This is a genomic window from Pseudomonas sp. G(2018), assembly GCF_005502415.1.
In the GTDB taxonomy this organism is placed as follows: Bacteria; Pseudomonadota; Gammaproteobacteria; order Pseudomonadales; family Pseudomonadaceae; genus Aquipseudomonas.
This window is the reverse complement of sequence record NZ_SCOO01000046.1, coordinates 1-41,892: the sequence shown is the minus strand read 5'-3', so window position 1 is coordinate 41,892 and position 41,892 is coordinate 1. Positions and strand designations below refer to the sequence as shown.

The following is a 41,892-nucleotide window of genomic DNA, read 5'->3' as shown; positions in this document are numbered from 1 at the left end:
AGAATGTGTATAAGAGACAGCAGTAGGGATGGCCGATCGGCCATCAATGGCCGGGACCGGCTTACAGGTGAACGTCAGTTGGTGACCAGCAGTTCCGGGCCAAGGTAGTTGTTGATGTGGTCGATATCGTCGTCGCCCAGACTGCCCACCGAAGAGGCCAGGCGCAGACGCGACATCAAGTAGCGCAACTTGGCCTCGAACAGATCGTGACGCGCAACGTACAGCAGCTCTTCGGCGTTGAGGACGTCCGAGTTGGTGCTGGTGCCGCCTTCCTTGAAGCCCTTGCGTGTCGAAATCAGTGAGCGCTCGTTGGATTCCACGGCCCGCTCCAGCGCATGAATACGTTTGGCGCCGCTGTGTATGCCGGCAAATTCACGGGTGGTTCCGGAGATGACTTCCTGGCGCGTGGCGTCGAGTTCATCCAGGGCCTTGAAACTATTCGCGCTGGCCTGGCGTGTCAGCGCGGTGGTGCCGCCACCGTTGTACAGCGGGAAATTGACTTCCAGCCCGATTGAGCCGTAGCGGTTGCGTTGATTGAGTTCGGAGATTGATTGGCTATCGCCCGCGGTGTAGCCAGCCACGAAATCCAAGGTCGGCCAGTGGCCAGCCCTGGCGCGCTTCACCTCTTCTTCAGCGAGGTTACTGCTATGACGGCGCGCATGGATCAGCGGGCTATCGGTCTGGGCCTTGATCAGCCAGTCTTGCAGGTTGCTCGGTAGCAGCGGTGGTGTATCGAAGCCCGGACGCAAGGTGGTCAGCGATTCAGGGGTTTCTCCGATGTATTCCTCCAGCTTGCGGCGCGCATTGATCAGGTTGTCCTGCGCTTCGATCAGCTCGGCTTCGGCCAGGTCGCGGCGAGCGATCGACTCGTCGATGTCAGTGATGGTGCCGGCCCCCAGCTCCATACGCCGTTTCGCAGAGGCAAGTTGTTCATCGAAGGCGCTCAACTTGGACTTGGCGAGTACGATGGTTTCGCTGGCCAGGAGTACGTCGAAATAGCTTTCGGCCAGGCGCACGGCGGCGTCCTGACTCTTGGCATCGAACACCGCGACGCTGTAGTCGGCACGCTGCTGACCCTGACGGTACTCGGCCATTTTCTGTTTGTTGAACAGCGGTTGGCGCAGTCGCACGTTAGCGCCCTTGGAGTCGTAGTCCAGATCCCTTTCGATACCGCTCTGGCGCTGGGTGCCATTGACCTTGTTGTCGTAGGCCGAGGCGCTGATCTGCGGTAACAGGCCGGCTTGGCCGATGGCGCGGTTTTGCAGGCCGGCCTCTTTTTCATGCACGGCGGCCTGGTAGACAGGGCCCTGGTACTGCAGCAGATCCCAGGCTTGTTTGAGGTCCATGGCGCTGACCGGGAGGGACAGCCCCAGCAGGCAGAAAACCAGGCAATGACGGTCCATTTCATTGTTCCTTGAAGGCGCTGTCGACACGTTCGAGCATCGGTTTGAGAAGATAGCTCATCAAGTTGCGCTCGCCAGTCTTGATGGTCACGCTGGCGGGCATGCCCGGACGAATGTGGTTGCTGCCAAGCAGGCTCATGCCATCGGGCGTGACCTCTACCTGAGCCAGATAGAACGGTTGCTTGCTTTCCTCGTCGAGCAGACGGTCGGCGGAGACGGTCTTTACGCGGCCGGGAATGTTGGGCGTCTGGGCATGGTTGAAGGCCGGGAAGGCGATGTCCACGTCCAGTCCCGGGACCATCTTGTCGATGGCCTGTACGGGAATCATCGCGTCGACTTGCAGCGGTTCGTTGTCCGGAACGATTTCCATGATCTTGAAGCCCGGCTGAATGATCCCGCCGATGGTGGCGATGCTCAGGGACTGGACGATGCCATCGATGGGCGAGCGAATCACCGTGTGGGTCACTTCATAGTCCAGTGCACGCAAGCGGTCGGCCAGGGTGGTGTTTTCCTTGGCGGTGTCGGTGAGCTGCGATTCGACTTCTTTCTGGTAATCGTGTTGGCGCTGCAAGATGCGCAGCTTGATTTCAGTGGTCTGGCTACGTATGCGAGCGATGTTATTGAGGTTTTCGGCCTGGCCTGCGGAGAGGTCGGCGTTGCTGCGTTCCAGCTCAAGCAGACGGTTGCGCGGCACATAGCCTTCGGCCGCCAGTACGCGGGTGCCTTGTAGCTCCTGGTTGAGGAAGTTGATCTGCGAGGCGCGGGCGCCGTAGACCTGCTGCAAGCCCTTGAGCTGCACCGCCGAGGCCGCGAGGTTTTCCTGCAGGATGCTGATTTCGCCAGTGAGGCCAGCGCGCCGGGTATCGAGCAAGCGTTGTTGCAGATTCATCGCGGCCACCAGACGGTGGTCATTGCCGAAACGCTTGAGCAGTTCGGGGTCGTAGGTCACCACATCACGACCGTCACGTTCCGCTTCCAGGCGGTTTTCCACGGTCTTGGTGACGATGTACTGGGCGCTGACGGCACCCTGTTCGGCAATGGCACGCAACGAGTCGAGTCGGACCAGTTCCTGGCCTTTTTTTACTGCATCGCCTTCACGAACAAGAATGGCCTCCACGGTGCCGCCGCTCAGATGTTGCACGGCTTTGCGATTGCTGGTGACTTTTACCGTACCGGTCGCTACCACGCCGGCATCCAGTGGTGCCAGCCAGGACCACAGGAGGAAGCCGCCGAACCCGGCGAGTACCAGCCACATCCCTCGGCGCAGGGGTTTACCGACGTCCAGATCCACCTCGTTTCTGGGATCGGCGTGAATCATGTCCGTGTGTTGGCTCATTTGCATGATCGGGTCACTCCCGTGCTTTAACGGAGGCCAGCGGAGTCGATGCGCCTGCCGGCATCACACTGGCCTTGCGCAGCGCTGCGAATACTTCGTCCCGTGTGCCAAGCATCTGCACGCCGCCGTCGCGCAGCATCAGCACCTTATCGACGGCGCAAAGCACGTTTGGACGATGGGAAATCAGAATGACGGTGGCGCCACGGCTCTTGAGTTGGGCCAGGGCATCGACCAGAGCCTTTTCGCCGACGTCGTCGAGGTTGGCGTTCGGCTCATCCAGCACAATCAGATTGGGCTCTCCATACAGCGCGCGGGCCAGGGCGATGCGTTGCTTCTGGCCACCGGAAAGCGGGCTGCCATCGGTGCCCAGACGGGTCTCATAACCCTGGGGAAAACGCAGGATCATCTCGTGCACCCCCGTCGTTCTGGCGGCCTGGATGACCGCGTCGCTGTCCACTTCGCCAAAGCGCGCAATGTTATCGGCGATGGTGCCCTCGAACAGCTCCACGTCCTGTGGCAGGTAACCGAGCCAGGGGCCAAGTTCGCCCTTGTTCCAGGTGAATATGTCCGCGCCGTCCAGGCGTACCTTGCCGGCCTGTGCCGGCCAGACGCCGACCAGCAGGCGGGCGAGGGTGGATTTGCCCGACGCGGATGGACCGATAATGCCAAGGCTTTCGCCGGGGGAAAGGTTGAAGCTCACCCCGCGCAGAATCGTGTTGCTGGTGCCGGGTGAGCCGGCATACACATTCTCCACCGCCAGCATGCCCAGCGGACGCTGCAGCGACATGCTCGGTGGTCGGCGCGGAAAGTCTTCAAGCATCTCGTTGAGCCGGCCCCAGGCCGAGCGGCAGCCGAGCAGTTGCTTCCATGACGCGATCACCTGTTCCACCGGGGCTAGCGCGCGGCCGGTGAGGATCGAGCAGGCAATCATCATCCCGGGGGTGATCTTCCCTTCGATGGCCAACAGTGCGCCGGCGCCAAGAATCAGCGACTGCAACGTGATACGCACGAAGCGCCCGATGCTGCTGATCAGGGCGGCACGGTCGGAGGCCAGGGTCTGCATTTCCAGGATGCGCAAATGGCTTTGGTACCAGCGTTTGCCGATCGACGGCAGCATGCCCATGGCCTCGATGACCTCGGCGTTGCGCAGGTTGTTGTTGGCGTAGCAGGCGGAGGAGAGGGCGGCCTGATTGGCTTCGGCCAGCGGCTTCTGCGTCGCCTTTTCGGTGAGATAAGCCAGGCCTATCAGAATCAGCGAGCCGATCAGGGTGACCAGTCCGAGCAGCGGGTGGATCAGATAGGCGACCAGCAAGTAGATCGGCGTCCACGGTGCATCGAAGAAAGCGAACAGAGCATTGCCGGTGATGAACTGGCGAACCTGCGCGAGATCCTGCAGGGCCTGGGCCGGATTGCCACCGGCGCGGCTCAGGTTGCGCTCGAATGCTGCGGTGAAAATGCGTCGGTTGAGGTCCATGTCGAGGCAGTTGCCGACCCGGATCAGCACGCGGGTGCGGACCAATTCCAGCGTGGACATCAGCAGGAACAGGCCGATCACCAGCAACGTCAGCATCGTCAAAGTCGTGACGTTGCGGCTGACCAGCGCCCGATCATAGACCTGGAGCATGTACACCGCTGGCGTCAACATCATGACGTTTATGACGCCGCTGAAGCCAGCCAACGAGTAAAAACTACGGCGCAGGCGAAAAATCGCGGTGGCCAGTTCGGAGCGGATGTTCGACTGCTTGTGCATGTTGATAGTCCCTCTCCGAAATGCGGTTTCCCTTGCGGCACAACTGGCGAGGCAAGTGTCGTGCCGAACCCTAGATGTGGTTGCGCAGGCCGCTCGTCGACACAAGCTATAGCGCTCTGAAAAAAGTTCAAAAAAAAATGCTTTCAATGCAGCAGCGTAGGTGGCGTTTGTTTCTCTAGCGATACAGTTTGAAATAACATTTCGCTCTAGCCGTCATTTGAATTGCCTATATATCGTTAAAGAACAGATAGTTGGCAGATCAAACAATCTTCGAGTTTTTTTTGCGGCGTAATATTGACAGCCTGTTGCTATGGAACTTTAGTCATGTTTGGGGGACGCCCGCCCGAAGCCTGCTATCGCTTTGGCAGTGCAGGACACGGCCTCCCCTGAAGGAGCACAGCATGTCGAGCATTTCGTTCTTTTGCACAGTGACGGAGCTATTCCGGAAGTTCGCTTCGACTTCCAGATTCCATGACCCACCAAGGGCTTGGAATCGCTCTGCCTGATCGCTCAGCGAGCATTTCATCCAGCGAATTCCAGGCGCGCATTCACTGGCGCAAGGGACGGCTTTGCCTGCCCCACGCCTGCTCTCGCCAAACACTGAACCAACGAACTGCGCAAGCCAGCACGTGACTTGGCGCGGGAGGATTTTTTCGTCCCGAGCCTTTCCCATATAGATCGAGGGCAATCGAAATGGCCAATTTCAACAAGTCGGACCTGGAATTCATCCTCAAGCAAATCTTCATCGCAGAAGCGCATGCGGCCGGTACCAGCCTCAGTGATTTGCTACCCAACAGTCAGGTGCCATTTGGCTTGCGCACCGTCGATGGCAGTTACAACAACCTGGTCGCCGGGCAAAGCGAGTTTGGCGCCGCGGACAATTCCTTCCTGCGTCTGCTTGACCCCGCGTATCGGGCGCCCTACCAGGGGACGGGGAGTGTGGAAGACCCGCAGCCACGGATCATCAGCAACCTGATCGTCGACCAGACCGCCAGCAACCCGGCTGCGGAGGCGGCGAACGGCGGCGCCGACCCGGTGATCAGCCCCGGGCTGGACGGCGTGTTCGGCACGGAAGACGACAAGGAAGTGTTCTTCATCCCCAACCAGTCGCCGGACGTCGGCCTGACCGCCAGCTTCAACTCGTGGATGACCTTCTTCGGCCAGTTCTTCGACCACGGCCTGGACCTGGTCACCAAGAGCAGTAACGACTTTGTATTTGTGCCGCTGCAGCCGGACGATCCGTTGTACGTACCGGGCGGCCATACCAACTTCATGGTGCTGTCGCGTGCCGTGCGTACCGCCGGCGCGGATGGAGAAGTCGGCACTGCCGACGATGGCCAGACCAACACCACTTCGCCGTTCGTGGACCAGAGCCAAACCTACAGCTCGCACCCGTCGCATCAGGTGTTCCTGCGCGAGTACACCCTCAACGCGGCAGGCGACCCGATTGCAACCGGGCGCTTGATTACCAACCGTGATCTTGGCGTCGATGGCAAGTTCGGCACGTCCGATGATGGCAACGGCGAAAATGGCGGCATGGCGACCTGGGCAGTGGTGAAAGCCCAGGCCCGTGACATTCTCGGCATCAACCTCACCGACGCCGATGTGCACAACGTGCCGCTGCTGGCAACCGATGCGTATGGCAATTTCATTCGGGGGCCCAGCGGCATGCCGCAGGTGGTGATGCGCGTCAGTAACGGTGAGGACGGTATTGCCGGAACGGCTGATGACGTCACTCAGCTGGTCGAAGGCAACCGGGATGCGCCGATCAGTCTGGCCAGCGCCGTGAGCACCGGTCATGCCTTCCTCGACGATATCGCCCACAATGCTGCGCCGGTCGTCGTCGACGGGGTTCTGCAGGCCGATGGTGACACCGATGTGGGTAATGCACAGGCCGTTGGCGCGGGTGGCAGAAACCAGACCTATGACAACGAACTGCTCGATGCTCACTACATTGCCGGCGATGGTCGGGTGAACGAGAACATCGGCCTGACCACCGTGCACCATGTGTTCCACTCCGAACACAACCGCCTGGTCCAGCAATCCAAGGACACCATTCTCGCCGCCGGCGACCTGGCCTTCCTCAATGAATGGCTGGCGGACGATGTGGCCGCGATACCAACCACAACCGCCGAGATCGCGGCGTTGGTGTGGGACGGCGAACGCCTGTTCCAGGCCGCCAAGTTCGGCACCGAGATGCAGTACCAGCACCTGGTGTTCGAGGAGTTCGCGCGGACCATTCAGCCGCAGATCGACGAATTCCTTGCCCCTAACGGTTATGACACTTCGATCAACCCGGCCATCCTCGCCGAGTTTGCCCACGTGGTGTACCGCTTCGGCCACTCGATGCTGACCGAGACCGTGGATCGTTTCGATCCCGAGTTCAATCCGATGCTCACCGACCCGAACAACCCGGATTCGCAACTCGGGCTGATCGCGGCCTTCCTCAACCCGTTGGCGTTCGCCGGCAGCGGAGCGACTTCGGACGAAGCGGCGGGGGCGATCATTCGCGGTGCGACCCGTCAGGTTGGCAACGAGATCGACGAGTTCGTCACCGAGGCGTTGCGCAACAACCTGCTGGGACTGCCGCTCGATTTGCCGGCCCTGAACCTGGCGCGCGGCCGAGAAACGGGCATCCCCACATTGAATGAGGCGCGGCGTGAATTCTACGAGACGACGGGCGATAGCCAGCTCAAGCCGTACATCAGTTGGGTCGACCTGGCGAACAACCTCAAGCACCCCGAATCCCTGGTCAACTTCATCGCCGCCTTCGGCACCCACAGCGCGTTGATCGCGGCCGATGTGGATACCCTGGTTGAGATGCGTGCGGTCGCTGCGGCCCTGGTGTTTGGCGGCAGCGCGGTGATCAACGAAGGCACTGACGATGCGCGTACCTTTACCGCCGATCTGGCCGATCGCCTGGCATTCCTTAACAGTTCAGGCATCTATGCCATGGTCAACGGTGTGACCACCACCGGCGTAGACGACATCGACTTTTGGGTCGGTGGCCTGGCCGAGCAGAAAATGCCGTTTGGCGGGATGCTCGGCTCGACGTTCAACTTCGTGTTTGAAACCCAAATGGAGGCGTTGCAGAACGGCGACCGCTTCTATTACCTGTCGCGTACCGCGGGCTTGAACTTCGGCACCGAGCTGGAGAACAGCTCCTTTGCCAAGCTGATCATGCTCAACAGCGATGTCACCCACCTGTCGAACACCGTGTTCCTGACGCCGACGTTCACCCTCGAGGTGGATCAGACCAGACAGTTCACCGGCCTGGGGGCGAACGGCACTGCCGACCCGACGGGCGGGATCATGATCAACGGTGTGGAAGTCGTGAAGCTGGTGATTCGCAACAACCCCGACACCCCGGATGTAGACAGCAATTATCTGCAGTACAACGGTGAAGACCATGTGGTCCTGGGCGGCACCGCCGGCAATGACATCATCATTTCCGGTGACGGCGATGACACCCTTTACGGCGACGGCGGCAACGACCTCCTCGAAGGCGGTGCCGGCAACGATGCGGTCCTGGGCGGCGCAGGCGATGACATTATTACCGACTCGTTCGGCGACAACCGTCTGGAAGGCAACGCCGGTAACGATGTGATCATGGCCGGTAGCATGCTTGCCGGGGGCAATCTGATTCTGGGAGGCGATGGCCAGGACTTCATCGTCACCACCGAAGATATCAGCACCACCTTTGGCGGTCAGGGTGACGATTTTATCCTCGGAGCCAAGACCAACCTGCCAGCCACTGGCAACGAAGGAGATGACTGGATCGAGAAGGGCACCCAGGACGGTGCACCTGGCGATAACGCCGCGCCCTTGGCCAATGATGATGTGATCGGCAACGACATTTTTGTAGGGGGGGCTGGCTTCGACGAAATGATCGGCGAGGGCGGCGATGACGTCTTTGTCGGCAGCGATGCTCAGGACAATATGGATGGTATGTCTGGTTTTGACTGGGTGACCCATAAAAATGACAAAATCGGCGTAACTGTTGACCTGACCATGGCCGTATTGGCGCAGCCACACGGTAATACGCCAAACCAGAATGCCGGCGTATTCAATCCGGTCGGCGCGTCACCGGCCTCGATTCTCGACCGGTTTGCCGAGGTTGAAGGCTTGTCCGGTTCGAAATTCGGCGATGTGCTCAAGGGCGATAATGTTGATGCGGTCACTATCGTTGATCACGGTGGCACTACGGGCAGTGCGTTGACCAATGTGGCTTTGATCCGCGGGCTGGAGCAGTTTCTGACCGACGCCGGCTTGCCGACCACAGGCTTTGCAACGGGCAACATCATCTTGGGTGGCGATGGCAGTGATCTGATCGAGGGCCGCGGTGGTGATGACCTGATCGACGGCGACAAATGGCTCAACGTCAGGATTGCGGTTTATGCCCCCGGTGATACCAACCACACCGGTCCCGAGATCACCTCCTTCGACAGCATGGTCGATATGATTCCGTTCATGATGGACGGTACCTATAGCCCAGGGCAGCTCAAGGCCGTGCGGGAAATCCTGCCCGGTACCTCGACGGGCGGGGCCGCCTTCGACACCGCGATTTTCTCCGGGAACCAGGCCGAGTATGTGGTGACCCGTGACACCCGTGGCACGGCCAATGTGGCGGACGATGTCTGGACGGTGGCGGACACCGCAGCGGGTCGCGACGGCACCGATACCCTGCTGCATATCGAACGCCTGCAGTTCGCCGATGGACAGTTGTCGCTGGCGCCAGGGAATGCCCAACCGGTCGGCAGACCGACCATCGCCGATGGCAACGGCGGCGCGATTACGGTGGGCGACATGCTGACCGTCAGCGTGGCCGGGGTGACCGATGCCGACAATATCGGGGGTAATCTCAACAACACCTCGGTGTCCTACTACTGGCAATTCGAGGCGGATCCGGGCAGCGGTGTGTTCGAAGACATCATCGAGCTGCCTGCCGGTGACCAGGCGTTCCAGAGTGCCAACGGCACCACGTTCAAGGTCTTTCCCGACCTCGCCGGATTGTCGTTGCGGGTCAAGGCGATCTACCAGGATGGCCATGGCACGACGGAAGTGGTGTTCTCGCAGCCGACGGCCGTGGTGGCTCCCGGCGCACCGGTTGTGCCCACGACGCAGGCTCCGGTGGACGATGCCACCGAGGGTGGCGAGGGCCTTCACATGGTCCGCTCCGACCTCAATTTCATCCTTGATCAGATCAAGATTGCCGAAGCGGACGCGGCCGGTCAGGACATCCTCTCGCTGATCCCGAATATCCGCGCGCCGTTGGGCCTGCGTACGGTCGACGGATCGAACAACAACCTGTTGAACCTCAACGGCAACAATCACACCGAGTACGGTGCCGCCGACAACACCTTCCCGCGCGTTTCCGATCCGGTGTTCAATCCGGCGGAAGGTGTGGCTGCCGATTTCTTCGGCCCCGGCTCGCCGGCCATCCCGGGATCATCGTATGCACAAAACAGCGGCGCTGTGTTTGACTCGCAGCCGCGCACCATCAGTAACCTGATCGTCGACCAGACCTCGAACAACCCGGCGGCCTATGCCACGGCTTACGACCCGGGGTTGAACGGTCATCTCGACTTCGGCGTAGTGGGCAGCAATAACGACGACGTGCTCAAGGATGGCGTACGCATAGTCGCCAGCCCCGGCATGGATGGTCAGTTCGGTACGGGCGACGACCACGATGTGTACTTGTTCGAGAACACCACGGCGGATGCGGGGTTGTCCGCGCCGTTCAACGCCTGGATGACCTTCTTCGGGCAGTTCTTCGATCATGGCCTGGACCTGGTGACCAAGGGCGGTTCGGGCACCATCTATATCCCGCTGCAAACTGACGATCCGCTGTATGTGCCGGGCGGCAACACCAACTTCATGGTGGTGACCCGCGCGACCAACCAGCCAGGGGCGGATGGCAAGCTCGGTACGGCCGACGACATTCATGAACATACCAACACCACCACGCCGTTCGTGGACCAGAACCAGACCTACAGCTCGCACCCCTCGCACCAGGTGTTCCTGCGCGGATACGTGATGACGGATGACGGCCCTAAAGCGACCGGCAACCTGATCACTAATCGTGACTTGGGGCTGGACGGCAAGTACGGAACCTCGGACGACACCGAAATCGGTGGCATGGCGACCTGGAAGGTGGTCAAGGCGCAGGCACGTGACGTTCTGGGCATTGATCTCACCGACGCCGATATCGACAGCGGTCCGCTGCTGGCGACGGACGCCTATGGCAACTTCATCAAGGGGGATCACGGCTTCCCGCAGGTTATCATTCGGCTCAACAACGGGCTGGACGACCTTGCCGGCACCGCCGACGACGTCACGACCCTGATCGAAGGCGATCCAACCAACCCGGTAAGCCTCGTGAACGCGGTACGCACCGGCCATGCCTTCCTCAACGACATCGCCCACAACGCTGTGCCGGTGATCGCCGGCGGGGTCCTGCAGGCGGACGGTGGCGACGAGGTCGGCAATGCGCAGGAGGTTGGCGTACGCGGCAACAACCTGACCTACGACAACGAACTGCTTGACGCTCACTACATCGCCGGCGACGGCCGGGTCAACGAGAACATCGGCCTGACTGCTGTGCATGCGATCTTCCACGCCGAGCACAACCGATTGGTCGCGCAGACCAAGGACACCGTGCTCGATTCAGGTGACGTAGCCTTCCTCAACGAGTGGCTGCTCACCCCGGTGGCTGCCTTGCCCGCCAACCAGGCCGAGATCGACGCGCTGGTGTGGAACGGCGAGCGCTTGTTCCAGGCGGCCAAGTTCGGTACCGAGATGCAGTATCAACACCTGGTGTTCGAGGAGTTTGCGCGGACCATCCAGCCCCGTGTTGACCTGTTCTTCGCACCGACCCAGGTCTATGACGTCGACCTCGATGCCTCGATCGTCGCCGAGTTTGCCCACACCGTGTACCGGTTTGGCCACTCGATGCTGACCGAGACCGTCGATCGCTACGACGCCAATTTTGACGTGATTGGCGATCCGAACAGCGCTGATCCCGATCAGCAACTGGGCTTGATCGCGGCGTTCCTCAACCCGTTGGCCTATGCCGCCAGTGGCGTGACACCAGAGGATGCGACCAGTGCGATCGTGCGTGGGGTGACTCGGCAAGCCGGTAACGAAATCGACGAGTTCGTCACCGAGGCGCTGCGCAACAACCTGCTCGGCCTGCCACTCGACCTGCCGGCGATCAACATCGCCCGTGGCCGCGATGTGGGGATTCCCTCGCTCAACGCGATTCGCCGCGACATCTACAGCCAGACCGGTGATACCCAACTCAAGCCGTACACCAGCTGGGTCGACCTGCTGCAGCACCTCAAGCATCCGGAGTCGTTGATTAACTTTATCGCGGCCTACGGCACCCATGGCACGATCACGGGGGCGACCACGATGGAAGCCAAGCGCGCCGCGGCGATGTTGCTGGTCTTCGGCGATGGGGGTGTTAATGAGCCATCCGATCGCCTGGAGTTCCTCAATGGCACCGGTGACTGGGCCAACGAAACGCGGGCCGGCAAGGATGGGGTACTGGGGACTGCCGACGATCTGAAGGGGGTGACGATCACGGGTGTCGACGCCATCGATCTATGGATCGGCGGCCTGGCCGAAGAGAAAACACCGTTTGGTGGCATGCTCGGCTCGACCTTCAACTTCGTGTTCGAGAACCAGATGGAGAAACTGCAGGACGGCGACCGTTTCTACTACCTGGAGCGTACCTCTGGCCTGTCGATGAATGCCGAGCTGGAAAGCAACTCGTTCGCCAGGCTGATCATGGCCAACACCTCGGCCACGCACTTGCCGGGCCTGGTGTTCTCGGATCCGGCGTTCTACCTGGAGATGGAACGCAGCAAGCAGTACAACGAAGGCCTGGGCAACGCCGATCCACTCAGTGAAAACAACCAGCAGGTGGTGTTCCGTGACAACCCGCTGACCGCAGAACCGGATGCCAACTACATCAAGTACACAGGTGAAGAGCACATTGTGCTGGGCGGCACCCACAATGCCGACATCCTCATCGCCGGGGGTGGTGATGATACGGTCTGGGGCGATGGCGGCAACGATCGCATCGAAGGGGGTAACGGCAACGACCAACTGCGCGGTGGCGCCGGCGACGACATCATCAGCGACCTGGGCGGCGACGATAACATCCAGGGGGGCGACGGCAACGACGTGCTGCACGGTGGCAACGGCGTCAACCTGATCATTGGCGGGTTCGGCAACGACTTCATCGTGACCGGTGAGGACGCGTCCGAGGCCATCGGTGGTCAAGGCAACGACTTCATCCTGGGCAGCAAGGCCAACGAACAGGACATGGGTAACGAAGGCGACGACTGGATCGAGAAGGGCACGTCCGACGGCGCGCCTGGCGATAACTTCGACCCGCTCGGCAATGACCCGGTGATCGGCCACGATGTGTTCATTGGCGGCAACGAGAATGATAAGTTCAACGGTGAAGGCGGCGATGACATCATGGTCGGCAGTCTCGGCTTTGGTGATCGCTATATCGGCGGCTCCGGCTTTGACTGGGCGACCTTCAAGGGGCTTGCCCAGGGCGTGAGCATCGATATGAGTGACCGCTTTTTCGATGTACCGCCCGTACCGGGTTCGGGGGCCTCGGCGCTGGTGCGCTTCGACATCATGGAAGGTCTGTCGGGTTCCGCGCACGGTGACTTCCTGCGCGGTGACAACCAAGATGCCGCATCGCTACCCGGCGCGGGTGCAACCGGCAGTGTGTTGACCAACATCAACCTGATCGACGGCCTGGCGGATGTGCTGCCGGCCGGAGCGACGTTCTTCGATGGCGGCAACATCATCCTCGGTGGCAGCGGCAGCGACCTGATCGAAGGTCGCGGTGGCGACGACATCATCGATGGTGACAAGTGGCTGAACGTACGCATCAGCGTACGGGCGAATGCTGATGGCACTGGCCCGGAAATCGCCACGTTCGACAGCATGGAACCGCTGGTTCCGTTCATGCTGAATGGTACGTACAACCCGGGTCAGTTAATCATCAAACGGGAGATTCTGACCGGCAATGACCGCTTCGACACCGCGGTGTTCTCCGGTAATTCCACGGAATACATCGTCTCTGTCGAGGGCAATACTGTCATCGTGACCGACCTGGTGGCGGGGCGTGATGGTGTCGATCGCCTGACTGGCATCGAGCGTCTGCAGTTCTCTGACCTGGCGCAGTCGTCCGGCGTTGGCACCGCCTTGAACGAGGGCCCATCGGGTCATCTGGCGATCCTCGATGATGCTACCGGTCTGCGTGACGATACGCCTGTGGCCGGCCAGTTGCTGCGCGTCAGCGGTGGGTCGGTACACGATGCGGACAACGTAAGCGGGGTCAATCCGACCGGCGTGGTGACCGGTGCGGTGGCTTACTACTGGCAGGTGGAAAACATTCCTGGCACGGGCATCTATGAGGACATCACTGTTGTCAACGCCGGCGAAGCTTCGCGGGCGACCGGCACCACCTACCGGGTAACGGACGATGTGGCAGGTCTGAACATCCGCGTTCGGGCGGTGTATCAGGATGCCAAGGGCACGCTGGAGATCGTCGACTCGTCGACGAACAGCACACCGACCGCGGGGCCGACCGTTACCGGGCTTTTGGTGCAGAACCAACTGTTGACCGCTGACCCATCGAGCATCATCGACATAGATGGCCTCAGCAACCCGCAGTTCACTTACCAGTGGCAGGCGACCAACGGGGTCAGCTTCGTCAACATCGACGGAGCCACCGCAAGCACGTTCACACTTGGCCAGGACCAGGTCGGCGACCAGGTGCGAGTGGTGGTGAGCTACGTGGATGACTTCGGTGTGGCAGAGAGCGTTGCGTCCGATCCCTCGGACCCCGTGGCCAACGTCAACGATGCACCGACAGGTGCTTTGCTGATCAGCGATACGACACCGGCCCAAGGGCAGGTGCTGACCGCGCTGACTGCCGGGATTGCCGATGCGGACGGGCTGGGCACCTTCAGCTACCAATGGCAGCAAGGTGTCGGAGCTTCCTTCACCAACATCAACGGCGCGACCGCTGCGACCTTCACCCCTGGTGCGGCGCAGGGCAATCTGCAACTGCGGGTGATCGTGCGCTACACCGATGGCTTCGGCACGCTGGAGACGTTGACCTCGGCGGCGACGGCAGCGGTTGGCGTGCTGCTGCAGGGTAACAATTTCGCGAACATCCTCACCGGCGGCGCGGGTGACGATGTGCTGCTTGGCCTGGGCGGGAACGATACGCTCAATGGTCTGGCCGGTATTGACCAGTTGTTTGGCGGCACTGGCAACGACATTCTCAACGGCGGAAACGACAACGACGTCCTCAATGGCGAGGACGGCAACGACACCCTCAACGGTGGGCTCGGCGCGGATGCCATGAATGGCGGTGCCGGCAACGACACCTTTGTGGTCGACAACGTCGGTGACACCGTCACCGAGGCACTGGGTGGTGGTATCGATCTGGTGCAAACCAGTCTGACTAACTACCTGCTCGGTGCCAACGTCGAGAACCTGACCTATACCGGTGTTGGTAACTTCACCGGCACCGGTAATGCGCTGGCCAACACCATCACCAGCGGGGTCGGTAACGACGTCCTCAATGGCGGTGCGGGTGCTGACCAGTTGGTGGGGGGAGCCGGCAACGACACCTACATCGTCGATTCAGCCGCAGACGTAGTGGTCGAGGTGACGGGTGGCGGTACGGATACCGTGCAGACGTCGCTGGCCAGCTACACACTGGCCGCTAATGTCGAGAACCTGACCTACACCGGAGTCGGCAACCTCGTCGGCAACGGCAACGGGTTGAACAACGTCATCACCGCCGGGGCAGGTAATGACACCCTCAATGGTGGCGGCGGCAACGACATCCTTATCGGCAACGCCGGTAACGACACGCTCAATGGCGACGCCGGTAACGACCAACTGCTGGGTGGCATTGGCACGGATACCCTGAACGGCGGCACTGGCGATGACGTTCTCGATGGCGGTGATGGCGCGGATGTCTTGAATAGTGGAGCAGGCAACGACACGCTGCTCGGTGGTGACGCTGACGACATATTGTTGGGGGGTATCGGCAATGACTTTATCGATGGCGGTACTGGCAACAATACGGTCACGGGAGGTGCCGGTAACGACATGATGGTTGCCAGTAGCGGCAACGATATCTTCATGTTCGCAGCGGGCTTCGGGACTGATCAGATCATCGGTTTTGATGCCAACGCTGTGGGAGGCCAGGACCGGCTCGATATTTCCTCGTTCGGCGTCACGGCTGCGACCTTTGCCGGCATCGTCATCATCACCGATGTCGGTGCGGATACCTTGATCAGCTCCCCAGGAATAGCTGATTCCATCCGCCTGGTCGGTGTGGCCGACGCAACAACCGTCACTGCCGCAGACTTCATTCTCGCCACTTGAGGTCCTGATCAGTATTGTCGCAGGGAGCGTGGACAGAGGAGGGGAGGGCAATGGATGCCCTCCCTTTTTTTTAAAGTCGACAAAGATTTTGCACTACTTCAGCTCTGCGTACTTAGTCTGTACACCTTCAGGTACATGCTCAGGGAGGGGATCACGACCTGCCAGGGCATAAGTTTTCATTATGATTAAAATCGCTGGCTACAGCAAATCAATGAGTTGGCGGCAAAGTTTCCACCGCTCTTAAAATTAAATTTGCACTTAATGTGAGATTGGTAAGATTCGTGAGCCCTTGCAGTGAAGACGATGCACCTATATGAAGCAAGAAATTACAAGCAAGTAGCGACGTATCAGTGGTTTGAGTATGAAGTTTTTATTAAACGATACTTCGATCGTTTTTAGTGACGTCTTGCAGATCAGCAGCGGTGCTCAACGGAGCTAAGGAGCTAAGGTGCAGAGTGGAAGGAGGGGGCATTTGCAGCGGGTGTTATGGCTGTTCTAGTTATGATGTTTAATCACAACTCTCAAAGGGCGCTGGGAGTAAAAATTCGCGATCGCTTGTCTTGCTTGAGTTCGACTCACAACAATTTGTCCCTTTATATAATCAGGGTCTGACTCGGTAAGTGCATGGATTTTATCGTCGGCAATTAAACTGGATATCGCTTTAACAGTGCATCCTGTTTCAGCGCAAAGATAATTAAGCGTGGTGTATTTTTTATAGTGAGATTTTATTTTGCTTAAGGTTTCATTGGAGACAAAATGATTGCATCTAAATTCAGTAAACTTTGCGAATCCGCTTGAAATAAATCTTGTATGAATCAAGTGTTGGCTGCACTTTACTTTTAGCGCCACTTCCTTCAGTGAGTAATGACTGTTACGCCAAATGATCGCTGCTTCTAAGCTATCACCTGTGCAATACTCACGTCCGACTGATCCGCGAGAAGGTAGAGCATGAGATAATCTAAGCAGGCCACAGGCAATCATTGGTTTTATGTCTTTAACGTTTACGCGTAGTAATCTGGCTGTTTCCGCAAATTTTACCAAGTTATTTGGTCCGAGCGGCTGTTTTATAATGTTAGTTGCTACATCGTTCATCGCATTTAATAGCATCTTTGGTAGATGGTCTCGGCGGTATATCGGTATGTTCGTTACGTATGGGGGGGAACCTATCCTCATGGGGGCACAATTTGAAAGTAAATAATCAATTACTTTGGCGTGTAAGGTGGTTCTGGAACGGATTTCAGATTTGAGGATGTATTTGTCATTAAAATGCTTGACTGAAGATAATGGTGTAAAAAATCCTTCAAATTTATGAAGGACTACTGTGTTAAGTAGTCCGGACTTTAGAAGTCTTCGAACTTTAGCTGGAGTAGTGTGCAGTAATTCGGCGGTTTCGTTGGTGTTAAGTAGCTTGAATTCTGGTGATATGGTCGTAGGTTTGGTAATTTTATCCCAGGTAATAGCAACATGATTCATCATGGATTCGCACATGTTCGGGCAATTATACAATGGTGGTTGTGCGTATTCCTTAGCGTAAATGCAGCGTTGTTCAGATTTTAACTGCGTGACGTTTTGCTCGGTTGAAAATACGAATTTAAGTTCTTTTTCGTCGAAGAGTAAATCGCTGCAACAGCATCCGGCAGCGTGCCTAACGGGTCTCGCCTGCTGAGAGGAGAAAAGAAATTCCATACCATATTTGCTTAGAGTTGTATCTTGACTGAGGATAAAAGGGGCAAGCAGGGCGCGGCGATGTAAAGAAGGAAATTGCTTCTGTAGTTTAATAATTTCGTTAAAAAACTCCGCTTTTTTTCCGTTGGCAATATTAACGCAGATCTCCATAAGAAATGAACGATTATTGGTGGTGGACAAAAATCTAAGTGCATTCATACAAGACATAAGCAGGTCAAAAAAAGCTGCATTGCTCTCATGCATGGCACAATCAATAATTTTGCTGATGCGGTCGTGCGCAACAGTAGTGGGGGCCATGCGTAGATCAAAGCCACACTCGCAGTAGTAATCGGAAATTTTCAACCAGTTCAGAGGGGTGCTGCATTGGGGGCACGTATGAATATAATTTTCATTGTGCATAGGGCAAACGTCGGACCAGCGAAAAGTGTGCATTTTGTTGAGATAACCATCGCGGATACAAGATGGGCATAGTGCCAATCTAATCCGCAGCATAGACGCAGGGTATAATACACCGTCGATGCTGACAAAATACCGGGTTCCCTCCCGCCTTAATACATGAAACGCACGATTAATCAGCTCTTTATCTTCCATTGTCAACTTTTCGTGACATGTAAAAAGGTTGTGAGTTGGGGAACCTTGCCATAGACGAGAAACATCGCCATGTAGCTTCAATTTGAAGGCCCGATTAAAGACATCAAGATTGTTGAAGCCATTGCATGCTGTCGTGCGGAGTAACATGCTGACCGCGCTTTCATCTTGCTTCGGTATGGGCGTGTAACATAGACGAAACATGGAGGCACCGATTAATATAAGGCTTTCCTAAGCTGAGCGAGAGACATTTCATAAGGGTTTTTATTTGTAATTCGCGTTGTAAAGTTGATACGGTCTGCTGTGACTGAAAAGTCAGATGACAATAAATTTTGGTCATCACGTTCTAAGGCATCAGTTAATGCTTCAAACAGCAGAGTGCGTATTGAACGCATGTTGCCGCCCGTGAGAGCGTATAGTGCTAACACCATTTTTTCATCGGTTAGTGCAGGCATTTTTTTGAACTCCAATGTCCTGGCGATTTCTATAGAAAATGCTCGGATAAGCCTAACAAAATCGTTGTACTCCTCGGGAGAGCCAAGTGTGAATGGATTTAGACGTGCAATATGTGGGAAGCGACCAGATAGTGCGGAGTGGCATTTAATGACTTCCTCACATACAGGTGTGCCGACTAAAATGACTTCTCCCCTAAATAAATCAGTTAGCACTTTTATCCAATCACATACGCTTTCATGTGTCCGTATAGCACCTCGACGTAAAAGGTGTTGGAGTTCATCCAGAAATATGAGCTCCGTTTGACAATTGGTTAGTAATGCCCACAGCCGGTTTTCTAGAGCCCACATAGGTTGGTAGGTGCTATCTGTTCGGAAGCACTGAAGTAAGGCGACGACTACTCCTTTGATTGTGACGTTGTTAGGAATGATGCAATAGATTGAAGGATAGATTTCCTGAAGGCCCCCCTTAACTTTCAATGTCGAAGCTTGATCCAGATTAGCGATTACATGGTCGCAAACACGGGTTTTGCCTGTGCCTGGTTCGCCAAGTAACAATGCGCAACTTGGTTCACCCCTAAGTTCGGTAGCTTGTATTGAACGGTTAATTGTATTCAATGCCTCTCGAAATTGCGGGTGTGCAATTGTGAAAGACTTAAACCGCAATAGTTTTGCTTTCGCTTCACTGTTCATTGGAGCCACCCCTTAGAAAAAATGTGGGGTAGTCTGTAGAGTCAAATATAGCTCGTGGATGTTGTGATGGCTGCGATGGTGGAGTCCGTTTTTTTTTGTACGGTTTTTTCTTTGCGTGACTTATTTTTGTAAGATTCTATCAACTGGTTAAGTTCATACATTTTCTGGGAGGCTTTGCTGCCATCAAAATCTCGTTTTTCATCTTTGAATGCCTGCAAGACTCGTTCATGATCGGAGAGGGTTAAACAATTCTGATAGTCACTGCGAGTCGCGTATGCCGGGTGCCAATCTTTAGGAGTATCGGGATGGGCCACCCAGACAGTGCCAAGGTCGCAGGGATTAAAATAAACCAAGGCTTTTTGTTTAGCCGACAGCCGTTCGGCAACTTCGGGTAAACCAGGGCCTGTCCAAAATAAGTGTTTTGATTGCACCCTGCCTCGAGAGATTCTCAACCGCCACGTGCTTAAGCAAAGTTGTTGAAGATCCTCTGAGGAGTAGCGCTCAGCGGGTGGAGACAGCTTTTCCAATTCTTTGCGTTTTTTTGCAGGGCTGGTACCTAGACCCTCATGATAGGAGTTGTGATATACCTCCAGCCACGCATCGAAGGCGCTGCGCAGCTCGTCGAGTGTCATGCAAGCGCGATCTTCGGAGGGATAGTCTCCTAGCGTAAGGTGGTTGCTTTTAGTGGTGCCAGGCAGGTTGTTGCAAAAACTCGTATCAACTGTGCCAAAAAAGCGTTCGATGAACGCTTTGGCATCGGGATCCCCTACGGGGACATAATCGATAACAATACCTAGAGTATTGAACGTATTTTGGATCCAGTTGTTAAAAACTTCCGAGCCGTGATCGGTAGTGACACTCGCATATTTACCGACTCTAATAATTGCGCGGATCGCTGCTCGAATGGTTTTTTCTGCGCAGGGCGCACCTATGTCTATGTCATAGCCAGGGCACTCTCTACATGCGGGGTTGAATAACGCTGATAAGATAGGACGGCCGATACAGCTGCCTTGCTGATCGATTATATTAACATTCATAGTCAAAGTGTCATATTGAACGTTGGCGTTCAGATCATTATCGACATATAAATGCCCGCCAAACTTATGGACCCGCTGCGCAGCTTTCAAGCCCTGTCGTTTACGGGTCACTAAAAAGCGGTCCATCGCTAATATTCTACGTCTAAAAGTCGCATACGACGGAGTTTCTAGAGCCAGATTTCCAATATTGGATCGGCGGTTGTTTTCAACTGTTATATGTGATTTTAACAATTTATATGAGTGCGTTACGGTAGGGCATTCTCGTTGCAGGTAGGAGGTTTTGATGTAGTGGGTAATGAGTTCTTCCACAAGGTGCGAGGTTCGTTTTGCCCGTTTTAAGCCATAGCGTTTGAGTAATGAAAAGGGGTTTCGATTATTCATGCGGTATTTGTGAGTCCACCTCCACACTGTTGAGACGCTGGGAGCGTGCAGGTCGCCAATTTTATCAGCTATACGTTCTATCAATGCCTTGGTAGCATCTTTTGGTAATCGACCTTTCAGTACTTTGTTACACGCCTCAATGTATTTAAGGCGATATCTGAAATGCTCCTGTTGTTTGGCCGGTAACGAAATTAATTGTGAGGCCTTGCTCAAATCAGCGGGCGCTCGTTGGTGTAGGACTAAAACTCCTTTCTGTTCCATCAAGGCAAATGAGTCAAAGTCAAGATAGCGGTGATAGTGATAAACTAGCGAGCACAGAGAGATCGTATTATCTACAATCGAAATAATCTCATACACTTGGCTGTCCAGTGTATACTGTGCACCAACTTTCGGGATGGTTGTGTCCATCTTTTCGACCCTCAATTAGGGTGTTCAATGTTATCCGTTTGTTTAAGTCGAAAGTCAAACTTTGATCAAACATTGCTTTGTAAGTGGAACGGACGCTTGGTCTGTTACCCATTGCAAACAGATCTCCCAATCTTATCGGGTATGTAATCGCTTCCAGTTGTCTAGCGCAGTCGCCGAGTTCATCTTTGCCAACGTTAAAAGAGTGAAGATACAAGAACTTTAAGTTTTTCAATATTTCGCCTTTACGAATGGTGTTTTCGTCGGCAAATTTTAATGAGTAACCCATGCTACTGAAGTAGTGGCTGGCTGCATCCAGTTTGATCTTGACTCGGCTAGAAAGCTTTTCGAAGTTTGCTTTGACTTCGGTGTAATATAATGATTCGGAAGTTTCTGTTATAAAGTCAGGCGTGTAGTCTTGGGCTTCACCATTGACGCATATATTAAACGCACCGGGACGAGCATTGTAGCATTCCACTTTTGAGTCAAACTCAAGGAGAATGCAATAATCGGCCTCCAGAATGCTATCGCAAACGATCTGTCTCTGGTTCTTCTGAGAGGGGAAATAAACAGAATGTTTGCCAAAGTAAGACTTCTTAGGTAATTCGTTGAGGGTTTGTAAAGTATGCATCAAACACCTCCTTGCTCGTCTTGATTGTGGTGGGTCGGTGGGCCTATTCCATAGACTCTGCATAAAATTTTTAATGTTCTTCGCGGCCGTCTATTTGATAAATCGAGTAAATCCTACTTGTTGTGAACTGCTGCTCTCTGGAAAAGTACGGAAAATCAATTGAGCTTATGAGAATCTTTAATTAATAAAAATTATTATTGCTGCTCCCGACGAAGCATATGGATGCTCAGTGATTTGTATGGTGGCAAGGTGATTCTATTTTCTGGAGCCATTTATGGCGTGGGCGCTAGGGTAAAGATAAACCTCATTGTTTGATTTTTCTATAAGTAAGCGATGAAGGGAGTGAGTGGATTAAATATGTAATAAATAGAAGGCGTTACGTCAATTGATGTTTACCTTAGTTGGTAAAAATTTACCTTATTTGGTATATTAGTTCTGATATCCCGAGACCACACGTACATCGATCCGAGCTCCGATCTCGACCGGTTACCAGATTGTTGACACTCCTCCAAGGGAGTAGTGGCACATGTTTGGCAACGTTCCTGGGCCTACTTATGAGCCGATTTTTAAGGGTGAATTTTTAAGGGCGACCTGGTCGTCTTCTGCTGGGGCAGGCAGCTCTTGGCAATCGTTGACGTGTTTTGCTCGGATCAATCAATGGGCCGGAAGCAACCCATGCTCCCCCGGTACCCCTGTGGTGATAGATTTTTCCAGGAGTTGGTTTTTGCAGATATTTTCTTTGCCGGCTCCTATGTTTTAAATGTCGGAGCTTAGTGAGTTAAGCGCTTATCGAAATTTGCGCACTGTCTGGCCGTATTTTGTGGCTGACAAAACTCCCCACTCGGTGGATATATTTGTTTTTGGTTGTTGTTTGTGTTTTTTCAATTCCACGGGTTTTTATCGTCGTGCATGCCAGTGGATCACTTTCTCTAAATTTGTTAGGGGTGCATGAAGCCTCTAGCTAGAGGGGGTGATAGCTACTATCTGTTATGGCCATGCGCATTGGAAACTACTTTTAAGTGGTCGTGCGCTGAGCTGTATCGCCCATTGGCTAATGGGGAGGGGGCTTTAGCACTTCTTTCTCTTCGAGGCTTGATAAGACCGCTGCAAAGTTTCTTTGTATTTCTAACGCCTATATATATTCCGTTGTGGCTTTATCGATTGAGGGCAATTCCTAAGCATTAATATTAATGCGCTTTGATCAGCCGTGCCCAGAAGTTGTCTGTGCTGTGCTGTGCTGTGCTGTTTGAGAGAAATTATAAGCTTGAGGTCGGGATCTAGTTAGCAGTTGCGCGCGTCACTTTTTTTCAATTAGTCGAGAGTAGCAATGGGTTAGCAACGTGCGAAGCACCATGTATTTATCTGTCGTCATTGTGGCAAAAATTTAATGTAATTATAAAATTTGGATCCAATTTGATATGTTCGACGTGCATATCTTCATCTCTTGGGATTGCGGTAGATCTGCAACATGCTCGATTTTCGCATTAGGGCTTAGTGATGCCATTGTGCCAGGCGGCGCATTGTTTTGCAGTGTATTACGTAGCATGTAATTATGCTGTACAAAAGCGGCTACCAAACAACTGTTTTGCAAAGTTACTGACGTGGGGTAATTGAATGTTACCCCAGGTGATGACCGTTTATCGGGAAAATAGTCGGAAATTCGGTATCAGTTGACGGCTAGCCAGCGATTATTCAGGGCATAAACCCTCGCGCTCATTCGCCTCCATGACCGCTTTACTTATAACCTAGGCTTAACTTCCAAGAAGTTTTGATGCCCATTGGGCGTTTAATACTCCAGTATCGGCAGCTGCTTAGTTACATACAATAATACGACACCTTGCAAAAGTATGCCGCTGTCTTCCCGCTGCGCAGTGAATAGGCGTTCGACGGATGCTAAAGCCGCACGCCCTCACGGCTGTTTCGTAGCGGCTGGAGTGGCCGTTCCTCGTTGTTTAATGCCTGCCCTGAGCTGAAGGGTTAGCCGAATGCGTCATGCGCGGAGGTAGTCGAGCTTGAGCTGGGCCAGACTCAAAGGCGGCCTCGACGGCTTAATGGCTGAGGAGGGGCCTGGTCGAAGCGTTCACCCCGGCGACGGTCTTCGACGCGGTCATCCTGGCTCTGGTTGGCGTATGGACTGCCGCGAACGTACACAGGATTCCGGTGGTTTCATTGGTCATACGCTTGCAGTATGTTGGACTTCGCTGCCGCATTGATCTAATGACGGCCACCTGATAACGATTGGCCGGACGTGGGTGTACGGTCTCGCTCATCACGGCGTTCCACTCGCTGCGGGAGTCCAAGATGTCTGATCAGCCTCTGAGATACGGTACGTACCAATGGTTTGAAGAAACCGCGGAGGAGCTTCCGCTCAACGCGAGTGAGATCGAGGTGCGCCTGGCCATCGCCGAGTTCGTGTTACGGCGGGTGGCCGGCACACCCGCCGGGGAAGAAATTTTCAATGGGTTGTTTAAGCTTTTTGAGAATCGATATCCCCACCACAAACTGCTTTCGCATTATTTGCTCAGCCCTGGCTACTTGCCCCCGGACGCCGAGGACCTTGAGCCAGAGGCGGAGGAAAATACTTTGGGATTTGGTGGAGTCGATGAGCGGTTGGTCAATAACCTGCGCCATCGCGATGAAAGCCAGGAGCCATCCGGCCCGCTGGCGGGACTAGGGACGGATCTCCCACCTGGCGGCACTCGTCGTCGAAAACCGAATGTCCGCAGTCCTGGCAGTGACAAAGGTTGATCGACAGACGATGACGGCTCGTCTCCGGCGTGATGAAGGGGGTAATTCACTCCCCCCGATGTAGCGTTTCGTGGGGTACAGCTCGCTTTCGATCTTCACTCGGGCGTCATCATTACCGCGAGGGTCAGCTTGATGAATTCTTCATTTCGGTCGATCGCCACCAGGGCGCCGCGTACGTTATCCGCGACTTCAACTGCACCACGCTGCTCTACCCAGTTTGAAAGTTCTAGGATGGCCGCTTCCAGGGCCAGTTGGTTTTCATTGAGCTTGGACAGCAGGGACGGCAGCAGGTCTGAGGTGGGAATGGTGTTTCCTCCGTGAAGGGCAAAGCGTAGCAGGGCGTGGCGGCCTTCGATGACATTAGCGGGCAGTTGCTACTTGTGGAAAGCAACTGTGGCTGGGAGGGGTAGCATGACGGTCATAGAGCAAGCGGTAGACGCACTGCAAAAGGCCAGGAAGGTGGTCTTTTTCACCGGCGCTGGCATCTCCGCCGATAGCGGCGTTCCCACGTACCGCGAAAAACTGTCTGGAATCTGGACAGGATACGATCCAAGGTATTTGGAGACGGCCAAGGCCTTTCGGGATAACCCCGCCTTGGTCTGGGGATGGTATCTGTGGCGGCGGCTCCGCGTTGCTCAAGCAGAGCCCAATGCCGCACATCGTGCAATACCTCGTCTGGCTAACTCACAACGCCAAGTGTCTGTTATCACCCAGAATATTGACGACCTCCATGAGCGAGCCGGCTCGTTGAATGTGGTGCATCTGCATGGCAGTTTGGCCATGCCCAAGTGCTTCGCCTGCCATCGACCTGCGGTTGTGTCGCCCGATCAATCAGCAGTGCCGGATGAAGGCGCTTTGATTGACCCTCCTAGGTGTCAGCGTTGTAACGGCAAGATGCGTCCTGCAGTGGTCTGGTACGCTGAGGATTTACCAGCCCAGGCTTGGAAAACTGCGGTGCAGCTGGTGAAAGATTGCGATCTGCTGGTCTCAGTCGGCACCTCCGGGATCGTCATGCCTGCCGCAGGCCTTCCCGATCTTGCGTTGGCTTCTGGAGCATCGGTCATTCATGTGAACAAGGTCGACGTTGCAATGGGTGAACCGAAGGAATTCATGCTGATGGGGACTGCCGCCGAAGTACTGTCGATACTGCTCGAAAGGATTGAGATGGGTAAGACCAGGAAGCTTGAGCTTTGAAGCTGCGTTTCGAACACGCGTTTCTGATCTGCCCATTAAACCGCTACAGGCGGACGCTTAGGACGCAGGTTTATAGGGAATTATAGAGCGATTATAGAGCTATAGATGACCGAATCCGATCGCCTTGTATTGGATTGGCGATCGCAACGCGTGGAGGCTTAAATGACGATGCCATTTGAACGGAGCAGGTCCGTCGCACAAACTCATGCTTTCCTGACGGAACTTGCTCGCGACACAGAAGTGCCCGAGCGGATTAGACAAAACGCTCACTTCCTGTTGCGCCACTTCCCGACTAAACAAGATGTGCTTCAGGCTGGCCGAATTGAGGAACAAGCGAAAAAATTAGGGATAGGTGTATTTGGCCCCGTTTTTTGCTCCTCAACTGAAGACTGGTAGCAGCCCATCACAGCAGGCAACTTCCGATCCACACGGTGACCGTGCTACGGCCTGCGGGTTAATAGCTGTAAAACGTGGTTAATCACCGCAAGATGTAGGCGGTTTAACAGGTTTGAGAAAGCAAGATTCTCAAACCCAAGGGCATTTTCGCGCGCGAAGGCTGAAGGGGCGGTACGCCGAGGAGGTGAGGGAGCGTGATTTACGGAAAGCTCAGATGGATCGGGTCCGCAACAAGTCAGTCTTCAGGTCAGATAAATTTTCTTAAGCAGCCGCATTAACTTAATGCGCTCCATTTCGTCGAGGGCAGAATTGGCATCCATGTCGCTTTCGGCGCGATCAGTTTCAACTCCTTGAGCAGCGTCTCTCCGATCTTGCTGAGGAATATCCCATAAGAGCGTTTGTCCGGTTTGCAGCGTAATGTCCTCAACGAGCGTTTCACATGTATCAGCGAGAGGCTATTCCCAGACTGACCTATGAGTGGGCGCCATCGTTGGGGCCATTTAGTGGAAGCCCCAATCAACCCGAACAGTCTCTCACGCATTTTGCGGCTGGCGTTTGTGCGCAGCGGTGCGTCTGGCGAGGGATACACCGCGCATTCACTGCGACGAGGTTTTGCTACCTGGGCCAGTCGCAACCATGGATCGCTTTTCTTCTTTCGATTGCTATTCCTCCATACCTTCAGAAAACTATGTGAAACGTCATCGTCCTCTCGGCCGACCCAAACCCGACCATTCGCGATAGGCAGAAAACGGCCATAAGCGGGCGTTCGCTAATAATGACCCAGTAGCGCTGTGATAACTCACTCAGCGCAGAAGGGATCTGCTTAACGTTTTCCGCAGGTAGCTTGCTGACGAAGGGCACAAATGCTTGAACTGAGCTGTCTGGGAAATTGCGACAGGTGCCTTATTCCTATCAAGCAGTTCGTACCCGTTGGCCGTGAAAAAATCAACAGCACTTTGGGTCAACAAATGCAGTCGGGCTGCGCCTCGGGAGACCGCGTATTGTTCCAGTTCCGACAACACTACCGAACCCAGCCCTGCTCCACGATGCTCCTCGCAAACGACCATAGATCGCAGCAGGAGATCGGGACCAGTACCCTCCAACCCTCCATAAGCAACCAATTCCCCATCCACGTCGAATCGGTAAAACTGCCGCCCGGGATCGCTCACATCATCGTAGGGCAATCCAGCTTGACTCAGGGACGCACGGAGCTGATTCAAACCGCTCGCTTCTACTTCAATCATCTGCATCATCAGTGCTCTTATAGGCTCTCTGACACTCAATGCTAGCAGGCTCAATCCATATCACCGATCAATCGACAACGGCACCTGAATTCGTCCGCTTTAGGTCCAGGCTGTGTGAAAACACCCGCAATTGTCTAATCTTCTGATCGTCGAGATCGTAGCGGGGGCGATCATGAAGCGATTCATTGAAGGTGAGGCTCGGACGCAAGTCACCTTGCTGCCGGAGTGTCTGGACGATTACGTAGCCGAAGAAAATCCAGTGCGCGTGGTCGATGTTTTCGTCGATGAACTCGACCTCGGTGCACTTGGGTTTGAAGGCGTTGATCCTGCTGCAACGGGGCGTCCGGCCTACCATCCTGCGATCTTGCTGAAGATCTATATCTACGGCTATCTCAATCGGATTCAGTCCACCCGCCGGCTTGAGCGTGAGGCCCAGCGTAACGTCGAGTTGATGTGGCTGACGGGGCGTTTGGCTCCAGATTTCAAAACCATCGCTGACTTTCGCAAAGACAACGGCAAGGCTATTCGCAGTGTCTGCCGGCAATTTGTGGTGCTTTGTCGCAACCTTAATCTCTTCTCCCAATCGATCATCGCCATCGACGGCAGCAAATTCAAAGCCGTCAATAATCGCGACCGCAACTTCACTCAGGGCAAGGTGAAGGCACGCATGCAGCAGATCGAACAGAGCATTGATCGATATCTGGCGGCGATGGATTCGGCGGATCGGGCAACGCCCGAAGTGGCCGAGGCCAAAGCAGAGCGGCTGAAAGAAAAGATAGAAACACTGAAAAAGCAGATGCAGAAACTCAAGGACATCGAGGCGCAGCTCCACGACAGTCCAGACCAGCAGATTTCCCTCACAGACCCAGATGCACGCTCAATGGCCACGAGCGGCCGAGGCACCGGAACGGTTGGATACAACGTACAAACAGCTGTCGACGATAAACACCATCTGATCATTGCCCATGAGGTGACCAACGTTGGCAATGACCGTGGGCAACTGAGCAATATGGCGAACCAGGCGCGTGAAGAGATCGGCGCTGAGTCGCTGACGGTGGTGGCCGACCGAGGCTATTACAAAGGTCTGGAAATCCTTGCTTGCGAGCAAGCCGGCATCACTACTTTCGTGCCGAAACCCCTGACCTCGGGCAGCAAAGCCGAAGGCCGATTCGGTAAGCAGGATTTCATCTACGTTGCTGCATCGGACGCGTATCGATGCCCTGCGGGACAGTTACTGACCCGGCGGCATTCGTCGATGGAAGACGGCATGTTGTTGCATTGTTACTACTTCTCAGGCTGCCAGTCCTGCGCTATGCAAAAGCAATGTACGACGGGAAAGGAGCGCCGTGTGAGGCGCTGGGAACATGAAGCTGTAGTCGATACGATGCAGGTTCGGCTGGAACATGACCCGGGGAAGATGAGGGTTCGCCGCCAGACTGTTGAGCATCCTTTTGGAACGCTCAAGTACTGGATGGGAGCCACCCACTTCCTGACCAAAACCCTATCGAGGGTGAGCACCGAAATGAGCCTTCATGTGCTCGCCTACAACCTCAAACGAATGATGAGCATCTTCGGCATCGCAGGACTGCTTGAGGTGATCAGGGCTTGAATCCAGCCGCTTGCTCGCTCGTTAGTTGCCGTTTGGGCCGCTGACGCGGCCCAAACGGCATTACGAACGTCTATGTAGCTGACCAGGGCAATTCGCGCTTCCGCCCACTGATTCCACAGGCAGTCCTCGCAACTTTCAGTTTTCGACGTATTTAGTGCGTTTTCACACAGCCTGGGTCGGTTAGCGACCACCTAACACTGTCACTGATCCACCCTTGTCCATAGTTATGGTTTTACTGGGTGAGTATCGTCAATGTGTGGGGCGTCGGTTGGTTTCTTCTCCGGAACTGTAAAACTCACGATCGTACTGGTGAGGATTTTGTGAGTCGGGTCGGCCACTTCAAGAAGTACCTTGTGAGTGCCGGGCTTGAGTCCGACCAAGATAATCGGGTCTTCACTGGTGTGCGCCCATGTACCGTTCCAGTCGTCAATGGTCACGTGAAGGTGACCAAGACGTGGTGATACATCAGCCGCTGCTTTACCAAATACCGGCATGATTCTGGCGTGCTCTGTTCGATACTGGATAATCACGACTCCGCGGGCGAGCGGCTCGGCAAGCGGCGGATAGGCAATGAGCGTCGGCACCGTCTCGGATTCCAATGGAAGTATTGCCGGTGGGTGATTGGTGTCTGCTGATCCTTGACCAAACGCAACTGTGCAAAAGAAGACACCCAAAGCAAGGGCCGATAGATTTCCGAGAGCGAGGGACATGGTGTTTTTCTCCCACTTAGTTTCATTTAAGCCTAGATCAAACCAAGTACTGTCCAGTGCTTCTTCGAAATCGCCATCCTCCACTTTTTTCCATCAACCGGTTGAATCCACAGCCGATTGCTGCCCATCAGTAAGCGTAGCAACCGACCCAGGCACGTCATAGGGCATTTGGAGTCACCTGATCGTCTTCGCAGGATGCGGAAATGGGTTATCCCACCAGTTTTAGAACGTTTTATCCTGAATTTTTCTTTCGATGATCGAACTCAATTCCCGAAGCAAATATTGGGCATGCATCCGGATGGATTTGCAGTCTCGCTCATGACTGAATGCTCCAGCGTCTGTGAAGTGTTGGACAAACCCACAGCAACGGCAGCTCACCAAGGGACCCTCGAGTCGCCAATACTTGTTCCAGATCTGCAGCGGAAAGTAGATTGTCGGCATTGCTGTGCCCGCCTGTGAGTGAGGTGCGCACTCTATGTGCAGGGCACGGTAGACAGGGCGGGTCGTCTGAGGGTTCCAGAATGCTTTCGACGATCAGCTTCCGTCTCATTCGTCCTGACGGCGGGTATAATGCAGGAGCCGGTCTGTCTCGGTCTTGACCACCAGGTAGCACTCGCAACTGAGGCGTTCGAGGCGGGCTCGGTCCAGCACTGTGATCTGTCCCCGGCTGTACTCGATGACACCTTGGCGCTGCAGTTTGCCGGCCGCTTCGGTGACGCCTTCGCGGCGCACGCCCAGCATGTTGGCGATCAGTTCCTGGGTCATGTTCAGGCGGTTACCGTGCAGGCGATCCAGCGACAACAGCAGCCATCGGCATAATTGCTGATCGATCGAATGATGGCGGTTGCACAGGGCGGTCTGTGACATTTGGGTGATCAGTGCCTGGGTGTAACGCAGCATCAACAGGAGCAGATCGCCGTGACGGTTGAACTCATTCTTGAGCTTTTGCCCGGGCAGGCGAAACGCAACCCCGGCACTCTGCACTACCGCCCGGCTGGAGGTGCTTTCGCCGCCCATGAACAGGGCGATGCCGATCAACCCTTCGTTGCCGACCACGGCGATCTCCGCTGACGAGCCGTTTTCCGTGACATGCAGCAGCGAAACGATGGCGTCGGTCGGGAAGTAAACGTGTCGCAGGGTATCCCCCGGTTCGTACAACACATCCCCCAGCCCCAGGCTGACCTGCTCCAGATGCGGAGCCAGGCGCTGGAGGTCGTAGGCTGGCAGCGCCGCGAGCAGGTGATTGTGGCTTGGCTGGGGTGAGGCGGGCATGAGCAAGGCACCGTGGCGGAGGAGGGGTTTACCGTCTCAGGGTACTCCCATGCACGCCACGGCTGGGGATCAATGTCTACTCATCGACGACCTGCGCGTATTCCAGCGCCTGAGGCCTGGGTAATCGGGCGCGGCAATCCACGCGAATCCAGCGCTCCAGGCCGTCGTCTTTCAGTGTTAGTGCCGTGCCACTTAATGGCTGACCGTCGAGGGTCATCAAGGTCAGGGGCGAGCTGCCCTGACGCACATCGAAGTGGTACAAGGTTGAGCCGAAGCGATAGTGCAGCTTGAAGCCCGGCCAGTCGACGGGTATCAGCGGATCAATGCTGAGCGTGCGACCGCTGCGTTGTACGCCCAGCAATGACTCGACAATCAGCCGGTACATCCAGCCGGCCGAACCGGTGTACCAGGTCCAGCCACCGCGGCCGGCATGGGGAGCTGTGCCGTAGACATCGGCGGCCATGACATAGGGCTCGACCTTGTAGATGTCTATACGAGCGACGTTGGCAGGGGCGGCGGGGTTGATCAGATTCAGCACTTCCCAGGCTTTGCCGGCATCGCCCAGTTGCGCGAACGCCATGCCCGCCCAAACGGCAGCATGGGTGTACTGCCCGCCATTCTCGCGCACGCCAGGCACGTAACCCTTAATATAGCCCGGGTCCAGCGCACCCTTGTCAAACGGTGGGTCAAGCAGCAGCACGGCGCGGATGTCGCGTTTGATCAGGTGTTCATCCAGTGCCTGCATGGCCTTGACTTGGCGCACGGCAGAGCCGGCCCCGGACAGCACCGACCAGCTTTGCGCGATGGAATCAATGCGACACTCATCGTTGCTCGCCGAGCCGAGCAGTTGCCCGTCGTCGAACCAGGCGCGGCGATACCAGGCGCCATCCCAGGCACTTTGCTCAAGGTTGCGTTGCAGCGTCACTGCACAGTCGCTGCAGCGTTTGGCGAAGGCGTGATCACCGTGCAGGCGAGCAGTCACCGCAAATTGCTCCAGCACCTGATAGCTGAAGAAGCCCAGCCAGACACTTTCACCTTCACCCAGTTGGCCGACGCGATTCATGCCGTCGTTCCAGTCGCCGGAGCCCATCAGCGGCAAGCCGTGATGACCACGGCGCAGGCTATGTTCGATGGCACGCACGCAGTGTCGATACAGCGACTCTTGCAGTGACGAGGCCACCGGCAGGTCATAGTAAGACTCTTCGCCAGCCGCCAACGGGCGTCCTTCCAGATAGCCGACCGGCTCCTCCAGCACCGCCACGTCCGCGGTCATTTCGACATAGCGGTTGGTGGCGGCCACCAGCCACAGAAAGTCGTCGGAGCAGGCCGTACGAACGCCTCGATTCATCGGCGGATGCCACCAGTGCTGCACGTCGCCCTCCACATACTGATGGCCCGCACAAAGCAACAGATGCGCGCGCACGGCCGCGGGAGCCGTATGAATCATCGCCATGCTGTCCTGCAACTGATCGCGAAAACCGATCGCACCACCCGATTGGTAATAGCCGCTGCGGGCCTGGAAACGGCAGGCGATGACCTGATACATCAGCCAGCCGTTGACCATGACATCCACCGCAGGCGCGGAGGTTTCGATACGAATCACCCCAAGCAATGAGCGCCAGTGATCCCGGACTTTCTGTAACTGCTCGGCGGCGGCCAGGCTGCCCCGATAGTGCTGCACCTGCCGGGTGGCGTCGTTGCTCGAGGCGGCGGCCCCCAGGCGCAGGATGACTTCCTTGCTCTCGCCAACGGCCAGATCGACCGACACTTGCAGGGCGGCACAAGGGTCCAGGCCGCCGCCCATGCGCCCGGACAATCCGGCGTGCTGCATCGCTGCCGGCGAGGCCAGGGTGCCACTGCGGCCAACGAATTCGGTACGGTCACCGCTGACACCGTGATCGATCGTGTCGGTGTCGAAGAATGCCACTTGCTCGGAAAACTCCACCGAGTAAGCGTTGCGGGCGAAGAGGGCACCGGTGGCCGGGTCGGACTGGGTGACCAAATGCATCGCCGACTTGCTGCGCAGATCGCCCAGCACCCATTCCACATAACCGGTGACCGACAGTGATCGGCTGCGCCCCGAGCGGTTGCTGAGCAATAATCGCGAGAATTTGATCGGTGCATCCAGCGCCACATAGATCCACAACTCGCTGTAGATGCCGTCTTCTTCATGTTCGAACACGCTGTAACCGAAACCGTGTCGGGTCTGGTAGGAGCCTTTTCCGGGGCAGGGTTGCGGTGCGGCAGACCAGAAGTGCCCGGTCTCCTCATCACGCAGGTAAATGGCTTCCCCGCCGCGATCGGTGACGGGGTCGTTGTGCCAGGGCGTCAGGCGAAACTCATGGGCGTTTTCGGCCCATGTATAGGCGCTGCCGGTTTCCGAGACCACCGTGCCGAACTGTGCATTGGCGATCACATTGACCCACGGTGCGGGCGTCGGCTGGGTCGCCAGCCCGCTGATGATGTACTCGCTGCCATCGGCGCTGAAGCCGCCATACGCGTTGCCCAGCAGCAGTGCCGAAGGCTTGGGCCGAATCAGCGCCGGGCCTGCCTGATAGTGCCGCGTTGCAACGAATGGCGCGTGCTCCGGCGAGACCTTGCGGCGATGAATCTGTTCGGCCAGGCTGCCCGAACCTTCGTTCAATACCAGCCTGGCCACCGAGAGCACCAGCACGCGATCTTCGCTCGACAGCTGTTGCACCGCCCGCACAAAAATTCCGCCCGGACGATCCAGCAGCGTGGCTTCACTGCCGGAGGTGATCAACCCCATGATCGCGTCCTGCAGTTGCTGGCGATAACCGGCCTGGTCTTCGTTCCAGATCAACAGATCGACCACCAGACCCTTTTGCCGCCAGTAGGCGTGGGCCTGAATCAACTGCCGTACCAGGGCGATGTTGTCCAGGCTCTGGATCTGCAGCAAGACTATCGGCAGGTCGCCGGAGATGGCCTGGCCCCAGAGCCCTGACTGATTGCGCCGATTGGCTATCAGCACGGCGTTGTCGGCGCGCATCGAGGCGTTGGCATACAGCAGCGACGAGGCCATCTGTTCGAACAGACGGGCGTCGGGCAGCGAGATGTTGAGCTGGCGCAGCAGCACCTGGCTGTGGGTCCAGGACAGGTCGAACACCCGGTCGGCGAGGTGGCGGTCGCGGTATTTGTTAATCAGGTAGAGGCAGTCATCACGGGTGTCGGCGACGCCGGTGACCAGGTCGATGGTGGCCTGCTGGCCAGGTTGCAGGGTAATCCTGCAGCGAATCGCGACCACCGGGTCCAGCACCGGGCCTGCACTGCCTGACAGGTGCTGGCAATCGGCATCCAGGGCGGCAGGTGACACCAAAGTGCGCGCGCGGCCGATAAACCGGGCGCGATCGGTTTCATAGGAGATCGCATCGATGTCCACGCCGTGGGCCGCCAGCAAATGGCACATCCACGGCGTCGCTTCATCGCTGGCCCGGGGACGGCGGCTGCAGACGATGGCCTGGAGCGCCGGCAGCAGTTCGGTCTGCACGAACAGCTTGCTGAACGCCGGGTGCATGGCATCGCTGGCCGGGGACGTCAGCACCACTTCGGCATAGGTGGTGATTTCCAGCGTCTTGGCCGTTGACGCGCGGTTGGTGACGCGCAGGCGGCGCAGTTCGATGTCGTCCTCAGGCGAAACGACAATCTCCATGTGCGTGTCGAAATCTAGGTTGCGCGCCCGGAACTCTGCCCGGGAGTCGCTGAAGATCGCCTCGTGGCTTTCGGGTTGACGCAGCGTGGGTTGGTGCGCGGCGGACCAGACCGCATTGGAGTGCACATCGCGCAGGTAGCAGAACATCCCCCAGTTGTCCTGGGAAATGTCTTCCTGCCAACGGGTGACGGCCATGTCATGGCGACGGCTGTAACCACCGCCACCGCTGGTCAGCATGACGTGGTAGCGACCGTTGGAAAGCAGTTGCACGGCAGGGCGTTTGCGACCGGGGTCAGCGAACACCCGAAGCCCGGCATCCTGGCCTTGGCCGGCATCGCCGAGCACCGGCGACTGTGCGGTTTGCAGATACGGCGCAGCGGATTTCGGCACCCGTTCCTGCAACAGCAGCAGGGCCGATTGCAGCGCCGGGTCGGCCTCGAAGCGGCGTTGCATGGGTTGATCGAGCAAGCGGCTGGTCAAGGCCAGCAGGCTCATGCCCTGGTGGTGCGCCATGAACGAGCGGACCACGGCGTGGGTCTGGCCGCGCGGCAAGCGGGCCTCGGTGTAGTCCACCGCCTCATACAAACCGAAGCGCCCCGAGGAGCCTTGCAGGGCAAGCCGTTGCAGGTTTTTGCAAGCCGCATCAGCGTCGACCATCAACGCCAGGGCGCTGGCGTAGGGCGCGATCACCACGTCATTGCTCAGCCCGCGCTGCAGCCCCAGGGCCTGAACCCCGAAGGCGCGATATTGATAATTGAAATGGGCATCGAGGGTGTAATAACCCGACTCCGAAACACCCCAGGGAATGCCCAGCAGATTGCCGTGTTCGATCTGCACCGCCACGGCGGCGCGGCACGTTTGGTCCAGCAGGCTGCCGTCATAGTTGGGCATCACCAGCATCGGCATCAAGTATTCAAACATCGAGCCCGACCAGGACAGCAACGTCGGTACGCCAGCGTTTTCACCTAGCAGCCTGCCGAGGGTGAACCAGGCGCGTTGAGGAATTTGTCCTTGGGCGATGGCCACGTAATTGGTCAGCCGCACTTCGGAGGCCAGCAGATCGTAGTAACCGCTGTCGAGCCGGCGGTCTTCGGTGTTGTAACCGATGACGAAGAGGTCGCGCTGGTGGTCGAACAGCAACGAGAAATCCATCTGCGCCAGTGACGTCGACAACGCGGCCAGACGCTCGAGAGTTTGCAGGCTGTTACTGGCTGCACTGCGTACGCGCTCGACTTGAAGTTGATGCTCCGTGGCCCAGTCGGCTTGGTTCAGGTCTGCCAGCTGACGCAAGCTGTCAGACACCGGGTCAGTGCCGGGCAAGGGGGCAGGGAGGCGGTAGCGTTGTAGTTCATCTGTCCAGTCGAGACATTGACGGTTGAACAGGTCGCGCCAGTATAGGCTCTCTTCATCGTGGCCCGCGGGTGTGTCCGCGACCCGGATGCGAGCGGCGTGCAACAGGTCTTCCAGCCCCAGGGGGGCCTGTTCAAGCATTGTTCGCACTTCATTGACGGCCGTTTCATCCGCACCCGCCGCACGTTGGGCCTCTGCCAATATATCCAGGGTGTCGCGCAGGCCCTTGACCACCGCAGGGCCGAACATCGGGGCGTCTGCCAGTTGTGTAAGGCCCGCGCTCAAAGTAAGTAGCAAACCCGCCAGGTTTCCGCTGTCGACAGTGGAAACATAGTGGGGGTTCAGCGGCTCCAGCGTCTGTGTGTCGTACCAGTTGTAGAAGTGCTGCCGATGCCGCTCCAGGCCGTCCATGCTCTCGAGTGACGCGGCCAGCCGTGTCAGCATCCGCTCGGTGCTCAGGTAAGCGAAATCGTGAGCGGCCAGGTGGGCCAGCAAGGCCATGCCCATGTTGGTCGGCGAGGTGCGATGGGCAATGGCGGGCTTGGGTTCTTCCTGCACGTTGTCCGGCGGCAGCCAATGATCCTGAGGTCCTACGTAGTGATCGAAGAACGCCCAGGTTCGGCGCGCCAGCAGGCGCAGGAAGCGCAAGTCCTCGGTCGACGGCGCGAACACAGATTGCCGGGGGGCCGAGCTCAGTCGCCAGGCGATCCAGGGGCCGATAAACCACGACAGCAGCAGGGGACTGGCGATGGCCAGTGTCTGCGGCTGATCCGCCAGCAGGGCTAGCGAGACCAGGGCCGATACTGGTTCGATCCACATCTGGCGATAGAGGCCGGACAACCGGTTTTCAGTACTGCGCTCCACTTCGCGCGAGGGCTGCCATTGCAGCAGCCGACGGCGGCTGAAGCCGATTCGCCAGAGCGAACGCAGGATGGCATCGGCGCTGTAGAACATCTCGTAGGGCAGCCAGGCGATCGCCAGGCAAGCCCGAGCCAGGTCCTGGCCCAGATCGCCGAGCAACGCTCGCACATATTGTTTATAGGGCACATCGGCGAGGGGTTGCAGCAGGTCGGTCACCGTACGCAGCAGCGGTTGAATCACCAGCAACCCGATGACGGTGAGCGTCCAGCCCAGGGGCGCACTGCTGGCAAACCATCCCCATGAAAGCATCAGCAACAGCGCCAGCGGTTCCAGGCTGCGGCGCAGGTTGTCGAGGATCTTCCAGCGGGCCATGACGCTCAGCCGGTTGTGTACCCAGTCGCCATCGGCGTTGCGTACCCAGGGCAATATCCACGGCAGCAGTTGCCAGTCGCCGCGCACCCAGCGATGCCGTCGTTTGACATCGGCACCGAAGCGCGAGGGGTATTGCTCGTAGAGTTGCACATCGCTGAGCAGCCCGGATCGGGCATAACAGCCTTCGATCAGGTCGTGGCTGAGAATCTGGTTATCCGGCAGGCAACCTTCCAGCGCGCAGGTAAACGCATCCACGTCGTAGATGCCCTTGCCAATGAACGAGCCTTGCTGGAACAGGTCCTGGTAAACGTCCGAGACTGCGCGGGTGTAGGGATCGACACCGGCATCGCTGCCGAACAGTCGGGCGTAGATTGAACGCGTGGCGCTGGTCAGGCTGATGCCCACTCGCGGTTGCAACACCGCATAGCCGGAAACGATCTGTTCGCCAGTGGCATCGAACAACGGCCGATTCAACGGGTGCATCATTGCCGCTACGCATTGGCGGGCGACATCGCGCGGCAGCAGGGTGTCGGTGTCCAGGGTGATCACGTAACGCACGTCGCGCAACGGCGTGATGTCGCCGACGATAGCCTCGAAACGATCCTGTCCCTGGCCGCGCAGCAGGGCGTTGAGCTCGATCAGCTTGCCGCGTTTGCGCTCATGGCCCATCCACACCCGCTCGCTCGCGTTCCAGCGACGCGGCCGGTGAAGAAGGAAGAAGCGGTCGCCCAGGCCGTCCGCGTACTTCTGGTTGAGCAGGGCGATTGCACGGCTGGCCTGGGCCAGCAATTCAGCGTCTTGGGGCTCGGACGCTTGCGCGGCATCCAGGAAATCGCTAAGCAGGGCGAAATACAGGTTGTTGTCACGATTGGCGAGAAAGCGCACCTCCATGCCCTCCACCAACTCGTCCACATCGGCCAGGCTGGCGATCAGCGTCGGGATCACCACCAGGCTCCTCGCGTCATCGGGAATACCGCTGGCGTAATCCATTTTCGGCAACACCGCCGGTATCATGCTGAACGTCACCAACCAGTTGATAAGGCCGACTGCCAGGCGACTGGTCATGATTAGGCAGGGAATCGCCAGTACCAGAAGCGCCGCAGCCGCCATGCCGTCACGCTGCGCGGAGGCCAGCAGCGGCCAGGCGAAGATGAGCGTCAGAAAAGCCACCGGCGCCAGATAAAACACCAGCGGCGACTGCTGCAACAAACGTTTCCAGCGGGTATGGAACGGCACCCGGGCGTTGAGTCGTCGCTCCAGCGTCGGCAGGCCTGCGCTAATCAGGTAATACCCGACGTGACGGACCAGCACCGGGCAGGAGACGGTGGCTGTTGCGGTGGCGGCGAGATTGATCGCGGTGCGGGCGACCTGGATTTCCGAGTGCTGGGGGCTTTGGCGGGCAAGGCGTTCGATGACATGCCGGTAGCTGTCGCGAGTACTGAAATCCATCGCTGGATAAATGGCCGCCGGATCTTCCCTGAGTAACTGGTCGACATGACTCATCGACTCGACGAATTCGCGCCAGTCCGTGGCGGACAGCAGGCGCAGGCTGCCGATGCTGTTGCTGATGGACACCTGATCCGCGGCCTGTTGTTGCGCATCGAGCTGCACCTGGCGTTCGATGCTGGAACCGGTCTCACTGAGCATCTGCTCGATCCAGTTCAACGGAAGGGCCAGGGCGGCGCTCTGGCCCTGCAGGCGGCGGGTGAACTCCGCGACAAAGGCTGGGGTCATCGGCGGTGCGGAGCGAGCCATGTCGGCCACGGTCAACACCACATTCTTGATGTCACGCTCCGAGGTTTCGATCAGGCGCTCGGCCCAGTCATCGGCCAGATTGCGATCATCGGCGTTAGCCATGACCCGCGAAGCCACGCGCCGAAGGTTTTCGATCAGTGCCAGACGCAACATGATCGGTATCGCCCACAGTTCCCCCAGCGCCAGGGGCACCACGGTCTGATAGGAAAAAATGAAGCGGCTCAAGCTTTGCTCATCGACTCGGCCGTCGCCATGGGAAATGGTCTCCAGCGCGATGTCATAAACGCGAGGCAGTCCGGCGGAGGGTCCGTTGATCAGACGTGGTAATTCACGGCTGTAGCCTTTGGGCAGATGCGTCCTGGCGGTGCGGATGTGATCTTCGACCAGAAAGTAATTGTCCAGCAGCCATTCCGCTGCCGGCGTTACTCGTCGATTGGACATTTGTGCGTTGGTCAGCGCCGTGCAGCTGCGTTTGAGCAGTTGCTCGTTGTCATCGAGCCTGCTCAGCATCGAATCCCGTGCGGACAATGCGGTCAGCCGATGCTGTCGCGCCAGGGCGATGCCGTGACTGGCCATCTGATCGGCACTGAAGAGCTCCGAGCGCAAGATCGGCTCGTATGCGAATCGAGGTGGGGAAAACTGTCCGGTTCGCCAAAAGCCGGACGAGCGAGAAAACACCTCTTGTATGCGTGTCCATATGCTATTCATAAGGTCCTGTGCCTGAAACGCACGACTAAAATTGCGCGCATTTTGATAGGTGCGCCAACGCATTACGCCAGCACCGAGCAGCGCCTTCTAGACGTAGCTTTTCAGCCCCGAGTGTGAGGTCTATTAACGCTGTTCGTCTGTACGCTGGCGAACATAGCGAACGATGTCTGGAGGCACGCCGACCTCAATTTCAGGCATATGAATGGCGGTTGATAGCCTGGTTAATGAGAGCTGAATCTCCTGTCTTGTTTGAAAGATCAAGCCATGAATATTAGCGAACGGGCAAAAGCACTAGGAAAATCGTGCCCTGCTCCAGCGTCGACTCGACCTCAATTTTTCCTCCATGGCCCTCGACAATCTGAGCGGCTATGAATAAACCCAACCCCAGACCAGACGATGCTCCATGTTCTCCCTCCGAGTACTTGGAGTAACGTCCTTCCGGATTGAAGAGAGAAGGCAGTGCGTTGGGAGGAATTGGCTCTCCGTAATTTTGCACCCTAAAGCAGGCGGTCGTGCCATCCCCCTTTAGCGTGACGTTAATGGGGGAGCGCGCTTTGCCATGTCGCACGGCGTTGCCAATGAGATTCGAGAACACTTGTGCCATGCGTGATGGGTCGTACTGGCCAGTCACAGCTGCCGAGTCGGGAAATATGATTTGCGCTTTAGGGTGCGCGGTGTTGAGTTCATCCACGACTGATTGGCAAACAGATGTCAGATCTGTCTTTTCTGGGCGTACCGGGATTCCAGTGCCCAGGTTGCAGCGCGCCAAGTCAAGCAGGTCGTTTACCATCTGGTTGGCGCTTTGGACGCTGGTAGTAATTTGCGCAATTATTCTTTTTCCACGAGCACCTAGCTCCTCGGTTTGCCTCAGTAGATCGGCACCCAGGGTTACTGCGCCCAATGGTGTGCGAAGGTCGTGTCCCAGCACGCCCAAGACTGTTTTTCGAGTCGTCTCCACCGCTTGTCCATACGCTGCGATGGACTCGACAAGCGCCTGATCGATTGCTTCGTTGAATCGGATCATGTCCAAAATTTGATGGTCTTCCCCAGAATATCCTTGGGTCAGCCAGAGCCTGAGCACGCTCGACCTCAGGGCGCGATATTCGGAAACCATTTGGTCTAAGGTGAAACCCGCCATGAGGCGCGTAATGGCATGACTTTGAGCGGCCGATTCGTCATCAGTTACAGGCCCGAGCCCATGGGATTTATCGATCTGTTGCTGAGTGGTTTGAGAGGTTCGCATATCCAGCGCCACACTCTTCAAAATGTACTCGGCATGGTCTCTTAGACCCCGCGACCCCATCGCGGGCATCGGGGTGTCCACCGACCTGGCGAACTCCTCCCACGCTTGTAGAATAGGCTCCTGATTTGTGAGGATGAAATCTGCAAGGCGCATGGTAACCCTCTCGAATGTCCCATTATGATGAAGGCATCAGCCAAACAAATTTGTTCGACTAAATCAGATTAGCGGGTGGGAGAAAATCGGCCACAGGTCCAACGCCGAACACCGTTCGTCAGTTTCTCGAAACGTTGATGTTTGCATGTGCTCTTACGATGAATGCCTTGGAATTTCTGCCATGTTTCCCACAGTGCTCGTCGTAGAAGATGATGAAACTTTGCGCTCATTGACGGCTGATGCGATTTCGCTGCTGGATTTAAATGTTATTGATTGTGCAAGTGCTGACGATGCGCTGCCCAAGTTGGAGGGCTCGTCTTCAATCGCCCTGGTAATGACCGACATCTGCATGCCGGGCAGTATGGATGGACTGCAATTGGCTCAAGTGATCTGGTTACGTTGGCCTCTCTTGCCGATCATCCTTACATCAGGCAATCGGTCCCTGCCCGATGGGTTGTTGCCTTCCCATTGTTTTTTCCTGCGCAAGCCTTGGTCGCTGAATGCACTGCATCAAGCGGTTAGGTCGTGCCTGCCTGAATGAGACTATCCAGCCATTCAGCGGTACGAGTCGTTAACATTAGTCAAATTTTGCTGTTCACTTATTAGCGAACTCTGTTGAACTGTTCGGCAGATAGCTCGGTCCGACGTGTTAATCATCATTTCGAGCGAGGTCGTGGGAATAACTGAAGTTTCTGAACGAGCCCCATGAAAGACAGGACACCGTTTCCCCCTTACGATAAGGGATAGGCAAACGGTTATGTTTATGACTAAAAGCAACGATAAGAGTGGAGAGCTTTTGGGCCAGG

The 41,892-nt window shown here is 56.6% G+C and carries 19 protein-coding genes and 1 pseudogene; 6 read left to right on the top strand and 14 right to left on the bottom strand.

What is annotated here, in order from left to right; all coding sequences use genetic code 11:
• Nucleotides 1-74: 74 nt before the first annotated feature.
• Genes FFS64_RS28325 through FFS64_RS28315 form a run of 3 tightly spaced genes read right to left on the bottom strand, consistent with a single transcriptional unit; the run spans nt 75 to nt 4,489 of the window.
• Nucleotides 75-1,403, bottom strand: coding sequence for a TolC family outer membrane protein (locus tag FFS64_RS28325; RefSeq protein WP_137808054.1), 1,329 nt, complete (start codon nt 1,401-1,403; stop codon nt 75-77).
• 1 nt (nt 1,404) lies between these two features.
• Nucleotides 1,405-2,745, bottom strand: a complete 1,341-nt coding sequence (locus FFS64_RS28320) for an HlyD family type I secretion periplasmic adaptor subunit (protein ID WP_137808053.1) — start codon at nt 2,743-2,745, stop codon at nt 1,405-1,407.
• Between the two features lie 7 nt (nt 2,746-2,752).
• Nucleotides 2,753-4,489, bottom strand: a complete 1,737-nt coding sequence (locus FFS64_RS28315; RefSeq protein ID WP_137808052.1) for a type I secretion system permease/ATPase — start codon at nt 4,487-4,489, stop codon at nt 2,753-2,755.
• Between the two features lie 693 nt (nt 4,490-5,182).
• Here FFS64_RS28315 and FFS64_RS28310 point away from each other — a divergent pair.
• Nucleotides 5,183-15,928 (top strand): peroxidase family protein, encoded by a 10,746-nt coding sequence (locus FFS64_RS28310; RefSeq protein ID WP_137808051.1) that lies wholly within the window; start codon nt 5,183-5,185, stop codon nt 15,926-15,928.
• Nucleotides 15,929-16,423: 495 nt separating this feature from the next.
• Here FFS64_RS28310 and FFS64_RS28305 read toward each other — a convergent pair whose 3' ends face one another.
• The 4 genes from FFS64_RS28305 to FFS64_RS28290 form a co-directional block, all read right to left on the bottom strand.
• Nucleotides 16,424-18,205: a hypothetical protein gene (locus FFS64_RS28305; RefSeq protein WP_137808050.1), complete on the bottom strand. Its 1,782-nt coding sequence runs from the start codon at nt 18,203-18,205 to the stop codon at nt 16,424-16,426.
• A 212-nt stretch (nt 18,206-18,417) separates the two neighbouring features.
• Nucleotides 18,418-19,347, bottom strand: coding sequence for a TniB family NTP-binding protein (locus FFS64_RS28300; RefSeq protein ID WP_137808049.1), 930 nt, complete (start codon nt 19,345-19,347; stop codon nt 18,418-18,420).
• A gap of 41 nt (nt 19,348-19,388) precedes the next feature.
• A complete protein-coding gene (locus FFS64_RS28295; RefSeq protein ID WP_137808048.1) occupies nt 19,389-21,173 on the bottom strand; it encodes a DNA-binding domain-containing protein in 1,785 nt (594 codons plus the stop codon).
• Nucleotides 21,115-21,801: a hypothetical protein gene (locus FFS64_RS28290; protein ID WP_137808047.1), complete on the bottom strand. Its 687-nt coding sequence runs from the start codon at nt 21,799-21,801 to the stop codon at nt 21,115-21,117. The genes FFS64_RS28295 and FFS64_RS28290 overlap by 59 nt, the downstream gene beginning before the upstream one ends.
• Nucleotides 21,802-24,102: 2,301 nt before the next feature.
• Between FFS64_RS28290 and FFS64_RS31900 the strand changes: the two genes are divergently transcribed.
• Nucleotides 24,103-24,549: a hypothetical protein gene (locus FFS64_RS31900; RefSeq protein WP_256660564.1), complete on the top strand. Its 447-nt coding sequence runs from the start codon at nt 24,103-24,105 to the stop codon at nt 24,547-24,549.
• Between the two features lie 95 nt (nt 24,550-24,644).
• On the opposite strand, the gene FFS64_RS31895 is transcribed toward FFS64_RS31900, so the two are convergent.
• Entirely contained in the window at nt 24,645-24,854 is a 210-nt protein-coding gene (locus FFS64_RS31895) for a hypothetical protein (protein WP_137808057.1), read from the bottom strand.
• 106 nt (nt 24,855-24,960) lie between these two features.
• Here FFS64_RS31895 and FFS64_RS28275 point away from each other — a divergent pair, with 106 nt between their 5' ends.
• A complete protein-coding gene (locus tag FFS64_RS28275; RefSeq protein ID WP_137808046.1) occupies nt 24,961-25,743 on the top strand; it encodes an NAD-dependent protein deacylase in 783 nt (260 codons plus the stop codon).
• Between the two features lie 162 nt (nt 25,744-25,905).
• Complete coding sequence (locus FFS64_RS28270) at nt 25,906-26,139, top strand: BPSL0761 family protein (protein ID WP_137808045.1); 234 nt, start codon at nt 25,906-25,908, stop codon at nt 26,137-26,139.
• Nucleotides 26,140-26,381: 242 nt separating this feature from the next.
• Here the strand turns inward: FFS64_RS28270 and FFS64_RS28265 are convergent.
• Nucleotides 26,382-26,557, bottom strand: a pseudogene (locus tag FFS64_RS28265) (MarR family transcriptional regulator); the annotation flags it as partial.
• A 385-nt stretch (nt 26,558-26,942) separates the two neighbouring features.
• On the bottom strand, nt 26,943-27,392 hold the full coding sequence (gene arsN2 / locus FFS64_RS28260) for an arsenic resistance N-acetyltransferase ArsN2 (protein WP_256660563.1): 450 nt from the start codon (nt 27,390-27,392) through the stop codon (nt 26,943-26,945).
• 163 nt (nt 27,393-27,555) lie between these two features.
• Here arsN2 and FFS64_RS28255 point away from each other — a divergent pair, with 163 nt between their 5' ends.
• A complete protein-coding gene (locus FFS64_RS28255) occupies nt 27,556-28,992 on the top strand; it encodes an IS1182 family transposase (protein ID WP_137808044.1) in 1,437 nt (478 codons plus the stop codon).
• Between the two features lie 224 nt (nt 28,993-29,216).
• Here FFS64_RS28255 and FFS64_RS28250 read toward each other — a convergent pair whose 3' ends face one another.
• The 4 genes from FFS64_RS28250 to FFS64_RS28230 all read right to left on the bottom strand — a co-directional run bounded on the left by FFS64_RS28250 (nt 29,217) and on the right by FFS64_RS28230 (nt 41,086).
• Nucleotides 29,217-29,702, bottom strand: coding sequence for a DUF6130 family protein (locus tag FFS64_RS28250; protein WP_137808055.1), 486 nt, complete (start codon nt 29,700-29,702; stop codon nt 29,217-29,219).
• Nucleotides 29,703-30,248: 546 nt separating this feature from the next.
• Nucleotides 30,249-30,974: a Crp/Fnr family transcriptional regulator gene (locus tag FFS64_RS28240; protein WP_137808042.1), complete on the bottom strand. Its 726-nt coding sequence runs from the start codon at nt 30,972-30,974 to the stop codon at nt 30,249-30,251.
• A gap of 76 nt (nt 30,975-31,050) precedes the next feature.
• Nucleotides 31,051-39,690, bottom strand: a complete 8,640-nt coding sequence (locus tag FFS64_RS28235; protein WP_137808041.1) for a GH36-type glycosyl hydrolase domain-containing protein — start codon at nt 39,688-39,690, stop codon at nt 31,051-31,053.
• A gap of 271 nt (nt 39,691-39,961) precedes the next feature.
• Entirely contained in the window at nt 39,962-41,086 is a 1,125-nt protein-coding gene (locus FFS64_RS28230; RefSeq protein ID WP_137808040.1) for a sensor histidine kinase, read from the bottom strand.
• A gap of 181 nt (nt 41,087-41,267) precedes the next feature.
• Here FFS64_RS28230 and FFS64_RS28225 point away from each other — a divergent pair, with 181 nt between their 5' ends.
• On the top strand, nt 41,268-41,627 hold the full coding sequence (locus FFS64_RS28225; protein ID WP_137808039.1) for a response regulator: 360 nt from the start codon (nt 41,268-41,270) through the stop codon (nt 41,625-41,627).
• Nucleotides 41,628-41,892: the final 265 nt, after the last annotated feature.

Excerpts from the sequence above, each read along its gene's own strand:
- FFS64_RS28325 (WP_137808054.1), bottom strand. The coding sequence starts at position 1,403 with ATGGACCGTCATTGCCTGGTTTTCTGCCTGCTGGGGCTGTCCCTCCCG.
- FFS64_RS28320 (WP_137808053.1), bottom strand. The coding sequence starts at position 2,745 with ATGCAAATGAGCCAACACACGGACATGATTCACGCCGATCCCAGAAAC.
- FFS64_RS28315 (WP_137808052.1), bottom strand. The coding sequence starts at position 4,489 with ATGCACAAGCAGTCGAACATCCGCTCCGAACTGGCCACCGCGATTTTT.
- FFS64_RS28310 (WP_137808051.1), top strand. The coding sequence starts at position 5,183 with ATGGCCAATTTCAACAAGTCGGACCTGGAATTCATCCTCAAGCAAATC.
- FFS64_RS28305 (WP_137808050.1), bottom strand. The coding sequence starts at position 18,205 with ATGGAAGATAAAGAGCTGATTAATCGTGCGTTTCATGTATTAAGGCGG.
- FFS64_RS28300 (WP_137808049.1), bottom strand. The coding sequence starts at position 19,347 with ATGAACAGTGAAGCGAAAGCAAAACTATTGCGGTTTAAGTCTTTCACA.
- FFS64_RS28295 (WP_137808048.1), bottom strand. The coding sequence starts at position 21,173 with ATGGACACAACCATCCCGAAAGTTGGTGCACAGTATACACTGGACAGC.
- FFS64_RS28290 (WP_137808047.1), bottom strand. The coding sequence starts at position 21,801 with ATGCATACTTTACAAACCCTCAACGAATTACCTAAGAAGTCTTACTTT.
- FFS64_RS31900 (WP_256660564.1), top strand. The coding sequence starts at position 24,103 with ATGTCTGATCAGCCTCTGAGATACGGTACGTACCAATGGTTTGAAGAA.
- FFS64_RS28275 (WP_137808046.1), top strand. The coding sequence starts at position 24,961 with ATGACGGTCATAGAGCAAGCGGTAGACGCACTGCAAAAGGCCAGGAAG.
- FFS64_RS28270 (WP_137808045.1), top strand. The coding sequence starts at position 25,906 with ATGACGATGCCATTTGAACGGAGCAGGTCCGTCGCACAAACTCATGCT.
- arsN2 (WP_256660563.1), bottom strand. The coding sequence starts at position 27,392 with ATGATGCAGATGATTGAAGTAGAAGCGAGCGGTTTGAATCAGCTCCGT.
- FFS64_RS28255 (WP_137808044.1), top strand. The coding sequence starts at position 27,556 with ATGAAGCGATTCATTGAAGGTGAGGCTCGGACGCAAGTCACCTTGCTG.
- FFS64_RS28250 (WP_137808055.1), bottom strand. The coding sequence starts at position 29,702 with ATGTCCCTCGCTCTCGGAAATCTATCGGCCCTTGCTTTGGGTGTCTTC.
- FFS64_RS28240 (WP_137808042.1), bottom strand. The coding sequence starts at position 30,974 with ATGCCCGCCTCACCCCAGCCAAGCCACAATCACCTGCTCGCGGCGCTG.
- FFS64_RS28235 (WP_137808041.1), bottom strand. The coding sequence starts at position 39,690 with ATGAATAGCATATGGACACGCATACAAGAGGTGTTTTCTCGCTCGTCC.
- FFS64_RS28230 (WP_137808040.1), bottom strand. The coding sequence starts at position 41,086 with ATGCGCCTTGCAGATTTCATCCTCACAAATCAGGAGCCTATTCTACAA.
- FFS64_RS28225 (WP_137808039.1), top strand. The coding sequence starts at position 41,268 with ATGTTTCCCACAGTGCTCGTCGTAGAAGATGATGAAACTTTGCGCTCA.